General features: G+C 38.1%; 44 protein-coding genes and 1 tRNA gene (1 of these 45 only partly in view). 9 read left to right on the plus strand and 36 right to left on the minus strand.

Annotation, left to right across the window (positions count from 1 at the left end):
• From rplT to FC64_RS00875, 19 genes are all read right to left on the minus strand, one after another.
• On the minus strand, positions 1-195 hold the 5' portion of the coding sequence (gene rplT, locus FC64_RS00785; RefSeq protein WP_057827885.1) for a 50S ribosomal protein L20. The gene continues 165 nt to the left of window position 1, outside the view; 195 of the gene's 360 nt are visible here — the first part of the coding sequence; the start codon lies at positions 193-195; its stop codon lies off the left edge, out of view.
• A gap of 60 nt (positions 196-255) precedes the next feature.
• Entirely contained in the window at positions 256-456 is a 201-nt protein-coding gene (gene rpmI / locus FC64_RS00790; RefSeq protein WP_057827884.1) for a 50S ribosomal protein L35, read from the minus strand.
• 29 nt (positions 457-485) lie between these two features.
• Positions 486-986 carry a translation initiation factor IF-3 gene (gene infC / locus FC64_RS00795; protein ID WP_057827883.1) on the minus strand — a complete coding sequence of 167 codons (501 nt, stop codon included), beginning with the start codon at positions 984-986 and terminating at the stop codon, positions 486-488.
• A 232-nt stretch (positions 987-1,218) separates the two neighbouring features.
• Entirely contained in the window at positions 1,219-3,159 is a 1,941-nt protein-coding gene (thrS, locus tag FC64_RS00800) for a threonine--tRNA ligase (protein ID WP_057906103.1), read from the minus strand.
• A gap of 280 nt (positions 3,160-3,439) precedes the next feature.
• A complete protein-coding gene (dnaI, locus tag FC64_RS00805; RefSeq protein WP_057906104.1) occupies positions 3,440-4,372 on the minus strand; it encodes a primosomal protein DnaI in 933 nt (310 codons plus the stop codon).
• On the minus strand, positions 4,372-5,724 hold the full coding sequence (locus tag FC64_RS00810) for a DnaD domain protein (protein WP_057906105.1): 1,353 nt from the start codon (positions 5,722-5,724) through the stop codon (positions 4,372-4,374). The genes dnaI and FC64_RS00810 overlap by 1 nt, the downstream gene beginning before the upstream one ends.
• Before the next feature lie 17 nt (positions 5,725-5,741).
• Positions 5,742-6,206: a transcriptional regulator NrdR gene (nrdR, locus tag FC64_RS00815; protein ID WP_057906106.1), complete on the minus strand. Its 465-nt coding sequence runs from the start codon at positions 6,204-6,206 to the stop codon at positions 5,742-5,744.
• On the minus strand, positions 6,207-6,821 hold the full coding sequence (gene coaE, locus FC64_RS00820; RefSeq protein WP_057906107.1) for a dephospho-CoA kinase: 615 nt from the start codon (positions 6,819-6,821) through the stop codon (positions 6,207-6,209).
• Entirely contained in the window at positions 6,821-7,648 is an 828-nt protein-coding gene (mutM, locus tag FC64_RS00825) for a DNA-formamidopyrimidine glycosylase (RefSeq protein WP_057906108.1), read from the minus strand. Before mutM ends, coaE begins: the two co-directional genes overlap by 1 nt.
• A 12-nt stretch (positions 7,649-7,660) precedes the next feature.
• On the minus strand, positions 7,661-10,339 hold the full coding sequence (gene polA, locus FC64_RS00830; protein ID WP_057906109.1) for a DNA polymerase I: 2,679 nt from the start codon (positions 10,337-10,339) through the stop codon (positions 7,661-7,663).
• An 87-nt stretch (positions 10,340-10,426) separates the two neighbouring features.
• Positions 10,427-11,119, minus strand: a complete 693-nt coding sequence (locus FC64_RS00835) for a Bax inhibitor-1/YccA family protein (protein WP_057906110.1) — start codon at positions 11,117-11,119, stop codon at positions 10,427-10,429.
• A 95-nt stretch (positions 11,120-11,214) separates the two neighbouring features.
• A complete protein-coding gene (murC, locus tag FC64_RS00840) occupies positions 11,215-12,546 on the minus strand; it encodes a UDP-N-acetylmuramate--L-alanine ligase (protein ID WP_057906111.1) in 1,332 nt (443 codons plus the stop codon).
• 61 nt (positions 12,547-12,607) lie between these two features.
• Positions 12,608-14,944, minus strand: a complete 2,337-nt coding sequence (locus FC64_RS00845) for a DNA translocase FtsK (RefSeq protein WP_057906112.1) — start codon at positions 14,942-14,944, stop codon at positions 12,608-12,610.
• Positions 14,945-15,038: 94 nt separating this feature from the next.
• Positions 15,039-15,683, minus strand: a complete 645-nt coding sequence (ytpR, locus tag FC64_RS00850; protein WP_057906113.1) for a YtpR family tRNA-binding protein — start codon at positions 15,681-15,683, stop codon at positions 15,039-15,041.
• A 13-nt stretch (positions 15,684-15,696) separates the two neighbouring features.
• Positions 15,697-16,017 (minus strand): thioredoxin family protein, encoded by a 321-nt coding sequence (locus tag FC64_RS00855; protein WP_057906114.1) that lies wholly within the window; start codon positions 16,015-16,017, stop codon positions 15,697-15,699.
• A complete protein-coding gene (trmB, locus tag FC64_RS00860; RefSeq protein WP_057906115.1) occupies positions 16,017-16,673 on the minus strand; it encodes a tRNA (guanosine(46)-N7)-methyltransferase TrmB in 657 nt (218 codons plus the stop codon). The genes FC64_RS00855 and trmB overlap by 1 nt, the downstream gene beginning before the upstream one ends.
• A 53-nt stretch (positions 16,674-16,726) precedes the next feature.
• Positions 16,727-17,533 (minus strand): phosphotransferase family protein, encoded by an 807-nt coding sequence (locus FC64_RS00865; RefSeq protein WP_057906116.1) that lies wholly within the window; start codon positions 17,531-17,533, stop codon positions 16,727-16,729.
• Between the two features lie 65 nt (positions 17,534-17,598).
• Positions 17,599-18,810 (minus strand): ABC transporter permease, encoded by a 1,212-nt coding sequence (locus FC64_RS00870; RefSeq protein WP_057906117.1) that lies wholly within the window; start codon positions 18,808-18,810, stop codon positions 17,599-17,601.
• Positions 18,803-19,543: an ABC transporter ATP-binding protein gene (locus FC64_RS00875; RefSeq protein WP_057906118.1), complete on the minus strand. Its 741-nt coding sequence runs from the start codon at positions 19,541-19,543 to the stop codon at positions 18,803-18,805. Before FC64_RS00875 ends, FC64_RS00870 begins: the two co-directional genes overlap by 8 nt.
• Before the next feature lie 87 nt (positions 19,544-19,630).
• On the opposite strand from FC64_RS00875, the gene FC64_RS00880 reads away from it, so the two are divergent.
• From FC64_RS00880 to FC64_RS00890, 3 genes are all read left to right on the plus strand, one after another.
• Entirely contained in the window at positions 19,631-20,062 is a 432-nt protein-coding gene (locus tag FC64_RS00880) for an HIT family protein (protein ID WP_057906119.1), read from the plus strand.
• Positions 20,063-20,064: 2 nt separating this feature from the next.
• On the plus strand, positions 20,065-20,367 hold the full coding sequence (locus FC64_RS00885; protein WP_057906120.1) for a hypothetical protein: 303 nt from the start codon (positions 20,065-20,067) through the stop codon (positions 20,365-20,367).
• A gap of 121 nt (positions 20,368-20,488) precedes the next feature.
• Complete coding sequence (locus tag FC64_RS00890) at positions 20,489-21,385, plus strand: peptidylprolyl isomerase PrsA (RefSeq protein WP_057906140.1); 897 nt, start codon at positions 20,489-20,491, stop codon at positions 21,383-21,385.
• A gap of 82 nt (positions 21,386-21,467) precedes the next feature.
• Here FC64_RS00890 and FC64_RS00895 read toward each other — a convergent pair whose 3' ends face one another.
• The 5 genes from FC64_RS00895 to FC64_RS00915 form a co-directional block, all read right to left on the minus strand.
• Entirely contained in the window at positions 21,468-22,418 is a 951-nt protein-coding gene (locus tag FC64_RS00895; RefSeq protein ID WP_057906121.1) for a 3'-5' exoribonuclease YhaM family protein, read from the minus strand.
• Positions 22,419-22,450: 32 nt separating this feature from the next.
• The gene (locus FC64_RS00900; RefSeq protein WP_057906122.1) at positions 22,451-24,556 is read right to left on the minus strand and encodes a PBP1A family penicillin-binding protein; all 2,106 of its coding nucleotides are present in this window, start codon (positions 24,554-24,556) and stop codon (positions 22,451-22,453) included.
• 200 nt (positions 24,557-24,756) lie between these two features.
• On the minus strand, positions 24,757-26,451 hold the full coding sequence (gene argS, locus FC64_RS00905) for an arginine--tRNA ligase (RefSeq protein ID WP_057906123.1): 1,695 nt from the start codon (positions 26,449-26,451) through the stop codon (positions 24,757-24,759).
• A 216-nt stretch (positions 26,452-26,667) separates the two neighbouring features.
• A tRNA-Gly gene (locus FC64_RS00910) sits at positions 26,668-26,738 on the minus strand.
• 42 nt (positions 26,739-26,780) lie between these two features.
• Positions 26,781-27,041, minus strand: a complete 261-nt coding sequence (locus FC64_RS00915; protein WP_064207745.1) for a DUF2187 domain-containing protein — start codon at positions 27,039-27,041, stop codon at positions 26,781-26,783.
• A 146-nt stretch (positions 27,042-27,187) separates the two neighbouring features.
• Here FC64_RS00915 and FC64_RS00920 point away from each other — a divergent pair, with 146 nt between their 5' ends.
• Complete coding sequence (locus tag FC64_RS00920) at positions 27,188-27,916, plus strand: deoxynucleoside kinase (protein WP_057906124.1); 729 nt, start codon at positions 27,188-27,190, stop codon at positions 27,914-27,916.
• Between the two features lie 41 nt (positions 27,917-27,957).
• Here the strand turns inward: FC64_RS00920 and FC64_RS00925 are convergent, their stop codons facing one another.
• Positions 27,958-28,302, minus strand: coding sequence for a hypothetical protein (locus tag FC64_RS00925; RefSeq protein ID WP_057906125.1), 345 nt, complete (start codon positions 28,300-28,302; stop codon positions 27,958-27,960).
• A 185-nt stretch (positions 28,303-28,487) separates the two neighbouring features.
• On the opposite strand from FC64_RS00925, the gene pepV reads away from it, so the two are divergent.
• Positions 28,488-29,891, plus strand: coding sequence for a dipeptidase PepV (gene pepV, locus FC64_RS00930; protein WP_057906126.1), 1,404 nt, complete (start codon positions 28,488-28,490; stop codon positions 29,889-29,891).
• Between the two features lie 75 nt (positions 29,892-29,966).
• Entirely contained in the window at positions 29,967-30,698 is a 732-nt protein-coding gene (locus FC64_RS00935; protein WP_057906127.1) for a 16S rRNA pseudouridine(516) synthase, read from the plus strand.
• A 20-nt stretch (positions 30,699-30,718) separates the two neighbouring features.
• Here FC64_RS00935 and FC64_RS00940 read toward each other — a convergent pair whose 3' ends face one another.
• A complete protein-coding gene (locus tag FC64_RS00940; protein ID WP_057906128.1) occupies positions 30,719-31,564 on the minus strand; it encodes an NAD(P)H-hydrate dehydratase in 846 nt (281 codons plus the stop codon).
• Positions 31,565-31,975: 411 nt separating this feature from the next.
• On the opposite strand from FC64_RS00940, the gene FC64_RS00945 reads away from it, so the two are divergent.
• The 3 genes from FC64_RS00945 (at position 31,976) to FC64_RS00955 (ending at position 34,729) form a co-directional block, all read left to right on the plus strand.
• The gene (locus tag FC64_RS00945; protein ID WP_057906129.1) at positions 31,976-33,259 is read left to right on the plus strand and encodes an FAD-binding oxidoreductase; all 1,284 of its coding nucleotides are present in this window, start codon (positions 31,976-31,978) and stop codon (positions 33,257-33,259) included.
• Between the two features lie 135 nt (positions 33,260-33,394).
• Positions 33,395-33,832 (plus strand): hypothetical protein, encoded by a 438-nt coding sequence (locus FC64_RS00950; protein ID WP_235804823.1) that lies wholly within the window; start codon positions 33,395-33,397, stop codon positions 33,830-33,832.
• Between the two features lie 123 nt (positions 33,833-33,955).
• Positions 33,956-34,729, plus strand: a complete 774-nt coding sequence (locus tag FC64_RS00955; RefSeq protein WP_057906131.1) for a CPBP family intramembrane glutamic endopeptidase — start codon at positions 33,956-33,958, stop codon at positions 34,727-34,729.
• A gap of 58 nt (positions 34,730-34,787) precedes the next feature.
• On the opposite strand, the gene FC64_RS07280 is transcribed toward FC64_RS00955, so the two are convergent.
• From FC64_RS07280 to ftsY, 10 genes are all read right to left on the minus strand, one after another.
• A complete protein-coding gene (locus tag FC64_RS07280) occupies positions 34,788-35,636 on the minus strand; it encodes an IS3 family transposase (RefSeq protein ID WP_235804816.1) in 849 nt (282 codons plus the stop codon).
• A complete protein-coding gene (locus FC64_RS07365) occupies positions 35,633-36,130 on the minus strand; it encodes a transposase (protein WP_202987218.1) in 498 nt (165 codons plus the stop codon). The genes FC64_RS07280 and FC64_RS07365 overlap by 4 nt, the downstream gene beginning before the upstream one ends.
• Positions 36,131-36,452: 322 nt before the next feature.
• Positions 36,453-36,809: a 50S ribosomal protein L19 gene (gene rplS / locus FC64_RS00970; RefSeq protein WP_057906132.1), complete on the minus strand. Its 357-nt coding sequence runs from the start codon at positions 36,807-36,809 to the stop codon at positions 36,453-36,455.
• Between the two features lie 106 nt (positions 36,810-36,915).
• Complete coding sequence (gene trmD, locus FC64_RS00975; protein WP_057906133.1) at positions 36,916-37,647, minus strand: tRNA (guanosine(37)-N1)-methyltransferase TrmD; 732 nt, start codon at positions 37,645-37,647, stop codon at positions 36,916-36,918.
• Complete coding sequence (gene rimM, locus FC64_RS00980) at positions 37,647-38,159, minus strand: ribosome maturation factor RimM (protein ID WP_057906134.1); 513 nt, start codon at positions 38,157-38,159, stop codon at positions 37,647-37,649. The genes trmD and rimM overlap by 1 nt, the downstream gene beginning before the upstream one ends.
• Before the next feature lie 67 nt (positions 38,160-38,226).
• Positions 38,227-38,472, minus strand: a complete 246-nt coding sequence (locus tag FC64_RS00985) for a KH domain-containing protein (protein WP_057906135.1) — start codon at positions 38,470-38,472, stop codon at positions 38,227-38,229.
• A gap of 15 nt (positions 38,473-38,487) precedes the next feature.
• A complete protein-coding gene (rpsP, locus tag FC64_RS00990; RefSeq protein ID WP_057827935.1) occupies positions 38,488-38,763 on the minus strand; it encodes a 30S ribosomal protein S16 in 276 nt (91 codons plus the stop codon).
• A gap of 90 nt (positions 38,764-38,853) precedes the next feature.
• Positions 38,854-40,293, minus strand: coding sequence for a signal recognition particle protein (gene ffh / locus FC64_RS00995; RefSeq protein ID WP_057906136.1), 1,440 nt, complete (start codon positions 40,291-40,293; stop codon positions 38,854-38,856).
• A 14-nt stretch (positions 40,294-40,307) separates the two neighbouring features.
• The gene (locus FC64_RS01000; protein ID WP_057827933.1) at positions 40,308-40,646 is read right to left on the minus strand and encodes a putative DNA-binding protein; all 339 of its coding nucleotides are present in this window, start codon (positions 40,644-40,646) and stop codon (positions 40,308-40,310) included.
• A 10-nt stretch (positions 40,647-40,656) separates the two neighbouring features.
• Positions 40,657-41,823, minus strand: a complete 1,167-nt coding sequence (gene ftsY / locus FC64_RS01005) for a signal recognition particle-docking protein FtsY (protein ID WP_081035589.1) — start codon at positions 41,821-41,823, stop codon at positions 40,657-40,659.
• Positions 41,824-41,879: the final 56 nt, after the last annotated feature.

The following is a 41,879-nucleotide window of genomic DNA, read 5'->3' on the forward strand; positions in this document are numbered from 1 at the left end:
GATCCGTGCAATCCATAATTTACGGAAGTTTGATTTTGTCTTCCGACGGTCACGGAATGCATATTGGTATGACTTCATTACTTGTTGCTTAGCAACCTTGAATTGAATGTGCTTTGAACCGCGGTAACCCTTGGCTAATTTGATCATTTTTTTACGACGTTGGCGTGTAACTGTTCCACCTTTAACACGTGGCATGAAAATTCCTCCTCTAAGTTAGAACCGATTTGGTCCTGTCAAAAATTTATCTCGTAATAATTATTTCATTTGTGAAAGCATTTGCTTGATACGCTTCATATCTGATGAAGATACCATGCCTGCCTTTCGTAATTGACGACGTTGCTTGATCGTCTTACCGTGGAAACGGTGTGATGTATATGCGTGATGACGCTTTAAACCGCCCTTTCCTGTACGCTTAAAACGTTTTGCTGATGCGCGGTGTGTTTTCATTTTTGGCATAATCAAAATCCTCCTATTAATCTACTCACCTATTTTTCAGTTTTAGGTGCAAGCATTAAAAACATGCTTCTTCCATCCATCTTTGCCTTTGATTCAACGGATGCAACATCCTTTGTTTCCTCAGCAAAGCGACTCAGAACTTCACGTCCGATGTCTTTATGTGTAATGGCACGTCCTCTGAAGCGAATTGAAACCTTAACTTTGTCTCCCTTCGCAAGGAACTTCCGTGCGTTCTTCATCTTTGTATTAAAGTCATTCGTGTCAATCGTTGGGCTTAACCGAACTTCCTTAACATTAACGGTCTTTTGCTTTTTCCGAGCTTCGCGTTGCTTCTTTTGTAATTCAAAACGGTACTTCCCGTAATCCATTACCTTTGCAACCGGCGGCTTTGCCTTCGGAGCAACTAAAACCAAGTCAAGGTTTTCTTGTTCAGCAATTTGTAAAGCTTCGCGCTTTGATTTAACTCCAAGCTGATCACCATTACTGCTAATCAAACGAACTTCACGAGCACGAATGCCGTCATTAACCATCTTGTCTACTGCTATGATACTTCACCTCCAAATAAATTCAGAGAGAAAATGCAGATAAAAAAACCTCTGTTTAAACATTTCAAACAGAGGTCATTAAAGCCGCTTTTAACGGAATTAATTTCTTAATTTCTGCCCGGAGACTTTCTTGTCTGCTAGGCGAGAAGCTTTTGCCTCTGCTTTTTTCTCAACTTTAAGTAGTTTATCAGTTTAAAACTACACTGTCAAGCCTAAATTAATCTTCGCGACTGTATGTTTCAATATCGTGGTTGAGCATTGTAACAAATTCATCAAACGCCATGGTTGTTTGTTTGTCTTCACCATATTTCCGAACTGTAACCGTGCCGTTAGCTTTTTCATTATCACCGACAACCAATGTGTATGGAATTTTGTTGACTTGGGCTTGCCGAATCTTGTAACCCATCTTTTCGTTCCGATCGTCCATCTTGATCCGAATGTTATGAGCAACTAACTTATTTGCTAATTCCTTAGCATAGTCAAGATGAAGATCGTTTTTAACCGGAATAATTGCAACTTGTTCCGGGGCAAGCCATGTTGGAAATGCTCCCTTGTAAATTTCAGTTAAATAAGCAGTGAACCGTTCCATTGTTCCGACAACTCCACGGTGGATCATGATTGGCCGGTGTTCTTCACCATCAGTGCCGGTGTACTTCAAATCAAAGCGTTCTGGAAGCAAGAAGTCAAGTTGAATCGTCGACATTGTTTCTTCCGTTCCAAGGGCTGTCTTCGTTTGAATATCCAATTTAGGGCCATAGAATGCAGCTTCGCCTTCTGCTTCATAGTATTCCAAACCAAGATCATCCATGGCACCCTTCAACATCTTTTGTGATTTTTCCCACATTTCATCGTCATCAAAGTACTTTTCAGTATTTTTTGGATCGCGATAGCTTAACCGGAATGTGTAATCTGTAATGTTAAAGTCTTTGTAAACATCCATGATCAACCGTAAGATCTTTGAAAATTCATCTTGAATTTGATCTAATGCAACGAATGTGTGCCCATCATTCAATTCCATTTCACGAACCCGTTGTAAGCCTGAAAGAGCTCCTGATTTTTCATAGCGATGCATCATTCCAATTTCAGCAATCCGCAATGGCAATTCACGGTATGAACGTTTGTGATGCTTGTAAATTTGAATATGTGACGGACAGTTCATTGGCCGCAATTCAAGAAATTCACCATCGCCCATGTCCATTGGTGGGAACATATCATCATGGTAGTGATCCCAGTGACCTGATTGCTTATAAGCATTCAAGTTCATCAAAACTGGCGTATAAACGTGTTCGTATCCATCGGCAACTTCCTTGTCAATGATGTACCGTTCAATCGTCCGCCGAATCGTAGCCCCCTTTGGCATCCAGTATGGTAATCCGGCACCGACTTTGGGATCAACAAAGAATAAATCTAATTTGTTCCCGATTACCCGGTGATCACGTTCTTGGGCTTCTTTCCGGCGCTCCAATTCAGCATCCAAGTCTTTTTGCTTGTAAAATGCTGTTCCGTATACCCGTTGAAGCATTGGATTGCTTGAAGCACCTTTCCAGTATGCCCCAGCAACTGATAAGATTTGGAAGACTTTAACTGCCCCAGTTGCTGGTAATTGAACGCCGCCTAAATACTTGAAATCGCCTTGTTGATACATTTCAACTTGACCATCAACAGCTTTTTCATTGATTAAGGCTGTTTGATATTCATCGCCTTCAACCATTGATAATGCTTCATCAACGTGAACCATGATCTTTTCAATTGCAATGTTCTGCTTGATCAACTTGTTCATTTCAGCAGTAATCTTTTCAAATTCATCTTCCGAAATTTGACCATCAGCGTTATCGGTGTCTAAGCAAAAGCCATGTTCAGTTGCTAAGCTTTCACCAAACTTCATCTTCGGGTACATGTTATGCAATGCATGCTTCAAAATTTGAGCAACCGTATTCCAAAGAATAACTAATCCATCTTCGCTGTCTTTCGTGATAATTTCAATTGAACCATCTTGTTCAAGGGTATCATGATAACCAACCAATTTGCCGTCAAATTTACCAGCAACAGCTTTCTTCGCCAAACTGATACTGATTGATTTGGCAATTTCTTCAACCGTTACGCCCTTTTCAAATTGTTTAACCGTTCCGTCTGGAAACTGAATGTTGACTTCTGCCATTTTTCTTCCTCCTTCAAAGTCGGACAAACAAAAAAACGTCCCAATACTGACATTTCAGTATTGGGACGTTCGTTAACGTGGTTCCACCCAGTTTTAGGTATCTAACTAATACCTCTCATTCTGCTTTAACGCAACAACACGCCCACGACTAAGTGAGAAAACTGAAAGTGGTAAGCTCGTTAGTTAGGAGACTTTCAGTCACGATCTCCTTCCCTGAAGTTAACGATCCGTTTGTCTTTCTTGAATACATTGAACCATAAATCTTTTTATTTGGCAATAGTTATTCTGGATTTCTTCGATTCGAACCAATCATTTGGTATTCGTTTGCCAAAAACTTGATGCGTTCCATAATCCGCATTGCCTTCAACGGTTCGCTGTCCCCGCGATTGTTATAGGTTAAATATTGTTCTTGCAAATCTTTCATCGAAAGATTAGAACTAAACAACGTCGGCAATTCATTTTGCATTCGATATTCCAAAATAATTCCTAGAACATCATCCCGCATCCAGCTTGTTAACCGGGTTGCTCCAATATCATCGAGCATTAAAACTGGAACCTTTTTAATCTGATTCAAAATCTGATTAGGATTCCCGTTTTGAATTGCTCCTGTCATTTCAACACTAAATGACGGAAAGTGGATCATCATTGACTGAATACCGTTTTCAGCTAATTTATTCGCGATTGCAGCCAAAAGATAAGTTTTCCCAACCCCAAGACTACCGGATAAATAAAGCCCTTTCGGAAAATGACCTTTTTTTTGATAATCAATGCACTCATCAATGAATGTTAACGCTGCCCGTAATGGTTCTTCACGGCCGGAAATATCATAGTCTTCAATTCGAGCATTCCGTAATCCCTTTGGAAGGTTAATCATTCCAACCATTTTTTGCCGTTGGTGAGCTTGTTGCTGTTCAACCATTTTGGCTGTTGGATGATAAACCACTTCAATATGATGATTGCTGACGATCAGTTGCGGTTCATACCCCGGTGCAAAGGTCTGCTTTCCAGCAGCTAATTCTTTGCGTAAATTTACAAATTCATACAGTTTGCTGAAACCCGTAATAATGTCCTGCTTTGATAACCGTTCTTGATTATCCTTCAAAAACTGAGCAACTGTCGGATCTTTAACGACATCATCAAATAACTTAAGATATTGTTCCCGCATCTTCGGATCGCGAAAACGCCGTTTTAATCCATCACTGATATTATCCATTAACGTTCATCTCCTTTCGGGGTCTTGTGATTAATTCGCTGCATTAACCGGGAAATGTCCTGATTAACATTTACAGATTGATCTTTAGGCTGATTTTGGTCTTTAACCGTTAATTGATTCTTTTTCTTTTGCGCCCATGCCGGTAATTTTTCCGCATATTGAGACCGCCGCGCATACCGAGAAGTTTGCTGTGGTCGTTGTCTTTTCTTTTGCCATTCACGCACATAAGCAATTGCCTTTTCAGGAGTATCAATCTTATTTTTTAACCAATTATTGGCAGTTCGCTCAAAATACTTTTGATTTAGCGAATCCATGTTTTCGTTAACCAACATGTAATGCGTCAATACGTTAATGACAGCGGGAGCAAGTCGTTGCGCTTCAACTGCCCGTTGAATTGTAATCTGCTCTTCATGCGTGACCGTTTGCCCCTGCTCATCTTTCAATGCCGTTAAAAATTCCATTGGTGCATACTGTTGACAAGCATTGATCAACTCTTGATCTGCAGTATTTACCAGGTGACTTGATTGTTGAATTTCAGTGTCAAAATTTGAATCGTCATTCTTGGCCGGTTTCATCGTAAATTCATACTGCTGACTTGCCAACGCCCGGAATCGGTTCCAGTTAACATCATCTTGATGATTAACGTCAACCGCTTCTTCCAGCAAGCGGACAATTTGAACTTCATCAAGCCCATACATCACAGCAACCGTATTCACGGTTTGTAAATTTTGGGCAACCGATTGCTGATTAACGAAGGTCTTCGTCAACAACTGCTTTAATAGTTGAACATTGATCTTCATCTTTAAATCAGCCACTGGTGCTGCTTTAACTGAAGCAACGGTGACCGAAGGCTGTCCTTTTATCCGAAAAACATCCGTTAATTTTTTCGACACATCGCGAAATGCGTGCCGATTCCAATGATTACCTTCAAAGGAATTCAGTAACTGGGCAAACTGCTGCTCACCAACATATTCCATCAATAAACTACTTAAAACCTGATCTTCAAAGAATGCACTTCCGCTTTTAGCTGGAAGCATTTCGTACAAAAAACAATGCTTTTGCGCGTTAAACTGCGTTCGCATTAATCCAACTGCTTCAAGCTTTTCTTTGGCAGTTGTAAATTGCTGGATATTAATTCCGAGCCGAACTAAAAACTGCTCATGATTCCATTCCGGGAGTTGATCCCAGTCACCGGTCTGAACTTCAGCTGTCAGTGACGCGTAAAGGGCAACTGCCGTTGCGCCAATAAAAGATTGGTATAATTTCGTAAGCGTTTGAAATTGAAATTCTTGAGGAAGTGCCTTGGAAACAACCTTAAATTTATCAGTTGCTAAAATATGAATTTGATTCAAGTTCCTTCCTCCTTAATTTATTTCTGCTTGTTCCGTTGCATTAATTCTTGCAGTTCATCTGCAAATGATTGCATATCCTTAAATTCATGGTAAACACTTGCAAAGCGAATGTAAGTTACATCATCCACATCTGCTAAAATATTCATTACGTATTCACCAATCAATTGACTTGAAACTTCGGTTCCGCCGACTGCGCGAATTTTCCGTTCAACTTCATCAACAATATCGGTAATTTTATCCATACTAACCGGACGTTTTTCTGCAGCACGCATAATTCCATGCAAAATTTTATCACGGTTAAATTCTTCCCGATTTCCATTCTTCTTAATTACTAATAATGGAGTTGCTTCGACTCGTTCAAACGTCGTGAACCGGTAGCCGCATTTTTCACATTCCCGCCGCCGTCGAATTGCATTACCGTTATCAGCGGGCCGACTATCAACAACCCGAGAACTATTATTGTGACATTGCGGACATAACATTTACTCCACCTCGCTTCCCAATAAATGCTTTGATGTCAACCATTTTATCATTTTTAGCTTTAATTCTTCAACTGACCCGTTATTGGTAATCACTTCATCAACATGCTTTGCCCGTTCGCAATTACTCATTTGAGCATTGATTCGCGCTTGCGCCTGTTCTTTTGATAAATGATTCCGGTTCATTAAATTCAAAAGCTGCTTTTCACTTGTCGTTTCGATCATCATCGTACTGGTACACAAATCCAAGTAATGCCCTTCAATAAGCAGTGCAATATCGATGACTGCTAATTTAACCTTTGCTTCCTTGGCCTGTTTTAACCGCTCAATAATTCGTTGATGAATCAACGGCCGCATAATCTGATTTAATTTTGCCAGCTCTGCAGGCTCATTAAAAACTAAATCACCAAGTTTTGTCCGATTCAGACTGCCATCTGCATTCAAATACTCTTTGCCAAATTGAAACTCGATCTGGCGTAATCCTTCTTCGCCTGGTTGCTGCAACTGACGTGCGATCACGTCGCCATCAATAATTTCAGCTCCATACGATGCTAAAATCTTGCTGACTGTTGATTTTCCAGAAGCAATTCCGCCAGTCAATCCTAAAACATATGTCATTATTTGATTTTCTGCTCCTTTGGACAAATATGCGTCCCCCGTTGGCCAACAACTAGTCGCTCAATCGGGGTATGGCACCGTTCGCAAGGTTCGCCTGTTTTTCGATAGACATGCAACTGATCTTGAAACTGTCCTGCATGACTATATGCGTTTTTAAATGAAAAGACCGTCGTTCCCTGTGCATCGATTGCTAAATTCAATTCCTTAATAATATTATCATGCAACTTTTGCACATCTTTTCTGGTCAAATGATTGGCCGGAGTTTGCGGATGAATTTTACTCATCCATAAAACCTCATCAACATAGATATTTCCAAGCCCCGTAACAACTGTTTGATCAAGAAGAGCTGGTTTGATCATTTTTTTCTTTTTCTGAAGTCGATTAAAAAAATCATCAACCGTAAAATCACTACTCAACGGTTCTGGGCCAAGTTTCTTGATTCCCGGAAATTCAAGTTCTTCGCCTGTTTGCATCAGTTGCATCCGGCCAAATTTTCGTGAATCGTTATATCGTAAATCGCGTCCATCTGTGAGTTCAAAAATTACATGACTATGTTTTTCCATCGGAGCATTGTGATCTTCAATGATGTATTTGCCTTCCATTCGAAGATGGGAAATCATCGTTAAATTTCCGGTAAATCGAAAAAGCAAATACTTTCCTCGGCGATCGATCCGGATAATCTTTTGTCCCGTTAATTTCTTTTTAAAATCATCAACGTCATTATTAATCATTTTTTCGTAGTTGACATCGATTTCCTTGATTGGAACGTTTAATACCTGGGATGCAACTCCCCGACGAACTGTTTCAACTTCTGGTAATTCCGGCATTGCTCTCACCTCTTATTTTTTTGCATCAAACCACGTATCGCCTGAAGCACTTTCAACTTTCAACGGAACAGCTAAATCGACCGCTGAATCCATCACTTTCGGAACGAGTTCTTTAAGTACTGGAATTTCTTCTTTCGGTGCTTCAAAAATCAGTTCATCGTGAACTTGAAGTAACATTTTAGCCTTTAATCCCTTTTTGCAAAGCATTTTTTGCATCCGAATCATTGCAATTTTAATAATATCCGCTGCGCTTCCTTGAATTGGCGAATTCATTGCTGTCCGTTCAGCAAATGACCGCAAATTATAATTTTTACTGTTGATTTCTGGTAAATACCGCCGCCGATGGAATAGTGTTTCAACATATCCCTGTTTCTTTGCCAATTCAACGATTCCCGTCATATACTTGTGGACTCCTGGAAATGATTCAAAATACGTTTCAATAAATTTTTTAGCTGTCTTGCGAGTGATGCCGATATTTTGCGCTAAACCAAAATCGCTGATTCCGTAAACAATTCCGAAGTTTACGGCTTTTGCTTGCCGACGCATATTTGGCGTAACTTCATCCGGACTATCCAAATTAAAGATTTTCATCGCGGTGCTTGCGTGAATATCTGCCCCAGTTTTGAACGCTTCCTGCATGTTCTCATCACCTGAAATGTGGGCTAAGACCCGCAATTCAATTTGAGAATAATCAGATGAAAGAATCTGCCATCCTGAATGACTTGGAACAAATGCTTGACGAATTTTCCGTCCTTCTTCAAGCCGAACCGGAATATTTTGCAAGTTGGGATCAACCGAAGACAACCGCCCCGTTGACGTCAACGTTTGGGTATACCTAGTATGGACTTTGCTATCTTCCTTAAAGACAACCTTCAATAAGCCTTCAACATAAGTTGATTGAAGCTTTGAAAGCTGTCGATACAGTAAAATATTATCAATAATTGGATTTAATCCTCGAAGTTTTTCAAGAACACTGACTGCCGTTGAATATCCGGTCTTAGTCTTCTTAATAACCGGTAATTTTAATTTTTCAAATAAAATTACCCCTAATTGTTTGGGTGACCCGATATTGAATTCTTCGCCGGCTTCTTGATAAATCTGCTGTTCAATTTCAGCTAACCGTTCTTTAAATTCGCTGCGCATCTGCATTAGCCGGTCAATATCAACTTTAATTCCTGCAATTTCCATTTGTGCAAGAACAATCGACAATGGCCGTTCAATCGTTTCATATAATTTAGTCTGTTCATGGTCATCTAATTCATCCATTAACTGGGATTTCAAATCATGAATCGCTTGAACTTTATGAGCTAAATGCTGTAAAAATTCTGGCTGATCAACGGGAACTGATCGCTTGGCACCTTTGCCATACACTTCTTCATCACTTTGAACCTGATAATATTGGTGTTCATGCGCAAGTTTACCCAAATCATCACTATTATCGGTATTATTTAACAAGTATGAAACCAATAATAAATCAAAGTCAACGGGAGCCATGTGAATCCCAAGCCGATTTAATCCAACGTAATTTCGTTTAGCGTTAAAGACATCCAAAGTTGCTTTTTCAAGCAGTTCTTTAAGAACTGGCTGGTCTAACAATTTTGGCTGATTTGAAACAAAATATTTATCGCCCTTCAAAATTGCAAATCCGATAATCGGTGCTTTATGATAATTTTCTCCGTCCATTTCAAGATGGAACGTGACTGAAGAATCATCAATTTCTCCTAATTCTGTAAGGTTAGTTGAAGTTAATTCAATGTAATTGATTGCTTCAACCGGCGATGCGCTTTCAGCACTTACTGCTCCTTGATTTTGATGGAGTTCCGTCAAGAATCGATTAAAGTCCATCTGTTGATAAAAATTTTCTAATTTTTCGTAATCAATTCCAGTCCATTCAGTATCTTTGATTTTCAATTCAATTGGCGCATCCTGCCGAATCCGAGCAAGATCCTTGCTCATAAATGCTTGTCCCTTATCCTCAATTAAGTGTTCTTTCATCTTGGTTTGCCGCATCTCATCGATTTGGTCATAAATGCCTTCAATTGAGCCATACTTTTTCAATAACTTGATTGCGGTCTTTTCACCGACCTTGGTTACTCCAGGATAATTATCGGAAGTATCACCCACAAGGCCTTTCATGTCAATAATTTGCCGCGGGTTTAATCCAAACTTTTCTTCAATGTGCTCAGGAGTATATTCTTCAATTTCAGAAACCCCCTTTTTCGTAATTGCAACCGTTGTTTGATCCGTTGCAAGTTGCGTTAAGTCCCGATCTCCGGTTACGATCGTAATTTGAAAGCCTTCGCCTTCTGCTTCTTTAGCAAGGGTTCCGATAATATCATCGGCTTCATAATTTTTCAAATCGTAGCTTTTGATTCCGTAATCCGTAAGCATTTCCCGCAAAAATGGAAATTGTTCTGAAAGTTCCCGAGGCGTTTTACTCCGTTGTCCTTTATAATCAGCATACTTTTCAGTTCTAAACGTTGTTCTTCCAGCATCAAATGCAACTAAAATATTTGTCGGATCAATTTGCTTCAGTAACTTATCCAACATGATCTTAAAGCTATAGATTGCATTCGTATGCAAGCCATCATGGTTCGTAAATTTTTCAACCTGGTTATATAGTGCATAAAATGCCCGAAAGGCAACACTATTTCCATCAATCAATAATAATTTTTTCGTTGAATCTGTCATTAACCTTTTCCTCGTTCTTATTATTACTCTTATTCTACCAAATCATTCGTGCAAAATAAAAATCGCGGAAATTCCGCGACTTTTATTTTAGTTTTGATTATCGTTGTGACCAAAAATTTGAATAAGGTAGATAAACATGTTGATGAAATCAAGGTAAAGCTGTAAAGCGCCATTAACTGCTAAACCGTTAACTTCATATTGATCACCGTATTGAAGGTAAATATTCTTCATGTTTTGCGTATCCCACGCGGTTAAGATCGTAAAGATCACAACCCCAACATACGAAAAAATGTATTCAATTGCGGCACTGTGCAAGAACAAATTGATCAATGAAACAATCAGTAATGCAATCAGTGCTGCAAATGCTTGCCGACCAAACCGTGATAGGTCCTTCTTAGTATTTAGACCAAACAGACTTAAAACCACAAAGACAACGGCTGCCGAAACAAATGCCATCGTGATGTTCTTCATCGTGTAAACCGCTAAAATCGATGAGAAGAAAATTCCCTCAATCGCCGCATAGCCAAAAAGCATTAAAATACTTGCAGCCGCCGACCGATTTGGATTATATGACAGTGAGAACACCATCACAATTGAAACAATCCCTAAAACGATCATTATTACCGGACTACTGAAAATCGTATATTGTAAATATTTAACTGTAATAAACGCCATCACGGCCGAAATTGCGATTGCTCCTGCCATGTAGCCATACATCCGTGACAAGAACTGGTTCAAGCCCCGCATGTTAATTGAGCTTTGTTGATCAAAATTATTCATAAAAACTCTCCTTCTAATTCATTTGTAGAGAAGATTATAGCACATAAAAAAGGCTTTTCCCTAACATAATCTATTAGAAAAAGCCTTTCTTAACTTTAATTTTTATTTAAACTCAATTCACTGAGTAATTGTTCATAAACGCGTTCATACTTTTGGATATCGCCGGCTCCCATGAAAATGACAACAGCATCATGATAGTCCAAAAGCGGTGACATATTATCGAGTTTCAAAACTTCGCCACCCTTGGTGATCTTCTTTCCAAGATCAGCTGATGAAACATTTCCGCTATTTTCGCGAATCGAGCCGAAAATATCAGTTAGGTATACTTGATCAGCGATGTTCAAGCTCTTAGCAAAGTCATCCATCAATGCGATCGTTCTCGTGAAAGTATGCGGTTGGAAAACAGCAATCAATTTTTTGTTTGGATATTGTTGCCGCGCTGCATCCAATGTTGCGCGAATTTCATGTGGATGGTGAGCATAATCATCAATGATGACCATATCAGCAACCGTCTTTTCAGTAAACCGCCGTTTAACCCCTTTAAAGGTCAATAATTCTTGTTTGACTTTGCCAAGATCGATCTTTTCAAAGTAGCTGACCGCAATTACTGCCAACGTATTCAAAACATTGTGTTCACCGAACAGGTGCGTTTCAAAGTTGCCTAAGAATTGATCGTGGAAGTAAACATCAAAACTTGAACCAGTCGTTGTCCGTTTAATGTTTTTAGCAACGAAATCATCGTCATCCTCTGTCCCATAGTAATAAATTGGAACATTAGCATTTAATTTACGCAAGTTCTTGTCTTCGCCCCACGCAAAAATTCCCTTCTTAGTTTGTCGGGCAAGGGTTTCAAAAGCATCACACACATCATCGATTCCCGTAAAGTAGTCTGGATGATCAAAGTCAATGTTTGTCATGATTGTATAGTCTGGGTGGTATGCGACAAAGTGCCGCCGGTATTCGTCAGCTTCAAAAACAAAGAAGCGCGCATCCGGAGTTCCCTTTCCAGAACCATCCCCAACTAAGTAACTTGTTGGGGAAACTCCGCTCATTACATGGGCAAGAAGTCCGGTTGTGCTTGTCTTTCCATGAGCTCCGGCAACACCGATACTTGTTGTTTCTTCAATGATCATTTCGACAACTTCGGGGTAACGCATTACTTTTAAGCCCATTTCTTTAGCCCGGGCAATTTCTTCTTGATCATCATTAAACGCGTTTCCAGCAACAATAATCATTCCTGGTTTAATATTATCAGCATTGAACGGCAAAATTTTGATTTCTGCCTGTTCAAGCCCGCGTTGGGTAAAAGTATACTTATCAATGTCTGAACCCATCACTTTGCATCCCTTGTCATGCAAAATCAATGCAAGCGAACTCATTCCAGTTCCTTTAATTCCCACAAAAAAGTATGTTGCATCCATGTCCATTAGAAAAAACCTCTCTTATCATATCTTATTCATAGTCTATCATATATTCAGTTAAAATTATTTATTCACTTTGCATTTTGTCTAATTCTTCTTCAGTTAAAAAGACTTTCCGCGGTTTTGAACCATGCGCTGGTGAAATATATTGCTTTTTTTCTAACTCTTCAATGATCCGCGCAGCGCGGTTATAACCAATTGAAAATACCCGTTGAAGCTTTGAAGTTGACGTTGTTTCTTCGTTAACGATGTATTCGAGAACGCGTGGAAGCAACTCATCCTCATTTTCGTGATTCAACTCTTTTTTCTTCAAGTTATCCGGATCAAATGCATAGTGTGGTTTGCCCTGCTTCTTAACAAAATCAACGATCTCATCAATTTTGTCATCGTTGATGTATGTTCCTTGAAGCCGAATTGGTTGACTCTTCCCGTTTCCAAGATAAAGCATATCACCACGACCAAGAAGTTTTTCAGCTCCGGCAGAATCAATAATTGTTCGCGAGTCAACTTGGCTTGAAACCATAAACGCGATCCGTGTTGGAATGTTGTTCTTCATTGTTCCGGTAATCACATCAACACTTGGTCGTTGAGTAGCAACCAACAAATGAATCCCGCATGCCCGCGCTTTGGCTGTAATTTGGCCAATATAATCAGCAATTTCTGCCGAAGCGGTCATCATCAAATCTGCTAATTCATCAATGATAATCACAATATATGGCATGTGAAGGCCGTATTCGCCAGTTTCTTCAACTTTCACATTAAAACTATCAATATCACGAACACCAGCAGCTGCTAGCTTCTCATATCGATTATTCATTTCTTCAACGGCCCACTTCAATGATGCCGTTGCTGCTTGCGGATCTGAAATTACCGGAGCAAGCAAGTGCGGTAATTCTGAATATGGTGCTAATTCGACCGTCTTTGGATCGATCAAAAGCAGTTTGACCTGTTCAGGAGTTGCCTTATACAAAAGTGAAATCAGCAAACTATTAATAAAGACTGATTTCCCTGATCCGGTTGCCCCCGCAATCAGCCCATGCGGCATATCGTGAATATTCGTCACCTGCGGAATCCCAAACAAATCGACACCCAACGCAACTGTCAACGGTGACCGCGCATTCTTAAACTGCGGTGAATTCAAGACTTCTGAAAGCATGACCGGTCGTGAGAATTTATTCGGAATTTCGATTCCGACACTACTCTTACCGGCAATTGGCGCTTCAATTCGAATGTCCTTGGCAGCCAGCGCCAGTTTAAGGTCATCAGCTAGATTCGTAATTTTGCTTACTTTTACTCCAAGGGCCAGCGTAACTTCAAATTGAGTAACGGTTGGACCTACTGTCCAATCTTTAACCTGCGCATCGACATTAAAGGCCTTAAACGTTTCATTTAAAATATCAGCTTGATTCAAAGCCCATTCTTCAGTTTGTTCACTATCCTCCCCTACTGGTTCTGGAAGAAGAGATAATGGCGGTAATTGATAGCCGCGACCATGATCATCAATATGATCTTCAGTTGCTGAAACTGATTCCGACTTCGGTGAATCAAAAATCTTTAAATTCCGTTGTGCATTGTTTTCTTCATTCATAATGTCGCCAAGTGATTTGCTCAACGCATGACCTGATAAATCTTCATCCTTAACTTGAACTTCTGATTGAGAAGGTAATGATTCTTCATTCGAAACAACTGCCGATGAAGGATTGCTATCTTCTGAATCAGCTTGGTTCTGTTCCGGTTCTTCAGTCACAGTCGCTGTTTTCATTGAGTCATCCACTGGAGAATCTGTTTCAGGTACCAAATTATCAGTATCATTTTCAGAGCCATCATCTGATTCGTTTGGTTCGCTTTCAGCTTCAGCTGCTGAAACTTCGCCACTCTCTGTTTTGCTCTGTTCAAATTCGGCCTCATCTGCTTGATGACTCGTAACTTGAATATTTTCACTTGAATTCGAAGTTTTAGATTCATCGTTTAACGAAGGTGCTGACTCTGATTGATATTCAACGACTTCATTTTCGCCCTTTTCAAGGGTACTTTCTGCGAAATTCGATTCAATAGGCTTTGAATTTGCTTGAGATGAAACCCGTTCTTCTTTTGGCGGTTCATTAGCAATCGTTGGTTCAGATGTAAAGTGAAGCAAATCAACAACATCAGTTGAATTAACTGCATCATCGAACAACAGATAATCTTCGGCTGCTTTCGTAATTTCCGTTACTAATTGACGGTACTTCTCTTTTAAATTTTTTGAACCCAGCGTTAAAACTGAAGGTGGAATATAGCTAGGATGAAATTCCCGATGGCTATCTTCCATTTGGCGTAATCCTTCAGCTGGGTGGTTATTTACTTTTTTACGCGGCTTTTCAACTGGCTGACGCCGAAAAAAAGCCGGTCCATCATAATGTTCCATACTTTGTCATCCTAACTAAAAAAATTGGGCCAGAACCCAATTACGTCTAAAGGTTACCTAGCCCATTTTATCATAGATCACGCGAATTTTGCGCTTAATTTTTAGTAAATAATGTTGCTGCCTTATCAAAGTCGAATTCATCACCAACATGATATTCATCAGCTGGCAAAACTAAAATTCCGCGCTTTTGCGGTGCATTTGGTAAGCCTAATTCACGGGCTGAACAAATCATTCCGTCACTTTCAACTCCCCGCAACTTACCATTCCAAATTATTGCACCCGTTGGCATCATTGCACCTTCCTTGGCAACCACAACGGTTTGGTCTTGTTCAATGTTAGGTGCTCCGCAAACGATCTGCAAAACTTGATCATTATCAACGCGGGTCTTCGTTACATGCAAGTGATCAGAATCTGGATGAGCTTCCATTTCTTCAACGTATCCAACAACAAACTTCGGTGTTGAATCTTCTTCTAAAAGGTCATCAAAACCGACCTTAGTTAATAATTCGTTTAATAATTTAACTTGATCAGCAGTTAATAAAACTTGCCCTTGACCATTTAATCCGATCAACGTTTCTGATACATCAAAAAAATTATAGCCAATCGTTTCGTTCGTTTCTTGATTAAAAATTCGAACCACATTTTCCTTCTTTTCAAAAGATTGCTTAGCAACATCTGGTTTGATCATCGTAATCAAAACGTCACCTAAATGTTTTGGATTATAACTTGAAATTAACATCGCAAACACACCCCTATTTAATATTTTTCAAAAAGTTTTCGACTTCTTCTTTCGTTTTCCGATCTTTGCTTACAAATCGGCCTGCTTCTTTGCCATTTCGGTACACAATGAAGCTTGGAATTCCCATTACATCAAGCGCTTGACAAAGATCAAGATTTTCATCGCGATCAATTTTCAAAAATGTATATTCAGGAAAATCGGCTTCGATTTCTGGCATAAACGGTTTAATAAAACGACAATCGCCGCACCATGTTGCCGTGAAAAACAAAACATAATTTCCAGACGAAATCTTTTGATTGAGTTCATCCATCGTCAGCTTCGGTAGTTTTTCCATTACTTATTCTCCTCTTCCCGTTGAAAATGGGCCTTTAACTTATAAATTGGACCTTTTTTGCTGAACTTTTCTTCATATTCAGTCATCACGTTGTCTTCAAGGTCTTCGCTTTGATGAAGATCAAGCCAAACCTGATCAAACCGCATTCCAAAATTATTCATTGATGTTAGTGAATATTCAAACAAGCCACGGTTATCGGTCTTAAACTCGATATTCCCACTGTTTTTCATCACGATCTGATATTGTTTTAAAAATGTCGGGTACGTTAGCCGACGTTTGGCTTGGCGCTTTTTCGGCCATGGATCAGAAAAATTAAGGTAGATTCCGTCAACTTCATCTTCCTCAAAGTATTCAGTCAATCCGGAACCGTCTGCCCGGACAAGCTGTAAATTCGTCAATTTACGTTCTAATTGCTTCTTCAATGCCATTCCGGTTGCAACGGTCTGTAATTCCATTCCAATGTAATTGTTTTCGGGATGACGAGCAGCCATTTCAACAATAAACTGTCCTTTCCCCATTCCGACTTCCACAAAAAGTGGTGCTGGTTTTTCAAAACGCGTTTGCCATTTTCCCTTAAACTGTTGCGGTTCAGTAACCACATACTGCGGATTTTCTTCAATTAAAGGTTTCGCCCACGGACGATTTCGAAGTCTCATTCAAATTTCCTCTCTAAAAAATCAGGAGGCTGTGCCACCGCCCAGCCTCTCAATTATTTATTAATTTTGTAATAATCTTGTTCATTTACAATTGCTGCTAACTTAACGATGTCTTGGTTCATTTCATGGAAACGACCACGCCGGTGATGATCCTCAATCATTTCAACCATATTTTCCATTGCATACCAAACAATTCGCATTTGCGTTTCGTCACTTGGTTGATGACCGAAATATTGAGTTAACCATTGATTCCACTCTGTGCGTGGGACATACTGGCACATTAACATGCTTAAATCCAACGTTGGGTCAGCTAATTTGGCTGAATCCCAATCAACGAGATAAAGCTTATCCTCGTCAGATAAGAGCCAGTTTTTATGATTTAAATCGCCATGACATACTTCGTAATTCGAGCGTCCCAATTGCGGTTGATTACCTTTCAATGCTTTTAAAACTTTCGAGATCAAAGGATGATTCCGTAAGTCCGGTGCTAGTTCAAGATAACACTTATCAATCAGATCAGCAGGCGTCAGGGTGCATCCTCCGACCTGTTTCCACATCTTCTTTAATAATGAAGAATGATGAACCCGCCACAGTAAATCAGAAACGCGTTTTTCACGCATTTCTTCCCGCTTAAGGTTTCGCCCATTCAACCATTCCTGAGCGGTCAAGGTATCCCCTGACGTCATTCGCTTCGTCCACACCAATCGCGGCGTAATTTCTTCAATCGAAAGAGCCGCCAAGAATGGTGATGTATTTCGTTTTAAAAATAAGCGTTTATCATTATTGACACCCATATAAGCCATTCCGGTGTCACCGTTAACTGGGAGAATGCGCCAACCAGACTTTTGATTGGATTCCATTTTGTCACTCTCCTCCTACACATATCGATAACTAATTAAAGTCTACAAAATACCTGCAAATAATGTCAAGCACCTTTATTAAATCTTTTATTAAGACTGAAATAGACAAGCAAAAGTTCAATTCCAACTGCCCCAATTACCAAAATAACCGCTACAACCAATGAGTGCGTTGCAATTAACAGTGCTACGGTAAAAATCACAACTTGAGCAGCCGTTAACACGCCAAGGACCTTTCGAAAACTTGCAAGTTGCTGACTTGGCTTTACTGGATAAAGATGGGTAAAGACAATATCGTAAAATTGGTTTGCAAGTGGAATCAATTGGAAGCTAGTTAAGTATACAAAAAGTAATCCAATCAAAAGACTTACCCATTTTAAATTGATAAATAGCATCAACAAAACACCAATGATCGTTAACCGCATAAATAATCCGCTATATTCTGAATTGCGCCAAAATCCACGCCAGTATAAATATTTATATGTTTGGCGCGAATCTTGTTGAAACCGCGGCAATAATCGATCCAGGTAACGACGGCGTTTGATTTTCTGATGCACTTCCGGAACATCCGTAAACAAACTGAAAAATTTATAAATCCGCATGACCCGTTTATCCTCAGCGGCAATTGCGTCTTTCCATTTAAAGACATGGTAGTTCGCTTTTTTACGTAATTGAAGCATACCGCCCCAGCTAACCACTGCAATGATTAGAGTCATCCATGGGCTAACTAAGATTCCAATGGCGATTCCAATTAATGAAATTCCTTGTTTCAAAAGCTGCATTTGTCCTGAATTCCACTTTTGATCAAACAGAACATTCTCCTCAAAAAGAAGCTGCATCCATTTCAAAAGAACCTGGCTTACAATCAAAATTACCCAATCAAACCATTTAAAGTGAAGAATGCGAACTAAAAATGGCACGGTAATCAACCCGCAACTGATTTGAATTAACGCGGTCATTATCATGCTATGATGGCGTGCTTTAATCAAATAATCATTAATGCGGTAATCATTTGGCAGTAAGAAAACGATATCCGGCTTTTGAAGAAGCGTTACAAGCTTTCCAATCTGTAAAATGATCATTAACGCAACGATTGCTACTAGTCGGTCAAAAAACGTTAGCGGATGAACATAGTGATCAATAAAATTAAAGTAGCCGTAGCAAACAGCTCCAAAAACAAAAAAAAGCGCAATTACAAAATGGTCGTTAAAAACATAACGCAAGTATTTCAATAATTTTTGCTGATATTGACCGAGACGTTGATTCCAAATTTTATTCATGAGCCGAGTCCCCCTGCGTCATTTCTAAATAAATATCTGATAGATCAGCATCTTGTTTATTCATTTGATCTTGAAGATCGCTCAAATCACCCTGAGCTTCAACTTGACCATGATTAAGCATTACAAACCGGTCACAAATTTTTTGCGCAGTTTCAAGCACGTGCGTTGACATTAAAACAGCTGCTCCCTGTACCTTAACTTCATCAATCAATCCTGTTAAATCTCGAATTGCAAGCGGGTCAAGGCCATAAAATGGTTCATCAATAATAAAGATTTCCGCATTGGTAATAAAAGCACACGTGATCATTACCTTTTGCCGCATTCCTTTTGAAAAGTTTGCTGGGAACCAATCAAGTTTTTTATCCAATCGGAACATTTTCAACAAGCGATTAGCCTTCTTCCATGCTTCATCATGGTCAAGATTATAAGCCATCATTGTCAATTCAAGGTGTTCCTTCAAGGTCAATTCATCATACAAAACTGGCGTTTCCGGAATATAAGCCAACTTTGTTTTGTATTTTTTAGGGTCGTCAAATAACGTAACTCCATCAATGGTAATTTCGCCCTTTTGCGGTTCAAGCAGGCCAATAATGTGTTTGATCGTCGTTGACTTTCCGGCCCCGTTCAATCCGATTAGGCCAACTAATTCACCTGGTTGAACTTCAAATGAAACATCTTTAAGGACTGGAATTTGAGAATATCCCCCAACTAAATGACTCACTTTTAATGTCATATTCTTCGTTCCCTTCTACTATCCATTGTTAGTAAAAATTATATCATGTATACTTGATTGTGAACGATAAATGAAAGAAGGATTATTATGGCTGACAATTGTGTTTTTTGTAAAATCATCAACGGTGAAATTCCAAGCACCACGGTTTATGAAGATGAAGATGTGAAGGCTTTTCTTGATATTTCACAAACAACGCCCGGACATACTCTTTTGGTTCCTAAAAAGCATGTTCAAGATATCTTTGAATATGATGATGAACTTGCTCAAAAAGTTTTGACGAAAATTCCAATGATTGCGCGGGCCATTCGCAACTTTGATCCTGCAATTCAAGGGTTAAACATTGTTAATAACAACGGTGAAGTTGCATATCAGTCAGTCTTTCATTCACATATTCACTTTATTCCACGGTATTCTGCAGATGAAGGCTTCTCAATGAACTTTGCTGATAATACTGCCAACTACAACGCTGATCAATTGGAAAAAATCGCTGCCCGAATTCGGACTAAATTGGAGAAGTAATTATGAAAAAATTTCTTTTGCGTTTTCTTTTAATTTCAGGAGCTTTAGCCGGAATTGCATATTGGAAAAAAGATCAAATTTTGGACGTATTGATCCAACACTCAATCGATGTGGATCGAATCAATGGATCAGTTGATAACGTTATTGATAAAGCTGAAATTGTTAAGCAAAAAATTTCGGAAGCCAAACAAACCTTGAATAATTCTAAAGACGTTATTCAAAGTTTCGAAGACGATATCACTAAGTATTCAACTGATATTCAACCATTAGTCGAAAATATTAAAAATAAACTTAAAGATAAGTAGATTAAAAACAGAATAATATATGAAAATTTACTGAATTCTATTCCGATTTATTTCTTTTATGGTATAGTTAGAAATGTTATTAAAAAAATAGAAATGGATGTGTTTATTTCTTATGAAGAAAATGAAAAAACTGCTTGTCGCAGCTTTAGGGGTTTTGATGGCATTCAGTTTAGCTGCATGTTCAAAGACTGTTGCTACAACTTCAGGTGGTAAGATCACTGAAAGTGAATATTACAACAAGATGAAGGAAACTCAAAATGGGAAACAAGTCCTTCAACAAATGATTTTAGACAAAGTACTTGAGAAAGACTATGGCAGCAAAGTTTCAAAGGATGATGTTAACAAACAATATAATGCTTTAAAGAGTCAATATGGTTCTCAGTTTTCGGCTGCTTTACAACAAAACAGTTTGACACCATCAACTTTGAAAGAGCAGATTCGCGATAATTTATTGTTAAAGCAGGCTGTGATTGCTAATACAAAAATTACCAACAAAATGCTAAAACAACAATGGAAAGATTTTGAACCAAAGATTACGGTAGCTCACATTTTAGTTCAAAAAGAATCTGATGCTCAAGATATCATTAACCAGCTTAAACAAAACGGTAGTTATGATAACTTTAAACAATTAGCTAAGAAATATTCAGAAGATACATCTACCAAGAACAAAGGCGGCAAACTTCCTTCATTTGATGGTACCGATACTCAATTAGATAGTTCGTTCAAACAAGCAGCATTTAAATTAAAAACTGGACAATTTACGGAATCACCGGTTAAGACTGCCTACGGATATCAAGTTATTTACTGTATTAAGAATCCTGGTAAAGGTCAAATGAAAGACCATATCAAGCAATTGAAGGATCAAATTATTAACGAAGAAATGAATAATCAGGCTACATTACAAAAAGTCGTTTCTAAAGTATTAAAGAACGGTGACGTTTCAATCAAAGATAAAGATCTCCAAAACATCTTATCAAATTACACCGGTTCTGGTACAAACCAAACTAATAATAATTAAAGCCCTTAAAAGCACTTGCAACTTTGTTGTGGGTGCTTTTGATTAATAAAAAATCCCAGCAATTTAATGCTGGGATTTTTTATTATTTCTTATCTTCCGGTTTATAAAAGTTTCGACCATCCAAGCCAAAAATTCGTTCCGAAAATTCACCCTCCTCAGTGTGATCAAGAGCCCCTTTCATCATTTGAATTGAGGCATCAAGATCATCTAAGTGATGTAAAATTTCAGCCTCCATTAAGTGTGGTTGTACCGGTGATCCATATTCCATTAATCCATGATGAGCTAAAATCATATGCCGAAGTAAAATCACATCTTGACTTTGCTGATCAATATCAAGCTTTTGACAAGCTTCGACAATTTGTTCATCGATTAAAACAATATGTCCGACTAAATTACCTTCTAAAGTATAACGGGTCGCAATGGGACCCGAAAGTTCAATTACTTTTCCCAAATCATGCAGTATTGCTCCGGCATATAGTAATGAACGGTCAACAAAGTCATATTCTTCAGTAACTGCTTTAGCTAATCGTAAGATTGATAATGTATGATATGCTAATCCGCCAGCAAAGGCATGATGATTCTTCTTAGCAGCCGGAAATGTGAAAAAACGATCATGATATTTTTTAATCAAATAGTGAACGATTTTACTCCATGTTTGATTCTTGATTTCCAGGAAAAAAGCATTGAAATCTTTTTCCATCGAAGAAGTATCTTCTGGAGCTCGTGGTACAAAGTCTAGCGGATCATTCGGTTCACCGTCATGCGGAAGATGAAGATTAAAAATCTTAATTTGAGGATTATTTTGATAATTTTCTCGCTTACCGGTAATGTGAACAACGCGGCCCTCTTGAAAATTCTCAATATCTTCATCTGATGCATCCCAAAATTTTGCCATGATCTCGCCGGAATGGTCACAAAAAATAAATGAAATAAACTTTGAACCATTTTTGGCAATACGGACATCTGCAGTTTTAATCAACGCAAACAAATCCATATTTTCATCAATTTTATAATCAAAAATCTCTTTTGCCATCTGTCTCGCCTCTTTAAAATTCAATTTAAAAATCAATGATTATTAATAAAGTTTTCAATTTGCTGTTTCCACTGACTAGCCTTTTGCTTGATCGTGTTACCAATGTTTTGACCATTTTCCTTAATATTATCCCATAATCCGCTGGAATTTGAACCCGGATTACTTGATTCATTTGCAAGAGTTGAAGCCGCCTGAACACCAAATGATGTTTCGTTTGTTGTTGGAATGATTCCTTGCATTTCATTCTTAAACAATCCCGCACCTTCGTTTGCTCCATATTCACCTAAATTATACTTAGTTGAATCATATCCCATCCAGGTTGCAACCACAACATCCGGTGTGTAGCCAATAAACCAGTGATCGTCCTCAGCCGTTCCATTTTGATTAATATCATCTGTACTTTGAGTTGAGCCAGTCTTACCAGCAATCGTATAACCAGTTGGAGCAGCACTAACACCCGTTCCGTCTTTATAAACGTCGATCATCATACTCGTCATTTCTTTTGCGATTTTCTTTGACATGACTCGCTTGTGCTTAATATGAGTGTTATCAACAATCACCTTTCCCGAAGCATCTTCAATCTTAGTAATCAAATGCGGTTCATAACGAACCCCATTATCGGCAAATGCAGTGTAAGCACTTGCCATTTGGTAAGGTGAAACTCCCTTTTCCAGACCGCCAAGAGCTAAACTCAAATTATCATCTGCCTTTGTAAGTTTGATACCAAACTTTTCAACAGAATTGTAGCCCTTTTGAACCCCAATCTTATTTAACAACCAAACAGCCGATGTATTCTTACTTAACGCTAACGCTTCATACATTGGAATCTTACCTGCATACTGCTCATTCCAGTTTTGCGGAGTATAGTGGTTTGAGCCATATGATTGAAGCTTATCTTCAACCATTGAATCGTAATGCCAGCCATTTTCCAATGCCGGAGTATAAACCGCAAGCGGTTTAATCGTTGATCCTGGTGAACGGACTAATTGCGTTGCTCGGTTATATCCACGGAAAACGTGCGTTCCTGGTCGACCGCCGACTAATGCAGTTACTCCACCATTATCCGGATCAATTGCAACCGAAGCGGCTTGAGCTTCCGTTCCATCAGCTTGAGCTGGTGGAAACAAAGCTTGATTTTCAAATGCATTCTGCATTACCTTTTGCTGCCTTTGACTCAATGATGTATAGATTTTGTAACCACCATTCATAATATCCTTTTCAGTTAAACCGTAACGATTAATCGCCTCACTAATTACTGCATCAAAATAATATGGATAATTATAACCCGAATGATAAGTATAATTATCATGTACAACCATCGGTACAGCCTGATACTGTTTCATTTCACCCTTTGTCAGTTTCTTATTTTCGTACATAAATTGTAATACTAAATTTCGCCGATTCCGCGAAGCTTTAGGGTGATCAGCTGGATTAAAACCATTAGGATTGGTTAACATTCCAGCCAAGGTTGCCGCTTCCGGAACCGTCAATTGGGAAGCATGGACGCCAAAGTAACGCTCTGCTGCGTCTTCAACTCCCCAAACTCCATTTCCAAAATATGCATTATTTAAATACATCGTTAGAATTTCATTTTTACTGTATGTATTTTCAACCTGCATCGCAATGAAAATTTCCTTTATTTTTCGCGAGAAAGTTTGCTGTTGCGATAAAAACGCATTTTTAACCAACTGCTGGGTAATTGTACTTCCTCCGCTGCTAATCGTATTTTCACCCATTAACCGATTACGAATCAGTAACACGACCGACCGAGCAATTCCTTTGACCGAGAAACCATATTCATGGTAAAAATTCCGGTCTTCGGTTGAAAGTACCGCATTCGGCATGTTTTGCGAAATTTTAGACAATGGGACCCATGTTCCCTTTTGCGAATAAAGCGAACCGGCTTTCTTTCCCGACGCATCATAAATCTCGGTTGTTTGTTCAAGCCGAGCCTTCAAATCACTCACATGAGCAGTTTTCGCAATAAAAACTAACCGAACACTGACCATCAGGAAAATAGAAAGAAACGCAATCAGCAACCATTTCCAAATTTGATAACGATGCCACTTCAACTTAAACCATATTCTAAAGTGGCTCCATTTATCGCGTATCCACTCTTTAAATTCAGAATCTTTCATTTAATAAATCCTCTAATCAATTGATCCACATTTCAAAAGTAATTCTGTCCATTATTATACCCTCTGAATGTGGTGAAATTATTAATTTTTGAATTCTACCTTTTTAGGCAGATAACCTTATTTTACCGAACTCGTTAAAAGAAAGCCAATTAATAAAAAAGAAGGTGTGGCAATTTTAGCACACACCTTCTCCTTTAAAATTACATTTCATCTGGAGCCTTAACGCCTAATAAACGCAACGATTCTTTCAAAACGATTGCAACACTTTGAACAAGCGCAAGCCGTTCATTCTTTTGGTCGTCATCAACCAAAATTTTAGTATGAGCATAATACTTATTAAACGCCTTTGCCAAGCGAATTGCATATTTGGCAATTACTGACGGTTCATATTCTTCAACTGCCCGCTTTACCATTGATGGGAAATCACCAAGCATCCGCACTGTTTCCCATGCATCTGGATCATTTAATCCTTCAACGTGAAGATCAGTATTCTCATCAACACCGGCCTTCCGTAAAATACTCATTGCCCGGGCATGTGAATACTGAACGTATGGTCCAGTTTCACCTTCGAACCGGACAACTTCTTGCAAATCAAAGTCGAATTGATTCAACCGTTCATTCTTCAAGTCGTGGAAGACAACCGCCCCGACCCCAACTGCATCCGCAACTTCATTCTTATTTTCAAGGGTGGGGTTCTTTTCTTCAATTTGTTCTTGAGCAAGTTTAACTGCATCATCAAGGACTTCTTCAAGTAAGATAATGTTACCGCGCCGGGTTGATAATTTCTTACCACCAGAAGTTATCAACCCGAATGCAATATGGTGCATATCGTCAGCCCAATCATCGCCCATTTCTTTTAAAACAGCAACCAATTGGTGGAAGTGATTTGATTGTTCATTTCCCATGACATACAGTGATTGAACAAAATTATATGTCTTTTTCCGGTAGATTGCAGCTGCTAAATCCCGGGTAATATATAAACTTGTACCATCTGACTTTTGAATCAATGCCGGATTCAAATCATACTTCGAAAGGTCAACGATCATTGCCCCTTGGCTTTCTTCAAGCAATCCCTTTTCTTTCAATTCATCAATAACCGGTTGCATCTTGTCATTGTAAAATGCTTCTCCGTTATATGAATCAAAGGTAATTCCTAACCGCTTGTAAATCTTCATGAAGAAGCTTAGTGACTCTTCACGGAACCATTTCCAAAGGCGCGTTGCTTCTGGGTCACCATCTTCAAGTTTCTTGAACCATGCTCGTGCTTCATCATCAAGTTCTGGATGTTCTTGGTCTTCTTTGTGGAAACGAACATAGTACTTCAATAACGTATTGATTGGATCCTTCTTAACGTCTTCTTCATTTCCCCAAAGCTTGTAGGCTTCGATCAACTTTCCAAATTGTGTTCCCCAGTCACCTAAATGGTTGATTTTGATTGGGTTATAATTCGTCTTCTTTAAGATTTCTGCTAATGAATTTCCAATTACGGTTGACCGCAGGTGTCCCATTGACATTGGTTTGGCAATGTTGGGGGATGACATATCGATCGTGACGTTTCCTTTGTGACCTAAATCTTGATCACCATAGTGTTCCTTTTTGACAAGGACTTCGCTTACAATTTCCTTGCCAAATTGCTTCTTATCTAAGAAGAAATTGACATATGGACCAGCCGCTTCAACCTTTTCAAAGCCTGTTTGGTCGATTTTTTCCACAATATCCTGGGCAATCATTTGAGGTGCTTTGTGCATTACCTTAGCTAAAACAAAGGCTGGAAAAGCAAAGTCTCCCATTTGAATTGATTTTGGAACTTCGATTTTTTCATTGATTTCATTTAAATCTAAATCATCGCCGACAACGTTTGCGATTGCTTGGGCAACCATTTTCTTATAATCCATCGTAAAACCTCCTGTAATAAAAAAGTCTCTTGCAAAAAATGCAAGAGACGAGTTATCCCGCGGTACCACTCTAATTGATTAAAAGTAATCCACTCAAATATTTAGTTTGCTATTCTAAGAAGTGCGATTCAGTTTGTTCCTATATCCGGCTTCCATCATCCCGAACTCGCTGTGATATTTCCAAACCTACTAGTTTCTATCATTGAATATTTCAAAAGCGGATGACGAGAATCGAACTCGCGACGCCAGCTTGGGAAGCTGGAGTTTTACCACTAAACTACACCCGCATGTGAGTTTAGTATAGCATAAAACTCACTAAATGTCATTGATTATTTTTTGCTCTTTGAAGCTTTTTTCGCATCTTTTTCTTGTTTCTTTTTAAAACCATCTTCATCAAAAAGATCCTTTAAACTGATGATTGCTTGATTATGCAAGTCACCGGCTGCGATTTTATCCTTTGAATCAAAATCAGTAAATTGAACAAGCGCTGAATTTTCGTAAATCTTGCTGATTGTTCCCTTAAATTGGTGCTTCATTGGCCCAAATTTTTCGCAAAAAACAGTATCGCCAACTTTTAATTTCTTTGCCATTTTAAACGCGCTCCTTTACTTGAATTTCTTATCAAGACTACCAAATTTTACCACGAAATGCAACAGCAGCGTTTTATTCAAAATTGATTTCTTAATTTTTTCCATGTAGAATTGATGAAGATTATTAATCAAAGGAGCAACTCAAAATGATTACACTTGCAGGAATTATTGGTTCGGGCAAATCAACAATGACTGAAATTTTATCAAAAGAACTTGGTTCGCAGGCCTTTTTCGAACCTGTTGAAGATAACCCGGTTCTTCCATTATTTTATAAAGGAAATGAAATTGCCGCTAAAAAACGGGCAGCCGGCGATCAAAATGCAACCAATCCGTATACATACTTACTCCAAACTTTCTTCGTGAACCGGCGTTTTCGGATGATCAAGGAAGCAAAAAAAGAAGCCAATAACGTTCTTGACCGTTCAATTTACGAAGACGCTCTTTTCATGAAAATGAATACCGATATGGGAAATGCAACTGCTGTTGAATATGCAACTTATCAAGAATTACTGCAAAATATGCTGGATGAATTGCAATACGCAACCGGGGTCAATTCTCAAGACCTGATGATTTTTATCAAAGTTTCCTATGACACGATGTTAAAACGGATTCGTAAACGCGGTCGGGATTATGAACAAATTGAATCTGATCCAACATTACCGGAATACTACCAAAACCTTCTTCAATACTATGATCGGTGGTTAAAATGGTATGATAAATCACCAATTATGATCATTGATGGCGATCAATACGACTTTGTTGCTAACATGGATGATCGCAATAAAATTCTTGATGATATTGAAGATCAATTAGTTCAGCTTAATCATCTTTCAGCTGAAGAAGCTGAAAAATTAAAAGCCCAACGGCGGAAATAATCAAGTTCCAAAACAAAAAACGATCAGCAAAATGCTGATCGTTATTTTTTACTCATTAAAACTTGAGCTGCTTGCAAATCAATTTTATTTGAAACAATACATGTTAAAGTATACAAATCAAGGAAATAAACTAAAATTCCCATTGATTGAGCTGCAATCACTAAGATCAATGATGTCCAAAATAAAACTTGGCTTAAAATTGCCCACTTCCGTTTTTCATGATTCAAAGCTTTAACGGTCTTCATCTCAGTTGCAGATAGATTTCGCGGATCGCGTGGCGCAACTGACATCCGAATCTTCATTAATTTAATGTTGATGCGAATATTCCACACCGTCAAAACCGCAAGCACGACCCACACAAGGATACTTCCAGCCTTTATCGACATTTATAAAATGCCCTCTCTCTAATTAACTTAAATCTTTCAGCAAGCATTATACCATATGACGGATTCTTTCAATCAAGAAATCCCAACTTTTTTGCAATGTTTCAATAACTAAAATCTATTCGCTTAATTTCCTTGTCATCTTTGAATATGATACTATTAAGGTAATAAAGTTAAGGAGGAACGATATGACGACAATTGACTGGAAAAAAGAAGCTGAAAGTCGTAAAAATGAACTTTTAGAAGATTTAAAATCAATGTTACGGGTTAAAAGCGTCCGTGACGAAAGTAAAAAAACTACAGATGCTCCTCTTGGGCCTGGACCAAAAGCTGGATTAGATAAATTCCTGGAAATTGCATCCCGGGATGGCTTTGCAACTAAGAACATCGACGGCATGGCTGGCCAAATTGCATTTGGTGACGGCGATGAAACGCTTGGAATCCTTGCCCACGTCGACGTTATGCCCGCTGGTGAAGGTTGGAACACTGACCCATTTGAACCGGTAATCAAAGACGGCAAATTATATGCCCGCGGAGCTTCAGACGATAAAGGTCCAAGTATGGCATGCTACTACGGTTTAAAGATCATTAAGGAACTTAATCTCCCTGTAAGCAAGAAAGTGGCATTCATTCTTGGAACTGATGAGGAAAGCTCATGGCGTGGAATGGATTACTACTTCAAGAACATGCCTGAACCCGATTTCGGTTTTTCACCAGATGCCTTCTTCCCAATTATCAACGGCGAAAAAGGAAACGTAACGTTTGACGCCAAATTCGATGGCACAAACGGTGGTAAATATGAATTAATTAAATTCAATTCTGGCTTGCGGGAAAACATGGTCCCGCGGGATGCTGAAGCGTGGATCAAAGCTGCTGATTATAAGGAAATAATCAAAGCCTTTGATGAATTCATCGCTGAAAATCCAGTAGTTGGCGAAGCTGATATGCGCGATGGACAACTTTACATTCACATGATTGGAAAAGCTGCCCACGCTCAAGAACCTAAGCGCGGAATCAACGCCGGAACATATCTGGCCCGTTTCTTAAATCAATTTGATTTTGAAAATGGTGCAAAGGACTTTATTGCCTTTGCCGCTGAAAAACTTCATCTTGATTCACGATTGAAAAACTTTGATATGAACTACACGGATGATGTAATGGGCGACTTAACAATGAACCCGGGCCTTCTTTCATTTGAAACCAGTAAAGAAGGTTCAATTACACTTAACTTCCGTTATCCAAAGGGAACTGATCCGAAGTACATTGAAAAGGGATTGAATAGTGCAGCCGATCAGTACCATGTTCATTTTGAAATGCATGACGGCGGCATGATTCCGCATTATGTTGACGAAGATGATCCATTAGTCGAGACGTTATTAAATGTTTATCGCGAACAAACGGGCGAAGATGCACACGGCCAAGTCGTTGGTGGTGGAACATATGGCCGGCTAATGAAACGTGGGGTAGCTTTCGGGGCAATGTTCCCGGGGGTTCCAGATACCATGCACCAACCAAACGAATTTATTCCAGTTGATGATCTCATCAAAGCAGCTGCCATTTACGCTCAAGGAATTTACGAATTAATTAAATAATTTGACATATGATAAAATAAAGAAGAAATCAAATTGATTTCTTCTTTTTTATATTAAATTTAATTGAGGAAAATTATGCGAATTGATAAATTATTAAGTAATCTCGGAATTGGCACCCGCTCTAAGATCAAAAAGATGATTAAACAAAAACAAATTAAAATTAACGGTGAACTTGTAAAAAATGGAAAAGACCAACTTGAGCCTGATACCGCTCAAGTTACTATTGATGGCCATCCTATTGCAACCCAATTAACAAAATATTTTATGCTTAACAAACCGCAAAATGTGATCACAGCAACCAAAGATGCAACTCAACGAACTGTGCTTGACTTAATTGCACCAGAAGATATTGTTAAGGGATTAGCCCCCGTTGGCCGGCTTGATAAAGATACAACCGGTTTGCTTTTATTAACTAATGATGGTCAACTCGCCCATCAATTACTTGCTCCGCATAAACATGTTGCTAAAACATATCAAGCAACGCTTGACGGAATCGCCACTGGCGATACCGTTACCCGCTTTAATGCAGGAATCCAATTAAAAAATGGCACGCTTTGTAAACCCGCCGCGTTAAAAATTATTTCAACTTCTGAAAAAGATGACCAATCAATAGTTGAAGTCACAATTACAGAAGGTAAATATCATCAAATCAAGCGCATGTTCGCTGCGTGTGAATTACATGTTGCTACATTAACCCGAATTTCAATGGGACCATTAAAGTTGGACTCAACTCTAAAGCAGGGGCAATATCGTCCTCTGACAAATAATGAACTTCAACAACTAACAAAAATAAATAAAATGCTGTGAGCTATCATTCACAGCATTTTTTATCCACAATATTTTTTCATGAAACCTTGAAGGTTGTTAATAATATCAGTTGGTAAGACCACATAATGACTCTTGGCTAATTCATCGGCAATCTTACTATGCATATAAACTGCTGCTTGAATGACTTCGCCAAGCGGTTCTTTAAATTGAGCAATAAATGCTGCTAGAATTCCAGTTAACGTGTCCCCCATTCCACCAGTAGCCATTGCTGCATTTCCGGCTAATAATTGATATACTTCCCCATCTGGAAAATATAACTCTGAATGATGTTTCTTCAAAATAACCGTTGCATTCAATGCTTGTTGCGCCTGCTGATTACGCTGAACATCATTTTGGTCAGCAATTAAAATTCCGCTGAGGCGTTGCCACTCCATTTGATGAGGAGTAAAAATCAAATCAGCCGCTGTAGGTAAAACCGACTTTAAACTTAGATTTTGTGCAAGTAAAGTAATTGCAGAGCCATCAATAATTAATTTTTGCCCCGATTTAACATTTGTAAATACCGTTTTAACTACCCGACCTGCTGTTTGATTATTTCCTAATCCTGGTCCTAAAACAATAACATCTACCTCATTAATTAATGAAACAAATTGTTTATCATCACAGTAGTCAACAAACATTGCCTCTGGAACACTAGTGTGAACAGCCGTTAAATTCTCGTTAGCTGTTGCAATCGTAACTAATCCTGCGCCAGTGTGAACAGCGGCGCTTCCTGCCATAATAGCTGCGCCACCCATATTCGAATTACCACCTACAATTAATACTTTGCCAAACGTTCCTTTAAAGCTATTTTGTGGCCGGTTATGAATTACTTTTTTCAAAATTTCAACTGTAATTGATTGCATATAAATTCCTCTTTTCATGGAAAGCTATATCAAAACTACCAATTAAATTTAATTTTATCATGAATGTCCTCGCCATTATTCTTGTATAACTTTGCAATTTATTTTAGAATTTAAATATCATTCATTGAAAAGAGGAATTAAAATGGCTGAAAAGCTAACGGCTGAAGAACTTGAGAATTTAAAAACAATTTTGATGCATGACAAAAAGTTGTATGAAAAGATTGTTAATTTAAATAAATAATTTTTTAGGGGCTATGGCAAAATTCATAGCCCTTCTTTCAACTTTAGATCATAATCTTGAGTCAATCATATAATTAATTCAAATTCTTCCAAGAAGATTAAAACAAAATTGATAAAAAAACATAATGCTAATTGTAAAATTACATATTAAATTTATTACGAGGTGAATTTATGAATAATCAAACTAAAAAATCAACGTTGGCGTTTCTAATTCTTTTCCCAATTATTATGCTAATTCCTTTATACATTTTAGGAAAAATGAAAGCTAAATATCTTTTTGGCGAATTGGCATACTGCCTATTTATATTTGATACCATTCTTGGTTTACGCCCTGAATGGATTGAACGTAAAGTTGAATTAAAAAAACTTTATATGATTCATGGAATCGCTGCGATTTTAGCTATTTGCTTTGCCGTTTTGCATGATTTGATGAGTCATCTTCATGGAATTGCTGGTTTATTTGGAAATATTGCCCTTTATGGTTCAATTGCAATTACGATTTTGGCACTAATTTTTCTTTCCAATCAAATTTTAAATTTAATTCCAGGAATCAATAAAATCGTTGCTCTAATTCGTAAAATTGCAAATGAATTTAAAATTGATAGAGAATTAAATCTGCTATTTCACGTTTTAGCACCATTAATTGTTGTCTTTACCTTCTTACATGTTTGCTTCATTCCTAAATTTAATCACCGTGTAGGATTTATGATTTTCTTTGTCGGATATTTCATTATTTTCGCAGCTTTATACTTGTATTATGGCGCATACAAAAAAGTTAAGCTTCCTAAATATAAAGTAAAATCATTAACGATGATGAATGACACTACTTATAAGCTCGTACTTGAATATTGTCATGGACATAAGGTAATGGCAAAAAGTGGAAAATTTATTTTCATTAATGCCCCATTTACTAAACCGGATGAATATCATCCATTCTCAATTGTAAAATCTGAAAAGAATGGGGAAACTATTACTTTAGGAATTAAAGAGTCCGGTGACTTTACTAAGAAATTAGCAAAAGTCCAACCAGGGGCAACTATTAAAATTAAGGGAGTCTTTGGGCATTTTTCAATTCCTAATAATAATTATCCAATTTTAACAGTTGCTGGTGGAATTGGCATTACTCCGTGTTTAGGACTATTAAACTCTTTACCAACCGATACAAAAGCTTATTTAGTATGGAGTGTCCGTTCTGCAAATGAAATTGTATTTAAGCATGAATTAGATCAATTATCACTAACGCACCCTAATGTAAAAATTATTATTCATGATACTTCAAAAGAAGGCTTTCTGAACCAAGAAACTTTGATAAATAAAATTCCAGAATTACAAAATAACAATAAACTTAATTGTTTCCTTTGCGGTCCTAAGCCGATGATGGATGCCATTGAAAAAATCTTAATTTCGCAAAATATACCAAAAGATTTCATTTTAGCAGAAGGATTTATTTTTTAATAAAAAAACAATTACCGGCCTTATTAAAAATAAGTTTTTGATAAGGCCGGTAATTATGTAATCCCATCCATTGAGGCCACGATCCACATCATGTATAATCGATTTGAGGATTATATATAAGAAATGGGTGTTTTTTTGAAAAAACAAGAATTTTCTAGAATGTCTAAATATCATAATAAATCACATAAATTACGTAATTTATTTATTATTATCATTGCTTGTGGAAGTTTAATTGCAATATTATTTGGAATTTCTTCTTTATCAAATAATCATTCAAATAAAACTTCAACAACAAATTTAAATAATTCATCGAATAACCCACAAAGTTCGCTTGCCCCAAGCAGCGTTTCGCTTTCTTCAAATCAAATATCATCAACCGTTGATTCGACACCTGATACTGAAGAGAATACACCGTCATTAAATTCAACCAGTTTACCAGCAAATGCTTCAAATAATACTTTTGACGATTTGCAAGCAGCAATTGCTTATGGGCGTCAATGCGTCACCAACCATACCTGCAATAATTTTAAAGTTGTAAATGATAACGGGAAGTATGTCGTTGAATTATATTAAAAAATCAGCAATTGACTGCTGATTTTTTTATTATCTAAAGATTTGCATCTACATAGCTTTATTACGCCACTTATGATAAAATTGGAACACATTAATTTAAAATTATACCAACGGAGGTTCGCTATGTTATCAAATAAGTTGTATCAAACCCCTGCTGATAAAAAAATTTTGTTATCAATTATTTGTTACTTTTTATATCTCATTGTTAGTTACTTTTCTTCAATGCTCAAAAATCCATTCAGAAATATTATTATTTTTATATTTGTAAGTGCAACTGCATTTTTTATCTTTAACTATGTTAAAACCCTCAAATTATTAGCTAGTAAAAATAAAATTCGAAGTCCATTCATAACTATTCTTTTTATTTTGTTATTAGTTTGTTTTTTTGCAATTACAGTCCATCCTATCGAGAATATTAAAAATATTTTGACAACGTCACCGTTAAACATTTTTAATAGTTTAATTATTGCATTATCCGCTGGAATATTTGAGGAATTTTTAGTTCGATTATTAATGCTAGATGGATTAGCACAGCTTTTAAAAAATCAAAAATATGGTTTACTGCTAGCAGCTACCCTTTCATCCATAATTTTTGGATTTCTTCATTTATCCAACCTTACATTTCAACCTTTTAATATAACTTGTCAACAAATATTTTATGCGACTGCAATCGGATTAATGTTTAGTTTTGTTCGCTTAAAAACAAATGGGATTTTACTTTGTGTGATTCTACACAGCCTTGTTGACTTTCAACCAAATATAAATAGTAGTGGTTCAACAATGTCATGGGGAATATTGCTTAGCATTTTTATTCCAATAATGCTAGTTTCATTAGGATGTATCCTTCAACTTAATAATAAACTCCAACAATTACGTAAATTTGACACTAATTCATAGTTAATAAAAAGAGTACTTTAAAAATGAAGTGAACCCCAAAAATTGGACACTTTATTAATTAGGCAATAAGGGACTGAGTTCTGTATTGAACAGGGCTTAGTCCTTTTAATTTTACCTTAATTCTGTCGTTATTGTAGTAATGAATATATTGATGAATTGTTTGGATTAAATCGCTAGTACTTCTATATAAGCTCTCATGTCCATAAAACATCTCTCGCTTCATAACGCTAAAGAAATTCTCCATCAACCCATTGTCTAAGCTATTTCCCTTACGGGACATACTTTGAATAATCCCATGGTCTTTTAAAAATCTTTGATAAGCTGAATGCTGATATTGCCATCCTTGATCGCTATGCAGAATCATTCCCTTTAATGATCCATGACAACAAAGCTTATTTAACATATTAAATGTCTGATGAAGAGTAGGTGAAGTTGAGACATCATAAGCAATGATTTCTTCATTATATCCATCTAATACTGGCGATAAATAAACCTTCTCCCCAGAGTTTAACTTAAATTCAGTTACATCAGTGTAGCATTTAGTCTTAGGTTGGTTCGCACAGAATTGACGTTTAACCTTATTATCTGCGATTTTACCAACCGTTCCTTTATAGGAACTATAACGATTACGCTTACGGATTACTTTACCGAATAAGCCCATTACTTTCATTAAACGCTTAACCTTCTTATGGTTAATTACCATACCATTGTGACGTAAAACACACGTTATTCGTCGATATCCGTAATTCCCGTGATGTTTATTGAATATCTTCCTAATTTGAAACATGACTTTTTTGTTTTGGTGATCCTTTTCATGAGAACGTTGATAATAGAAAGTTGAACGACTCATTTTGGCCACTTTTAATAAGGCTGACAATGGGAATTGACAACGTAGTTGTTCAATCACTTTTGCTTTTTTTGATCGTTGATTGCCAATTCCCTTAATGCTTTTAAATAAGCATTTTCCGCTCTCAGATATAATAATTCTTTTTCAAGTTCCTTAATTTTTTTATTTTCTGGTTTGATTTCCTTTTGGTTACGTCTTGTGATTGTCCTTTTCCTCGGTCTTCCTATTGGTTTATCAATCACATTATAACCGTTTTTTTGATAATCTCGAATCCAATTAGATAACATTCCATCTGAAGACAATCCTAAATCTAACGCAACGTTTATTTTTGTTTCATGATCAATCAATACTCGATTGATTGCATTCAGTTTTTCTTCTTTGGACCACTTATGTCTGGGCCTATCTAACCAAGAAATTCCATAGCGTTTTAATATTCGAACCAAATAATGAAAATATCCTTTTTCAATTGGATAAATTTCCTTTATAGAGGAGTATCCATATCCTTTTTGATACATACGATACATATTTAATTTGTCCTCTTTAGAAAAGCGCATAAAAACACCCCAAAATTTTAGATTTATTTTGTCCAAAATTTGGGGTGCATATCAGTATTACAGTCCCTTTTTATTAAATTATATAAAAATTTGATGATAAAAAAATAAGACTTTTAAAAGCCTTATCCCTAACGAAAACTAATTTTAACACTTAGTCCTTTTCTCTCTACCACTTACAAGTTTATATTACTCCGTGATAGAAAAAAGTGAATTAAAATTTCCTCAATTATGGATTTTCATTCCTGAATGAAAATAAATATTTTGTAAAATTCATATCCAAAATATAAAAAAACAGCTGTGCCACAACACAACTGTTCTTTTATTATTTACGACGACGTTCTGGAATACGTGCAGCCTTACCTTGACGATCACGTAAGTAGTACAACTTAGCACGACGAACGCGTCCTTGACGTACAACTTCAATCTTTTCAACCCGAGGTGTATGAACTGGGAAAGTCCGTTCAACCCCTACACCATTACTGACCTTACGAACAGTGTAAGTTTCTGAAACGCCTTCACCACGACGTTTGATAACAACACCTTCAAAGATTTGAATACGTTCACGCTTACCTTCAACAATGCGTGCGTGAACCCGTACTGTATCCCCAGCACGAAAATCTGGAATATCATCACGTAATTGTGATTCAGTGATCTTCTTGATCAATGGATTTACTGACATGTTTTTCTTCCTTTCCCCGATATTCATGTCCAGTTGCAGCGGAATACCGTTAATATGGCAACTAAGCCACGTAAAATATTATCATATCTGCTACCAGTTTGTAAAGCTATTTTTGAGTTTTAAATTCTCGCAACCATTTTCGATCTTGATCCGTTAATGGAAAATCTTCAAGCAGATCTGGCCGCCGTTCGAATGTTCGTCGCAACGATTCTTTCCGGCGCCATTCGGCAATCTTTTGGTGATTGCCGCTCGTTAAAACTTCAGGAACCTTCATTCCACGAAAATCGGCAGGCCGCGTATATTGTGGATATTCAAGCAGGCCGGTTGAAAATGAATCACCAACCGCTGATTCATTATTTCCGAGAACGTTTGGCAATAATCGCACCGTCGCGTCAATGATAACCATCGTTGCTAACTCACCCCCGGTCAACACATAATCTCCTAGTGAAATTTCATCCGTTACTCGAGTCCGAATTCGTTCATCATACCCTTCGTAATGACCACAAATAAAGGTTAAATGCTTTTCTTGAGCCAATTCTTCCGCGACTTTTTGACTGAATTGTCGTCCTGCAGGATCAAGTAAAATCACTTTTCCCGGTTCCGGATGTTTTTCCTGCACCGCATCAAGCGCATCAAAAATCGGTTGAGCTTGCAATAACATTCCAGCGCCACCACCATACGGCGTGTCATCCACGTGGTGCTGCTTATTGGTCGTATAATCTCGAAAATCCGTGACATCAATGTTTAAAATTCCGTTTTCCTGAGCTTTACCGATCATTGAGGAATTCATTGGTCCATCGAACATTTCGGGAAAAAGGCTTAAAATATCAATTTGCATTAGTCATCCAACCCATCTAACATATCAATAATCACCTGATGATTTTCGATCTGAACGTCCTTTACAACGTCCTTAATTGCTGGAATCAGCAAATCTTTCTTGCCTGCGCGTTGAATTACCCAGACATCATTAGCACCGGATTCCATAATTTCCTTGACCTTGCCGATTGAATTTCCGTCCAAATCAACAACATTTAATCCAACAATTTGATGGTAATAGTATTCGCCATCTGCTAAATCATCTTGCTGATCCTCAGCAATTTTTAAATCCGCCTGCTTCAATGGTTCAACTAAATTAATGTCTTCCATTCCTTCAAAGCTTAACAAATCAAACTGTTTGTGCTTGCGGTGACTTTTAACCGTTAATGCGACTGGATCCTTTCCCTTTTGAAAAGCATAAACCGTTGCTCCCGGTACAAACCGTTTTTCAGGGAAGTCTGTAATTGCCTGAACACGAACTTCGCCTTTAATCCCATGAGTATTAACAATTTTTCCAACTTGGTAATAATTCATGCTTATCCCTTTCTAATAAAAAAACCTCCACAAAACATCTCTGCTTTATTGGAGGTTCGTTAAATAATCAGTCAATAACGTTCAATTTAATCCGGCGATCATCGTCAATGCGAATCCCATAAATCAATGACCGAATTGCTTGAACGACCGTCCCATTTTTTCCAATAACCCGGCCAACATCTTGCGAAGCAACCTTCAAATTAAAGTTCACAAACTGATCATCATTTACCACTTCAATTGAAACTTCACCAGGTGCTGTGACCAACGCTTTGACAATCGTTAATAACAATTGTTTAACCGTTTCTTCTGTCATTGAACTTTACCCTGCTTATTTCTTTGAGTATTTTGCTTCGTGGAACTTCTTCATTACCCCTTGACGTGAAAGAATGTTACGAACTGTGTCTGATGGTTGAGCACCATTGTTTAACCACTTCATAATTTCTTCTTCCTTAAGGGTAACTGTTTCTGGGTTTGTTAATGGGTTGTATGTTCCAACATTGGCGATGAACCGACCATCACGTGGTGAACGTGAATCAGCAACAACGATCCGATAGAATGGACGCTTTTTTGAACCCATACGCTTTAAACGAATTTTTACTGACATGTTTGCACCTCCTATTAATTTATCAACATTAATAATATACCAAGTTTTGAATTGGCTGTAAAGGAAAATTTCTTGACAGTGAATATTTTTTTATCGTTTCCGTCTTCTGCGGGCTTTTTGTAATTTCCGGAGCTTTTTCTTCTTATTCTTTCGAACCATCTTCGACATTGACATTTTGGCTAACTTACCACTCATGCCGTTGCCAAAGAGGCCCTCCATGCCAGAAAAGTCTCCGTTTGAAACCTTGCCCATCATGTCACGCATTTGCTTAAACTGTTTGATCATTCGGTTAACATCTTGAATCTTAACCCCACAACCGGCTGAAATCCGTCGCCGCCGGCTTGGATTCAAAACATCTGGATTTTCACGTTCTTCCGGCGTCATCGAGTAAACAATTGCCTTTGTCCGTTCAATATCCCGTGGATCAACCTGAACGTTCTTCAATGCTGGGTTATTAGCCATTCCTGGAATCATCTTGATCAAATCTTCCATTGGACCCATCTTTTGAACTTGAGCTAATTGTTCAAGGAAATCATTAAAGTCAAATGAGTTGGCCTTCATTTTTTCTTGAAGTTCAACGGCTTTTTGTTCATCATAATCTTGTTGAGCCTTTTCAATCAAGGTCAACATATCTCCCATCCCAAGGATTCGGGAAGCCATCCGATCTGGATAGAAAACATCTAGATCTGTTAACTTTTCACCTTGACCGATAAATTTGATTGGTTTGCCGGTCACTGCACGAATTGAAAGAGCAGCCCCACCACGGGTATCCCCATCTAACTTCGTCAAGACAACCCCTGTCACGTCAAGTTGATCGTTAAATCCTTTAGCAACTTCAACAGCATTTTGACCAGTCATAGCATCAACGGTCAAAAGAATTTCATCTGGATGAGTAAGTTCCTTGATTTGAGCTAATTCATCCATTAATTTTTCATCAATCTGCAACCGACCGGCCGTATCGATCAAAACATAGTCATTCTTTTGTTCTTGGGCCTTAGCCATCCCTTGACGAACGATCTCAACCGGATCAACGTCCGTTCCCATTTCAAAGACCGGAACATCAATTTGTTCACCTATAATCTTTAACTGATCAACAGCAGCCGGACGATAAACGTCAGCTGCAATCATTAATGGACGGGCCTTTTGTTCATTTTTTAACTTTAAGGCTAATTTCCCAGCCGTAGTTGTTTTCCCGGCCCCTTGAAGCCCAACCATCATGATGACGGTTGGAATCTTCGCCGATTTGTTTAATGGGACTGCCTTTTCGCCCATCACCTTAACTAATTCCTCGTTAACGATCTTAACGATTTGTTGTGCCGGTGTTAAACTTTCAAGAACTTCAGCCCCGATTGCCCGTTCGCGGACCGTCTTAATAAAGTCCTTTACAACCCCATAGTTTACGTCGGCTTCCAGCAATGCCAACCGAATCTCACGCATTGATTCCTTAACATCATTTTCCGTGATCTTCCCTTTGCGTTGTAAACTATGAATTGCATTTTGAATTCTTTCTGTTAACCCTTCAAAGGCCATTTGATTTCACCAACCTATTCTTCAATACTTTCCAATTTTTCTGCAAGTTCGAGTAACCGCTCATCGTGCGGATAACGTTGCTGAATGTAATCGATCAACGCATCCAAATGAGCCGCATTTTTCAGAAAATCAGCATACAAATGCAATTTTGATTCGTATTCTTCAAGGATTTTCTCCGTCCGTTTTATATTATCATAAACTGCCTGCCGCGACACATTATAATTTTCCGCAATTTCGCCAAGCGAAAAATCATCTCGATAATACTGGGCCAGATATTCCATCTGTTTTTTAGTCAGCAGCGGCTCATAAAATTCAAATAACGCATTGATTCGATTTGTTTTTGCAATTTCCATTTAAATCACCCTAGTCTTCGCGGGGAGTAATCAATCCCTTAAATAATCCGTATGCAAAGTCTTCGGTATTAAAGTCGCGCAAGTCATCAACCTGTTCACCAAGGCCAACAAGTTTAACTGGAATATGCAGTTCGTTCCGAATTGCTAGCACAATTCCGCCCCGAGCCGTTCCATCCAACTTGGTCAAAATAATTCCCGTCACATCGGTTGCGTCCTTAAATTGCTTTGCTTGGGATAATGCATTTTGCCCTGTCGTTGCATCAAGTGCCAACAAAACTTCATGCGGGGCTTCTGGAATTTCACGGGTAATTATCCGTTGGATCTTTTCAAGCTCATTCATCAAGTTGACCTTATTTTGCAACCGGCCAGCTGTATCAACAAGCAAGATATCATAATTTTCCTTCTTTGCCTTTGTAACCGCATCATAAACAACGGAAGCCGGATCGCTCTTTTCAGGCTTCTTAACGATCGTCACGCCCACGCGTTGAGCCCATTCATCTAATTGTTGAATTGCTCCGGCCCGGAACGTATCACCGGCAGCAACCATGACTTTTTTGCCTTCGTCCTTATAACGTTTGGCAAGTTTACCGATCGTGGTTGTTTTACCAACCCCATTGACCCCAACAAAGAGGAAGACAGTTGGTCCTTCTTCAGCAAAATGCAACTCTTCATCCTGATCCTTGCCAGCTTCTTCATACAAGTCAACAAGTTTTTCAACGATAACTTCTGAAACCTCAGCCTTGCTCTTCGCGTTTTGAAACTTAACTTCATCCCGCAATTCATCACTGATCTTCATTGCTGCTTCAAAGCCGACATCAGATTCGATCAGCATTTCTTCAAGGTCGTCGAAGAAATCTTCATCAACGTGACGGAAGTTAGCTAACAACGCATTAATGCGCCCCTTGAATCCTGTCCGGATCTTCTTCAAACCATGCGTGTACCGGCTGGCTTCAGATTCCGTTTGCGCTTGTTTTTCAACTTGTTCAGCTTCTTCCTCATGTTCAGCAACATCTTCAGCCACTTCAATTGCTTCTTCAGCTGTCTTTTCAGCGGTTTTTGCCGGTGATTCTTCAGGTTCAATTGAAGCTAATTGTTCATCGGTATCCTCTTTTTCTGTTTCAGCGCCTTGATCCGCATTTTGCGTGGTCATTTCCCAATCTTCATCAGCTGATTCCAGTGTTTCTGTTTCTGTTTCTGTTTCTGTTTCTGTTTCTGTTTCTGTTTCTGTTTCTG

The organism is Ligilactobacillus araffinosus DSM 20653 (assembly GCF_001435375.1).
Classification (GTDB): domain Bacteria; phylum Bacillota; class Bacilli; order Lactobacillales; family Lactobacillaceae; genus Ligilactobacillus; species Ligilactobacillus araffinosus.

What these genes read in the sequence shown, in the direction of transcription:
- mutM (WP_057906108.1), bottom strand. Translation starts at nt 7,648, where the DNA reads ATGCCGGAATTACCAGAAGTTGAAACAGTTCGTCGGGGAGTTGCATCC.
- trmD (WP_057906133.1), bottom strand. Translation starts at nt 37,647, where the DNA reads ATGCAAATTGATATTTTAAGCCTTTTTCCCGAAATGTTCGATGGACCA.
- FC64_RS00870 (WP_057906117.1), bottom strand. Translation starts at nt 18,810, where the DNA reads ATGAATAAAATTTGGAATCAACGTCTCGGTCAATATCAGCAAAAATTA.
- FC64_RS00985 (WP_057906135.1), bottom strand. Translation starts at nt 38,472, where the DNA reads ATGACAGAAGAAACGGTTAAACAATTGTTATTAACGATTGTCAAAGCG.
- FC64_RS00925 (WP_057906125.1), bottom strand. Translation starts at nt 28,302, where the DNA reads ATGTCGATAAAGGCTGGAAGTATCCTTGTGTGGGTCGTGCTTGCGGTT.
- pepV (WP_057906126.1), top strand. Translation starts at nt 28,488, where the DNA reads ATGACGACAATTGACTGGAAAAAAGAAGCTGAAAGTCGTAAAAATGAA.
- dnaI (WP_057906104.1), bottom strand. Translation starts at nt 4,372, where the DNA reads ATGGATAATATCAGTGATGGATTAAAACGGCGTTTTCGCGATCCGAAG.
- FC64_RS00890 (WP_057906140.1), top strand. Translation starts at nt 20,489, where the DNA reads ATGAAAAAACTGCTTGTCGCAGCTTTAGGGGTTTTGATGGCATTCAGT.
- FC64_RS00865 (WP_057906116.1), bottom strand. Translation starts at nt 17,533, where the DNA reads ATGGAATCCAATCAAAAGTCTGGTTGGCGCATTCTCCCAGTTAACGGT.
- rplS (WP_057906132.1), bottom strand. Translation starts at nt 36,809, where the DNA reads ATGTCAGTAAATCCATTGATCAAGAAGATCACTGAATCACAATTACGT.
- ytpR (WP_057906113.1), bottom strand. Translation starts at nt 15,683, where the DNA reads ATGTTAATTTCAAGTTATAATCCAAAACATTTAGGTGACGTTTTGATT.
- FC64_RS00920 (WP_057906124.1), top strand. Translation starts at nt 27,188, where the DNA reads ATGATTACACTTGCAGGAATTATTGGTTCGGGCAAATCAACAATGACT.
- FC64_RS00835 (WP_057906110.1), bottom strand. Translation starts at nt 11,119, where the DNA reads ATGAATAATTTTGATCAACAAAGCTCAATTAACATGCGGGGCTTGAAC.
- FC64_RS00935 (WP_057906127.1), top strand. Translation starts at nt 29,967, where the DNA reads ATGCGAATTGATAAATTATTAAGTAATCTCGGAATTGGCACCCGCTCT.
- FC64_RS00940 (WP_057906128.1), bottom strand. Translation starts at nt 31,564, where the DNA reads ATGCAATCAATTACAGTTGAAATTTTGAAAAAAGTAATTCATAACCGG.
- FC64_RS00900 (WP_057906122.1), bottom strand. Translation starts at nt 24,556, where the DNA reads ATGAAAGATTCTGAATTTAAAGAGTGGATACGCGATAAATGGAGCCAC.
- polA (WP_057906109.1), bottom strand. Translation starts at nt 10,339, where the DNA reads ATGACAGATTCAACGAAAAAATTATTATTGATTGATGGAAATAGTGTT.
- ffh (WP_057906136.1), bottom strand. Translation starts at nt 40,293, where the DNA reads ATGGCCTTTGAAGGGTTAACAGAAAGAATTCAAAATGCAATTCATAGT.
- FC64_RS00955 (WP_057906131.1), top strand. Translation starts at nt 33,956, where the DNA reads ATGTTATCAAATAAGTTGTATCAAACCCCTGCTGATAAAAAAATTTTG.
- rimM (WP_057906134.1), bottom strand. Translation starts at nt 38,159, where the DNA reads ATGAATTATTACCAAGTTGGAAAAATTGTTAATACTCATGGGATTAAA.
- FC64_RS00845 (WP_057906112.1), bottom strand. Translation starts at nt 14,944, where the DNA reads ATGGAACATTATGATGGACCGGCTTTTTTTCGGCGTCAGCCAGTTGAA.
- FC64_RS00895 (WP_057906121.1), bottom strand. Translation starts at nt 22,418, where the DNA reads ATGGCAAAAGAGATTTTTGATTATAAAATTGATGAAAATATGGATTTG.
- rpmI (WP_057827884.1), bottom strand. Translation starts at nt 456, where the DNA reads ATGCCAAAAATGAAAACACACCGCGCATCAGCAAAACGTTTTAAGCGT.
- FC64_RS00855 (WP_057906114.1), bottom strand. Translation starts at nt 16,017, where the DNA reads ATGGAAAAACTACCGAAGCTGACGATGGATGAACTCAATCAAAAGATT.
- FC64_RS00885 (WP_057906120.1), top strand. Translation starts at nt 20,065, where the DNA reads ATGAAAAAATTTCTTTTGCGTTTTCTTTTAATTTCAGGAGCTTTAGCC.
- rpsP (WP_057827935.1), bottom strand. Translation starts at nt 38,763, where the DNA reads ATGTCAGTAAAAATTCGTTTAAAGCGTATGGGTTCAAAAAAGCGTCCA.
- FC64_RS00875 (WP_057906118.1), bottom strand. Translation starts at nt 19,543, where the DNA reads ATGACATTAAAAGTGAGTCATTTAGTTGGGGGATATTCTCAAATTCCA.
- murC (WP_057906111.1), bottom strand. Translation starts at nt 12,546, where the DNA reads ATGGACATGGATGCAACATACTTTTTTGTGGGAATTAAAGGAACTGGA.
- infC (WP_057827883.1), bottom strand. Translation starts at nt 986, where the DNA reads ATGGTTAATGACGGCATTCGTGCTCGTGAAGTTCGTTTGATTAGCAGT.
- nrdR (WP_057906106.1), bottom strand. Translation starts at nt 6,206, where the DNA reads ATGTTATGTCCGCAATGTCACAATAATAGTTCTCGGGTTGTTGATAGT.
- FC64_RS00915 (WP_064207745.1), bottom strand. Translation starts at nt 27,041, where the DNA reads ATGGCAAAGAAATTAAAAGTTGGCGATACTGTTTTTTGCGAAAAATTT.
- FC64_RS00880 (WP_057906119.1), top strand. Translation starts at nt 19,631, where the DNA reads ATGGCTGACAATTGTGTTTTTTGTAAAATCATCAACGGTGAAATTCCA.
- FC64_RS00945 (WP_057906129.1), top strand. Translation starts at nt 31,976, where the DNA reads ATGAATAATCAAACTAAAAAATCAACGTTGGCGTTTCTAATTCTTTTC.
- FC64_RS01000 (WP_057827933.1), bottom strand. Translation starts at nt 40,646, where the DNA reads ATGGAAATTGCAAAAACAAATCGAATCAATGCGTTATTTGAATTTTAT.
- argS (WP_057906123.1), bottom strand. Translation starts at nt 26,451, where the DNA reads ATGGATTATAAGAAAATGGTTGCCCAAGCAATCGCAAACGTTGTCGGC.
- trmB (WP_057906115.1), bottom strand. Translation starts at nt 16,673, where the DNA reads ATGAGACTTCGAAATCGTCCGTGGGCGAAACCTTTAATTGAAGAAAAT.
- thrS (WP_057906103.1), bottom strand. Translation starts at nt 3,159, where the DNA reads ATGGCAGAAGTCAACATTCAGTTTCCAGACGGAACGGTTAAACAATTT.
- FC64_RS07365 (WP_202987218.1), bottom strand. Translation starts at nt 36,130, where the DNA reads ATGCGCTTTTCTAAAGAGGACAAATTAAATATGTATCGTATGTATCAA.
- coaE (WP_057906107.1), bottom strand. Translation starts at nt 6,821, where the DNA reads ATGACATATGTTTTAGGATTGACTGGCGGAATTGCTTCTGGAAAATCA.